We start from the raw sequence: 48,495 nt of genomic DNA, 5'->3' as shown, positions 1-48,495 counted from the left end.
TTTGTAATAAACTTGTTCATCGTATTTTTGCTTGCGTTAAACGAAAAGAATGTTATGTCGAAAACTATATCACAACCAATAGTTTTTGAAAAGTAATTTGTACTTTTTTAATACTTTTTCCTTGTTTTTACCATAGAAATCGTCTCAGTGTCAATCCGTAGAATCCTTATTATCCGTGGTCTAATTTATTATACTTACATGGCAGCTTTATGCCGTCTTAATTTTGAACGATGAAAACAATCTTTTTTTCTGCTATTTTACTTATGACAACATCATCATTATTAGCCCAAAAGTTTGATATTGAAGGACATCGAGGCTGCCGTGGATTGATGCCAGAAAATACGATTCCCGCCTTCAAAAAAGCGCTTGATTTGGGGATAATTACTTTAGAATTAGATGTTTGTATTTCAAAAGATGGTCAAGTGGTAGTCTCGCACGAACCGTACATGAATGCACTTTTCTGCTCAAAACCCGATGGTTCGCCCGTGACGAAGGCCGATGAAAAGGTATTGAATTTATATACAATGCCTTACAGCGAAATCAAGAAATATGATTCAGGAAGTAGAGGAAATATTCTCTTTCCAGAACAACAAAAATTGGCTACATTCAAACCTCTTTTGCGTGATATGTTGAAGGCTTGCGAGAAGTATATCAAACTCAATAATCTGCCAAAAGTTCAGTATAATATTGAGGTAAAATCAGAAGAGAAAGAGTACGGTATTTCACAACCAAAAACGGTAAAAGAATTCTCGGATTTGGTCTATCAAGAAATCATTAGACAAGTATCTCCTGAAAGAGTGATTTTGCAAAGTTTTGATTTTAATGTGCTAAAATACTGGCACTTACAGTTTGAAAATGGTATGTATAAAAAGGTGAGATTGTCGGCATTGGTGGAAGATGAAATGGTTGACCCAAGTTTGGAAAAGTTGGGGTTTAATCCCGATATTTTTAGTCCGTATTACAAACATTTGATAAAAAGAAGGGTGGACATGTGCCATGATAAAGGCATAAAAGTAGTGCCGTGGACGGTAAATGAAGTGGTGAATATGAAGGAAATAATAGCCTTAGGCGTTGATGGATTAATAACTGATTACCCAAATCGTTTCTTTGAGATGAAAGATTAATTTTCATGCAAATTCGCAGAGGTGCAAAGTTTTCATTGTGCTACTCTCTATTTTTAATTAAGAACCTTGGCATTTTGCGCACTTTGCGTAATTAACGATATGGAAGAAGTTTCTGATTATACTATTATTTATAGTCGCCCAACCAACCATTTTTTACCCTTGTTAGGTGGTTTGGGAACGGCTTTATACATGATTTTTTTCTTGATTTGGTCGGAATATTTATTAGGATTTTTGTTTCTTGGCTTGTCTATTTTTTTGGTTTTTAGGTATTTGGAAACTTCCAAAGCACAACCTAAATTAATTATTGGGAATGATGGTATTCAGATTTGTGGACAACCTTTTGTTTCGTGGGCAATGGTACATGGCTTGCAGATTCGTCCAGATATTAAAGAAAATGAATATTCTGAAACCTTCGTTTTTACCAATAACGGACGAATTCAAGAGATTTCGATTGCAAGATTAGTTATTACTTCTTGGCAATTGGAACAGTTCTTGGAAATTTATCAGGAGCGATTTAGGACAAACCAGATTGGAAATAATGAACCGTAAAGAAGTTGGAATGTGGAAGTTATCAAACGTTCTACATTTTTTACGAGTTAATAAACTTAGTTTAAACCACCATCAATCCATTTTTTGATGGTCAGCACTTCGCAATCCGTTAAAGGCATTCCTTTGGGCATTCGTGGTGGATTTCCGCCAAACGGAATGATTTGGTCATAGAGTTCGCCACTATTTGCCCAAAATTGAAGGTCACTCAAATCTTCCAATTTTACACCGCCAGAATGGCTTTTATTGCTATGGCAACTATTGCAGTTTTTATCAATAATTGCTTCAACATCCTCTTGGTAAGTGATTTTTAAAGTTGTTTCAGCCTTGCATTGTGGCGTAACATCCTGTTTTGAATTTGTACAGGCAAAAGAAAAAGTCAATAAAAAGAAACAGGATATTTTTTTCATGTTGATTGTGTTAATTTGAAATAGTAAAACACAGAAAAGCCAAGACCACAAGTCTCAGCTTTTGCTTTATTACACCAATATGAAAATCCGTTTGGACTTTCTCCCTGCCGAAACAAGGAGACAATCATCTAATACGGTTTTATTGTAATCCATTCGTGTTGTTTTTTGTCGTAAGCCAAATGTTCATCGGGCCATTCTATATATTGTTTCATGGAAATTTGTTTGTCTAAATTGCCATTTTTAATGAGTTCTTGGAATAAATATTGCCCTCGCTCTTTCACAATTTCTTCGGCTAAATGAGGTGTGTTTGCTACTTCTTCAAAATCAGTGGGCATTAATGAATTTTCTTTTAATTTAAACTTACCCAAAACTCCTCTTCTCAATGTTGGACTGCCGCCCACGGGACGAATCAAGAAAAAATAATTCCATCCATCTTCGGCTTGATAATAGTTTTGGAGGTTAAACGATGAAAGACTTTTGGTATAGAAACCTCTAAATTGAGGCTCAAATTTTGTTTTGTTGGTTGCTTGTGGTGCAGGAATATATAAGTAGGTAACAATGTTTGTTAATAGGCTATCTTGTTGATTTTTAGAAAAATAACTATCAACTTGTTGTTTTTTTGACTGACAAGAAAAGAGGAAAATGGGAAAGAGTAATCCAAGCACTAAATTTTTCATATTGGTAATTTTAAAGGGTATTGGTTTTAGGTATAAGGTTTTAGTTTGAAAATTCTCGAATACTAAAGCCTTATACCTAATCCCTAAAACCTGATTTATTTCACATAAACAATCGTTTGTGGACTAAATTCTGACCAACCCGTTGTCCAGTCTGTATCTTTGAAAGCTCCTACATAATCTGTTTTGTCAAAGAATGTTGGTAACGTTGAAGGTAAAGCTGCGTTCAACATATCCGTTGCTGCGGCAGTCAAAATGAACGTTGGTCTTCCAGTTGCCCAGATATTGTCATTCAATCCAGACGTTTTACGATTATTCAAAATCTTATTTCCATTCAAACCTTTGAACCAATCCGTTGGCTTTTTCGTACCAATCAAAATGGCCGTAGCAGCAGTATTGGCTTCATTATCACGCACTGGCGTTCCTCTTGGGGTATAAGAAATGGTACCGCCAGTTCCCCAGAAGTTATCACCCCAAGCATCAACACCTGCTAAAACAACATTCTGTAAATCAATATCACCTTTATCAGCGTTTGCATTAGCTGAACCTAACTGACTATCCACATAAATTCCCCAAGGATAACCCGTGATGAAAGTATTATAAATCTTCTGCTTGTTATTTCTTCTTAATTGCGCTCCGTGTTGAAATTGCGTGCTGATGGCAGTTTCTCTGGCACCTTTCGCTCCAATAATTGACATATTTGCGAAAATAGCCGAAGTAAAAGGAGTCAATGCCGACCCTTGAGCGTTATTATCACACTCAAAACCATTTGAACCAGATTGATCCGCTTGCGTTGTTCCACGAATACCGATTCCGTATTGAACGTATCCAGAGAATCCATTGTCCGTATCAAAATCATCATCCAAACCTTTGTAAGCAATTAAATGCTTACAGTTTACATTTCCACCGAACCATTCAAAAGAGTCATCCAAACCAAAAGATGCTTGAAGATAATCAACTACGGTTGCCGAACCCACTGAACCAAATGTAAATGAATTTACTTCTTGGTTTGGATTAATTGGAATACCAGCAAACTCAACACGTACGTATTTGTATGAACCCGAATTATCGGCTACATCTGTTCCTCCGTGGAACGCTCCGTATCCACCTTCTAATTCACGGTCAGTTTCTGCCAAGTTGTTGGGTGCTTGTCCACAAATTACTAAACCGCCCCAGTCTCCTGCTTCACGCTCCCCAATGGCTCTTTCTGAAGTCATCACGATTGGGTTTGTTGCCGTTCCGTTGGCAATAATTTGACTTCCTCTTTGTACAATCAAAGTACCTTTTGAAGCTCTATTACCAATGATTAATGTACCTGCTTCAATCGTCAAGATTGTTTTTTTGGTAATTGTTCCTTTCACCGCTTCTTCACCTACACGCACAAAACCTACTAATTTGTAGATTTTATCGGCTGTCCAAGTAATATTACCTGCCGCAAGACTTCCCGCTGGAATCGTTACGATGGTTTTTGGTGGAACGGCTGAAATCGTTACTGGAATCGTAGTTAAAGTTGAAGTTTGATTACTATTATCAACTACTTGAATCGTAAAATTAACCACCGAACCCGTTGCTAAATTTTCAATTACGTATTCTTTTGAATATGTCAACGTTGTTTGTCCCGTGCCAGTAATGGCATCAAATGGCGCACCATTTTTCAACACATTTACCTGTTTGATACCGCCAGGTGCATTGATTGTAGCAGCGATTTGTACTTTCGTTCCTGCAGTTCCTGCCAATGTTCCAGAAGTTACTACGGTTGGAGCTGGTTGGATTACGTCGTCTTTCTTACAAGCATTGAACATCAATGTCATTGAAAGTAATAATGCGATTGCTTTGGTAGCTTTCATTTTAAATTTAGATTACGGTTTTAATAATTTTTATTTATTTTCTTTGAAATGTGTACACAATACCTAATGAATAAACACTACCAGGTCTGTAGGATTGAATGGTTTGGTCTTTATCCGCATCGTAACTTTTATCTTGATTTCCGTCTTGTAAAATCAATGCTTTTTGATTTAAAATATCCGTGATACCGCCTTTTATGATTACGTTTTTAGTAATTGCTTTCGAGAAAGTTATATCTACTACATTACGTGGCATTTCGTACCAATCTGGATATAATGCGCCAAAATTGTTTCCTACGGCATAAATACGCTTCCCAATTACGTTATACAAAAGGTTGACTTGAAGTTTTGATTTTTGATTATTGTAGTTCAACCCTGTATTAATCACGTAAGGCGATTGTCCTTGTAAAGGGCGATTATCTGACTGAGTGGCTGCAATATCTGGACTGAGCTTTACTCGGCTATAAATTAAAGTAGCATTAAACAATAGGCTCATATTTTTCAATAATGAGTAATTCGATATGGCTTCCAACGATTTACGAACTTCCAATTCAACCCCCGCACTATACGCAGATTGCGCATTGGCAAACGAAACTACAGGATTGGAAGAACTCGTGAAAACTACCTCGATTGGCGTGGTGAAATCCTTGTAAAAAGCCGCAATACTCACAATTTCCGAAGGCGTTGGGTAGAATTCATAACGCAAATCGAAATTACTAACATTGGCATTTTTCAAGCCAGGATTTCCCGTTACCGTTCTGTTCAATACAAAATCATAAAAAGTAAAAGGAGCAATTTCACGGAATTCAGGACGGTTTAAAGTTTTGCCATAAGCCAATCTCAATAAAGATTTTTCCGAGAAATTATACGTCATATTCACCGAAGGAAGAACACTTGTTACATCTAACACGGGATTGACAGGTTGTCCATCACGGTTATCATAACCATTTAATTTCTGTACGTTATTCTCAATTCTGACGCCAGCAATCACATTGAATTTCTTCGAAAATGAATAATTGCCCGAAGCATAAAAGGCCATTAAGTTATTATTAGCCGTATAAGCATCACTTTTATTGGTCTGTTCATCGATTTTTACGCCGTTGGTAGTATTGATATTTTGGGCTGAAAAAATCTGGTCAATCGGTAACGCACCCACGTTGAATTGTGAACTACTTGACTGAACATATCCTAAATTTCGGGCGTTGAAAGTACGATCTTTCTTTTCGTAATAAACGCCCGCTTTCAATTCTAACTCTTGATTTTTATCTTCAGTAGTTCCTTTTTTCAATAGTAATTTTTGAACTATGTTCACACCTCCCGTGATGGCTTTTTCATCCAATATAATGTTTGTTCTACCTAAATTGAAAGTCTGTACGGCTCCTTGTGGTACTAATAAAGTGCCATCCGAATTGTATTTAAAGCGCTTGTAGTCAGGCAATTGATTGTATGATTGATTGTATCCAGCCACCCAATCAACTTTGGTTTTTCCTTCGTTAAAATTATGTCTTCCTAATAATTGACCGGTATAAATACCACGATAATTTTGGTTGAAAGATTCAATTTTCCACGTTGCACCGTTCTCAAAACCATTACGCTCGATGAATTGAAGATTACTTAACTGATTGTATAAATTCTTGAATTCAATGGTGTGATTATCGTTCAATCTCACCGCCCAGTTATGTAAAATTCCGACTCTGATGGCGTTGGTATATTGTTGGTCATTGAAAACCGAAATTTCATCGGCTTTGCCCGTACTTTCGATGGTCGAGTAACCGTAGTCATTCTGAACTTTCGTGAAATTAGTACGAGTATTTGAGTAATTAATGGCCGTTACATTACCGATTCTCACATTACCAATATCCTTTTTGAAAGCACCCGTAATGGCAAGACGTTGGTCAGGAATGGCCGTTGATTGTACAGGAGTCCATGAATTTTTTAAGGATTGACCCACCTGTTGCAAACGTTGAGGATTGGTCAAGGCAATGTTTTTCAATTCGTCAGTCGATGGGAAATATTTTGGTAAATCACTAAAACCGTCATTAAAACCTGTCCAAGCATTTTTGCCTGATTGTGGAGAAAAGAAATCTTTGCCCGTAGTACCATCACGGAAGGAAGTTCCATAATCAACCGTCAAGCTATTTTGTTCTGGAATGGACTTGGTAAAGATTTTCACCACGCCACCCGCAAACTCGCCAGGCAATTCAGCCGCAGGAGATTTATAGATTAAAATGCGGTCAATTTGATTAGAAGGGATAATATCGAATGAAAAAGAACGAATATCTGACTCCATACTTGGGGTAAACGTATTGTTCAACATTACCGTATTATAACGTTCATTCAGTCCTCGAATATTGATAAATCTATCGCCAAAAATGGTTACGCCAGGCACTCTTTTTACTACTTCAGCGGCGGTACGGTCGAGGGTTTTGCTGATTTGAGCGGAAGAAATACCACTCACAATTTGCTGAGAAGCCTTGATCTCAGAAATAACGGAGACTTCGGTATTGGTTAATTTCTGACCAATTACCTTTACCTCGTTGAGTGTAGATCCTTCCTCTTCTAAAAAAGTGTTAATTTCTGTTACTTGATCAGCAACCACTTTTAAACCTTCGATGTACTTAAATTTATACCCGACAAACGTGATTTTGATTTTATAATTTCCTGCTGGAATACGACTCATTGAGAAAAACCCATTAACATCAGCCGAAGTGCCTTTGCCCATTGCCTCGATAAAAATCGTTGCACCAACTAAGTCTTCTTTGGTTTTTGCGTCTTTAATTGTTCCTCTGATGGTTCCCTCTTGGGCAAACGTAAATGAAATGGAAGCGATTAGAATTAAGCTTACATTGAAAAATTTTTGCATTATCATATTGGTTTTTTAATGTTGCAAAATTAGTTCGGTAGTATAACCTGAATGTTACGAGTGGATTATCATTAGGTTATCGTTATGTTACGAAATTGTTAAGAGATTGGAGTTTTGTATAGGTGTGAAGCTTGAAAATCTGAACTATTTCATTTTAAAAAAAAACTCTCAAGCGTTTAAACGCTTGGGAGGGTTAAAGTTGTAGGGACGGATAGATAAAATTATTAGGAGTGCGAAGCGTTAATTTTCTCTTTTACTTTATAACCATTGATGCCAAAATAAAGCACGAAGAAAAAACAAACGAAAGGCACATAATAACCTTTTTGAATATCATCGCCGTAAAAGTCGATAATCCAGCCCATGAGATAGGGGAAAAATGCGCCCCCAACAATGCCCATTACAATTAAAGATGCACCTGATTTGGTGTCGGCTCCCAAATTTTTAATACCTAAAGAGAAAATCGTTGGAAACATGATTGACATAAAAAATCCCAATCCGCCCAAGGCATATACTACAAATTTTCCTTCTAACGTAATGGAGAAAATACTCAAAATAATACAGATTGCCGAGTAGATGGCTAATAGTCTTTGAGGTTTCATAAAACGCATAAAAAAAGTTCCCGCAAATCTGCCAATCATGAATAAAAGTCCATAAATTCCTAAATAATAACCAGCCGTTTTTTCATCAATTCCACCGCCTTTTATCGCTACTCGGATAAAAAAACTCGTTACACATACTTGTGCTCCGACATAAAAGAATTGTGCAACGATTGCCCAACTCAAATGGCGATATTGAAATACCTTCAAAAAACTACCTAAAGATACTTTTTTCTCGTCGGCATCGTCTTTGATTTCTGGAAATTTTACGAAATAAAACGCTACTGTAACCAACAGAAGGCATATTCCTAAAATGAAATAGGGCGATTTTACGGAGGCAGCCTCGTTGGTAAGATAGGTTATTTTATCAATTTCGGGCATGGCTGCCAACTGGTCTTTTGTATATTCTTTGCCCGATAGTATAAAAATACTCCCAACAATTGGGGCAAGAAAAGTGGCAAGTCCGTTGAAAGATTGCGCAAGATTTAAGCGGGCAGAAGAAGTTTCGGGCTTACCCAAAATAGTAGCGTACGGATTGGCGGCAGTTTCCAGAATGGTAAGTCCACAACCAAGCACAAAAAGACCGCCTAAAAATAAACCATATTCTCTCGAATCGGCCGCTGGAATAAACATAAAAACACCCAACGCAAATATCAAAAGTCCTACGATAATACCCGTTTTATAACCCCATTTTTTTAGAATTATTCCCGCAGGAATTCCCATAATGAAGTAGGCAAAAAATACCGCTACATCTACCAAAGATGACTGTCGATTGGTCAATTGCAAAGCTTTACGGAGGTGCGGAATCAAAATTCCATCCAGATTATGAGCAAATCCCCAAAGGAAAAATAAGGTGGTCACTAAGATAAAAGCCACTAAATATTTCTTGTCCGAGTTTGAATGCTCGGTGGAAATAGTGGATGTGGAGGGAGTTGTGGGTAAAGCCATGTTGGGGTTTTATGGATATTTAAAATCGAAATTTTGCCTAAATTACTTGAAAATTTCCGCTTATAAAACGTTAAAATTAAACTAATTAAAGCAAATGCGTTATTAAAAATACTCATTCGTCTTTTAATTATTTCTAAATGGCAATTTTTGCTATTATTACCATTTTTGGAGACGCTAAACCATAAAAATCCGTTAATTTTACGTCAAAAATTCCATCAATTTATAATCCATGAATCAACTCCCAAACACAGTAAAACAGGTATTTATTGAAAATTTTAGCCAAGAACCAATGCTCGTTCGCTCACCCGGAAGAGTTAATCTAATTGGCGAACACACGGATTATAACGGTGGTTTTGTACTTCCTGCTGCCACCGACAAAGCAGCTTACCTCGCCATTTATGCTTCCGATTCTGAAAAAGGCACGTGGATTTCCATTGATATGAACGAAAAGGTGGAAGTGGATTTTAAGGTAATTGCTGAGATGCCCAATCATCGTTGGGCTAATTATATTTTGGGTATTATTGAACAATTTCAAAAACGTGGCATCAAAGTTCAGCCTTTCAATTGTGTGATGGCGGGCGATGTTCCCATTGGTTCTGGCATGTCATCTTCGGCAGCTTTGGAAAGTGCGGTGAGTTTTGCTATCAATGAAATGAATCAAGTTGGACTTGACAAAAGGCAATTGGCAAAATTAGCACAACAAGCTGAAAATGAGTTTATTGGTGTAAATTGTGGCATCATGGATATGTTTGCCAGCATCCACGGGAAAGAAAATAATGTGATGCGTTTGGACTGCGAAACGCTCGAATTTCAATATTTCCCCTTGAATTTAGGCGACCATAAAATTGTGCTTTTTGATACGGGCGTAAAACATAATTTGGTAGAATCTGAATATAATCTTCGTCGCCAACAGTGCGAAGAAGGCTTGGCTTTCTTTAGAAAAAATTTCGACGAATCGGTCAAAAATCTTAGTCAAGTTCCGTTGGCTTGGTTGCAATCGAGCAAAAGCCAATTGAATTCGGTGGTTTATAATCGTTGTCAATATGTGATTGAAGAAAATCAACGAATTTTATCGGCTTGTGAAGATTTGCAAGCGGGTAATTTGGCAGATTTTGGGATAAAAATGACGGCAACGCACGAAGGATTACGGAACTTATACGAAGTAAGTTGTCCAGAATTAGACTTTTTGGTCGATGCCGTTTGGCACGAAACATCCGTTTTAGGGTCGAGAATGATGGGCGGAGGGTTTGGTGGTTGCACCATCAACCTTATTAAATCCGATGTAATTGATGAGTTATACAGCAGATTATCAGTTAGTTATAAACAAAAAACCGGTATTGAGTTAAAAATGTACAGCGTAGTAACGGCAAATGGAACTTCGTTAATTGATAGTTAATAATTGAGAATGGACAATTGATAATTAGTAATAGTTTTGAACTAAATATAATCTCAAAAATTATCCACTGTCCATTCCCCATTATCAATTTTCCATTATCAATTGTTCATTATCAATTGTCCATTACCAATTGTCCATTATCAATTATCCATTATCAATTAAACACATGACTTTCGATTTTAACGAACATTCACATATAAGACAAAATCCATTAACGGGCGACTGGATAATGGTTTCTCCTCATCGTACAAAACGTCCGTGGCAAGGAAAAACCGAGGATATTGTTACCGATTCTCGCCCAGAATACGACCCAACTTGCTATTTATGTGCGGGAAATCCACGCATGAATGGAGAGATAAATCCTAAGTATTCAGCTACTTACGTTTTTCAAAATGACTTTGCGGCTTTGCAAACTGACGTTCCCGCAGGAGAAATCAAAAAAGATAATTTATTGATAGCCGAAAGCGTGAAAGGGGAGTGCCGAGTGATTTGTTTTTCGCCTCGCCACGATTTGACTTTGGCAGAAATGGAAACCGCCGATATCCGCCAAGTGGTAGATACTTGGATTGCCGAATTTGAAGATTTTCGTACGCAAAAAGGCATAAATTATGTGCAAATTTTTGAAAATAAAGGGGAAATAATGGGCTGTTCAAATCCACATCCACACGGACAAATTTGGGCATCGAGCAATATTCCCGTAGAAATTCAGAAAGAAACACAACACCAAAAAGCCTATTTTGAAGTACAACAGAAAACACTTTTGGAAGATTATTGGCAATTAGAAGTTTCTGAAAATCAGCGAGTTGTCGTAGAGAATGATTCCTTTTTGGTAGTCGTTCCTTTCTGGGCAACTTGGCCATTCGAGACGCTTTTGATTCCTAAACGACCAATGGCGTACATCGCTGAAATGAATGAAAAAGAAAAAGATGATTTAGCGGATATTACTCGCAGATTGACTACTCGTTATGACAATCTTTTCAAAACCTCTTTTCCCTATTCTGCGGGAATTCACCAAGCACCCACGCAAGCTACTGACTTGGAAAGTTGGCATTGGCATATTCATTTTTATCCGCCACTATTACGTTCAGCAACGGTCAAAAAATTTATGGTTGGCTATGAATTATTGGCAAATCCACAGCGGGATATTACGCCCGAAAGAGCAGCTGAACAATTGAGAAATTTGAGTGAAGTTCATTATAAAAAAGCGTAAAATTAGACAGTTGGCAGTTGGAAATATTCTGATTTGGAGGAACTTCTCGAAAGTTTAAAACTTTCGAGAAGTTGAACGGCAAATGATAATATTTTATTAATTGGATGCTGCCTTAATGGTTGAGGAATTTTAACTAATCATCTATTCTAATTTTTCATTCTTATTAGTTATATTACCTTGTTACATAACTTTTTGGATTGCTGACTGTAGTTTATTTTTCGGATAAGTCGACTATTATATTCGACAATTCGGTTTGAGGTGATTTTTACTTGATGGTCGAGAAATATTCACTAATTATCTATTCTAATTTTTTCATCCATTTTAATTGTTTTGCTTTGTTGCATAAATTTTTAGCATTTATCATCAAGTATAACAATTTAATAATATGAAAACATTAATCAAATGTAGCGTATCCCCAAATAGTACAAATTTCCTACAAAATCTTGGCGTAAATTTGCTTTATTTTACTTCAAAGCAAACGATCATGCTCAAAAATCTATTTTTAATATTTTTTATTTCGATAAATATTTCGCTCGCTCAAACGCCTTCAAATGTTGGTGGAAAAGTGTCTGGCAAAGTCATGGATGCCTCAAATAATCAGGCCTTATCTTTTGCTTCGGTTACCGTTTTTAAATCCCAAAATTCAAAAGACTCCCTTATTGGAGGCGTAAATATTACAGAATCAGGGGAGTTTAGTATCAGCAATTTACCCACAGGAAATCTTATTTTAAAAGTTTCATTTGTAGGGTATCAGTCTGTTAGTCAAGCAATTGTATTGACTGATAAAGGCCTTGATGTGGGTATTATTAAAGTAAATCCCGATGCGAAAATGTTGCAAGAGGTACAAGTGAAAGGCGAGAAAGATCAAGTTTCTTTCGGAATGGACAAACGAGTTTTCAACGTTGCCAAAAGCCTTACTTCCATCGGTGGAACCGCAGAATCGTTGTTGAGAAGTGTGCCTTCTATCAACATTGATGAAAGTGGAAATGCCAGTTTGCGCAACATGGCCACGACAATTTATATCAACGGGAAACCTACCCAATTGACTTTAGCCCAAATTCCAGCCAATCAAATTGAGTCGGTTGAAGTAATTTCAAACCCATCCGCTCGCTACGATGCCTCAACGTCGGGCGGAATTGTGAATTTGGTTTTAAAGAAAAATAGACAAGCCGGTTTCAATGGTTCGGCGAGTGCTGGTATTGGTAATAATTCAAGATATGACGGTTCTTTAACGCTCGATTATCACGATGGGAAATGGAATTTTACGGGACTTTACAACGTCAATGCTACCCAAAATCCTTTGGATGGTTACGTCAATCGAACCAATTTTTTGAATGGCTCACCCGTTAGTTTTTTTAATCAAAATACCAATACAAATCTTAATAATGTTTTCCAAAATGGGCGATTATTGGTGGATTATTCACCCAATAAATTCAATACATTTTCCGTGGCAGGAACCGTTGTTGGGGGTGCTTTTAATACGATTAGTAATCAACTATACGAGTACAAAAATGCCCAACAAGCCATCACAAGCTACGGTTCACGGAATACAAAACCCGAAAACGCTTTCACCAACGTAGGGCTTGAATTAGATTGGAAACGGACTTTTGCACGCAAAGGACGTGAATTGAGCCTAACAACTTCCTTCACTCGCAACAATGTTTCCAACGCTGCTGATTGGCTCACCACTGCTCAAAATGCCGATGGCACAAATCAACAATTTTATCCAGAAAGAGATATCATTTCGGGTCGTCAGATTGGCTCACAATATTTGGGTCAGTTGGATTATGTTCACCCGATTAACGATTCCACAAAATTTGAAATGGGCTTTCGGAGTTATACTTTTGGTCGAGATATTCAGTATTTTTTCAATCAGCTCAACAACGATACCCAAGCGTATAAATTATTGCCGAGCTATTCGCAAGATGCGGAAATTTTAGAAACGGTAAATGCCCTTTATTTTCTGTATAACCACCGCCTAAAACATAATATAACGATGGAAGCGGGGCTTCGAATAGAACAATCCTTCTTGCACGGAACGTCAAGATTTGATAATTCAACGTTTGGGTACGATTATCCAACGGCAAATGGCGATGGCTGGTTTCAAGCATTTTTCCCTTCTTTCTCGTTAAATAAAAAGTTTAGCGAAGATTCAGAATTAGGATTTAGTATAAGTAGAAAAGTGGGCAGACCAGGGTTTAGACAGCTTTTTGTGGGAATTCAGTCCAACGACCGTCAAAATATTACCGTAGGAAATCCAAAAATTCAACCCGAATTTATCAACACTGCCGAATTGAATTATAGCCAAAATATTGGACGTTTAAGTTGGTTAGCTTCGGCGTATTATATCTACGAAGACCATACCATTAAGCCCTTTACGCAACCTTCTGCCACCGACCCTACCATATTGGTTACGTCATTCATTAATGCTAAGGCGGATATCCAGTATGGGATGGATAATACGTTCAAATATACCGCTGGAGCATTTTCTGCCACGGCTAATGTGAATGTTTTTAACTTTATTATTCAAACCACAACCATTCAAAGTGAAATGTGGGTATATCGAGCAAAATTGAATTTGTCGTATCGTTTTCCGGGTAACATTTCTGCCCAAATCAACGTAAATCGGGATAGTAAAACGCCAAGTTTACAAGGATTTAGATTACCCATTCAAGCGGCGGATTTTGCGGTCAGAAAACCATTTATGAACAACCGAGCCAGCATTGTCTTTAGTGTAAATGATGTTTTTAATTCTCGTAAACAAATCAGTACGTTTGAGGAAGATAATGTTTATCAAGCAAGTATGAATCGTCGTGAAGTACGTTTTTATAAATTGACCTTGCAACTTCCTATTGGAAAAGCCAACGCAACTTTCAAGAAAAAAGACCGTAAAATGGAGAAAAGTGATATTGACTTTGGAAATTAACGACGTTATAAAATCGCTATTTTAATAATTTTTGTAATAGGCAGTAAATAATTTGTAATAAGGCGTAAAAAGGATAATAATTTGATTTTTAACAAGTTATGTATTAAGTTTTACGATTACCTTCCACAAATTATTTACGGCCTATTATTTTTTTACCCTTCGATGAACTAATTATATTATATGATGTTATAACATTAAATGTATATACATTAATTAAATTTTAAACATAATTTATCATGAAAAATTCAACTTGGGCAATTGACCCTTCACACTCAGAAATTCAGTTTAAAGTAAAACATTTAGTAATCACAACCGTGACTGGAAATTTTAAGGAATTTAGTGGTTCTTTAGAAAACAGTAAGGATGATTTTGAAGGAGCAAGCATTGCTTTTGAAGCAAAAACTGCATCCATTACAACGAATAGCGAGCAGCGTGACGAACATCTGAAAAGTGCAGATTTTTTTGAGGCTGAACAATTTCCAACGTTATCGTTTCAATCAACATCATTTACTAAAAATGGTGATGAAGAATACAGTTTGACAGGAAATTTAACCTTGAAAGGTGTTACTTTACCGATTGATTTGGAAGTAGAATACAATGGTACTGCCACCGACCCTTGGGGAAATGTGAAAGCAGGATTTGAATTAAAAGGAAAACTAAACCGTAAAGATTTTGGTTTAACTTGGAACGCACCCACAGAAGCAGGTGGCGTATTAGTAAGTGAAGAAGTAAAGTTAATTGCTAACATTCAGTTAGTAAAACAAGCATAAATAGCTCATCTTAAAGACGATGGAAACTACCATAAATACAGCCGTTAAAAAAACATTACATAAAGCAAATTCTCGTGGACAGGCTGACCACGGTTGGTTGAAAACCCGTTTGACATTCTCATTTGCGGGTTATCACGACCCCAATCGAGTACATTTCGGGGTTTTGAGAGTTTTGAATGATGACCAAATTGCGGGAGGAAAGGGCTTTGGAATGCACCCACACGACAACATGGAAATCATCACAATTCCAATGGAAGGCGTGGTTGAACACCGTGATAATCAAGGGAATCACGGAATAATCACCAAAGGAGAAGTGCAAGTAATGTCGGCTGGAACGGGCGTTTATCATTCCGAATTCAATCATTCAAAAGAAGAATTGTTGAAATTGTTTCAGATTTGGTTATTTCCAAACAAAGGAAATGTAGCACCACGTTACGGTCAAATGACGTTTGATTTAACGGCGCAACACAATAATTTTCAGTTGTTAGTTTCACCCATTGAGGCTAATATTCCCAACACTTTGGGCATTCATCAGGATGCTTTTTTCAGCATGGGAAAATTTGAAGCGGGTCAAGATTTTAATTATCAATTGCACCGTGAAGGCAATGGACTGTACATTTTTGTGGTAAACGGACAAGTGCAAACCAGCGGAGAAAATTTAGAATTCCGTGATGGATTGGGCTTAGAAGATGTTTCATCCGTAAATTTCAAAACCCAATCAGGCGTAGAATTATTGTTGATGGAAGTACCAATGGACTGATTTAGAATTGATTATAAAGTAAAAAATCCTGAGAGAATGTTATGTTCTCTCAGGATTTTTGTTTTGAAAGTACTTTGCTGAGCGTTTTCTTATAGCCGTTTTACCGTGTGGTGAATACTCCAAAAAAATCCTTTTGAGCTTACTCAACGTTTAAGAATTTTGTAAAAATTTTTCATAGAAAGCTTTTCTTTTAGCTCTACTTATGGGTATTGCTAACGTCTCATGGCCTTTTAATAAAATTTTGTTATCATCAACAGAAGTTACCTTACTAATATTAATAATAAATTGCCGGTGTATTTGAATAAATTTATCTTCAGGTAATTTCTTTATAATGTCTTTTAAAGCTATTAAATGTAAGAATGACTCATTTTTGATGTGTATCTTGACATAGTCGGAATACGACTCTATGTAATCAATATCCTTAACTAAAAAGCGTGCGATTGATCCTTTATTTTTCAAAACTAACGTTTCACTCGAACCTACTTCTTCATCCAACTTTATGAGTTTAATTACCTTTTCAACTGCTTGAACAAATCGGCTGTAAATAAAAGGCTTTTTTAAATAATCTACTACATTCAGTTCAAATGCTTTTACGGCATAATTTTCATGGGCCGTTGTCACAATGATGTAAGGCACAATAAATAAATCTGAAATAAAATCTACCCCACTTTTACCCGGAAGCATAACATCAACAAAAATTAAATGAATTTTTGTTGTATTGGTGCTAAGGAACGCTTCAGCATTCTCGACCGAATCAAAAACTCCTAATATATTAATCTCATCTCCAAACATTTTACAATCTCTGATGATTGTTTGTTGAGATAGATTATCATCTTCAATTATGATAGTATTCATTGGCTGTATTAGTTACTTATTTTACACATAAACTTATGATATGCAAATAAGACGACTATAAATTTAAGCGTGGTTTTGTTTTGTTGCCAATAATTCCTGCAATTATCGTGCCTGTTTTAATGGCTACGCTCTACAAAGCTGTTGTAAAGCCAAAATAAATACTTTGGCATCAATATTTTATTTATCCGTGCTATTGCAAGTTGTTGAAGGTACTCCGTAAATTTAAGGAATGAATATGGAATGAGAACAAATGGCAAACTTGTCTTTCGGTGAATGTACATAAATTATCGGTGAATGGTAAATAAAGGTAAGCATAAATTAAGTTAAATTTATCCGATTTAGTTTAGCCTACTTACGTGAAGGGCATTTTCGTGTGCATTCGCAGAAAATATTACTATTCATAGATAATCACCAACCGTTTGTCGAGTAAAATTGTTTTGAATACTTTTAATAATTTATTTTGTTTCAGTTAAAACAAGAAAGAGACAAATTTAAAATATAATTGTGCAGGTTATTCTATAGTTAGTATCAAATTTGTTGGGGTATGGTAGGATGTTTCTTCTCTTATCATACCCATTAGTTAATTATAATCCATACGTGAATGAACTAACCACTATTACAAAATATATATAATTTATTTAGATTTTTATCACTTAACATACTGAAATACGATTGACCTGTGGAGGTAAAATTGCAGTTTTATTTTCACAGGCTTCGTTTTCTTATTGTCTATTCTGATTTATTTTATTTTTGGGAACAATTGGACTGATTATACTTCATTCCATCAACAATATGGCTAATCTCGCAGAACAAAATAAATTCTAATCTTAGAAATACCATGTATAATATTATGATTGTTGATGATTCTGTGATGAATCAATTGTTTTTGTCATCAGTGGCTAAATTGATGGGCTGCAATATTTTCATTGCCCAAAATGGAAGAGAAGCAGTAGATAAATCGATGGTTCTTAAATATGATCTGATATTTATGGATTTAGAAATGCCTATACTTAAAGGAGATTTAGCAACCTTTATGATTAGACAAAAAGGGAATATAAATAGCAAAACACCAATAATTCTTCAATCATCGAGCATCATTGAGGATAAATTATTTAAAGATATTAACGGATTTACCGAAGAAATATCTAAGCCTTACGTACTTGGCGAGATAAAAAATGTGATTTTAAAATATACTTCACAAAATAAAAATACTTTATCCATCAATTAATAAGGTTTGATATGAAACGTATAGAACACTGAGTTATTATTCAGTAGGCGTAAAAATTGACCATTCGGTTATTTTTTTGAGGATGTTAATTTGTCTATTCAGAATCATTTCTATGGTGGATACTTTTGCTTCGGTAAAAATATCCTTCAATTTAATCCCTTCTTTATCTTCTCGGGTAAGATATTCCTCAATTTTATGTTCAATATCGGTCATCCCAATCATTTTGAAGGAAGGTTTGATACTGTGTAGCCTAAAATCAATTTCATATTGCGGTATTTTATTGGCATTCGCAATAATTTCCTTAAAATCGCCTAAATAATTATTGCTGAACGTTTCAAAAACGCTCAGGGCAAAACCGTAGTCATTACCATAAAATTGATGCAAAAAATCAGTATCTAATGAATTATAGAACGGAATCTCTTGAGTTGATGAATTAGTATCCACTAAAAAGTATGACGCTATTTTATCGTATAAATCATCAATTGAAAACGGCTTTTTTATAATATCATTCATGCCGTATTTAATGATCTCTCTTTCGATATTTGAGGTCACTACGGCGGTCATAGCAATAATTGTAAAGAGCTGATCTGGAAATAGAACTCTTAGTTGCAAGGCTGTTTCAAAACCATTTATACCGGGCAATTGTAAATCCAACAGTACTAAGTTGTATTTTTTTTGGGAGAATTTTGCTAAAGCATCTTCTCCAGAGGTGGCAATATCAAAGTTGGTTGACCATTTACTCAGCACCTTGGAAAGATACTGGATGTTTAATTCATTGTCTTCAACAACCAAAATATTTACGTTATTGAATGGGTTAGTGAAATTTCTTTTTTTGTTGGTGGTAATAATTCGAGTTTCAAACGTATTTTTTCTAAAAAATAAATCAAACGAAAACGCCGATCCCTTGCCAACGATAGAATGTACTTCTATTGTACTCCCCTTAAAAGCCAATAATTGTTTTACGATATTTAGCCCTAAACCAGTACCAGGCGATTTGTGTTGATTGATGGATGGTAACTGGATGAACTTTTCAAATATTAAATCCTTCACGTTTTCATCAAACCCAATACCCGTATCTTTCACCTTGAAATGAAGTTTAATTTCGTCAGCGTTTTCTTCTATTTGTTCTACTAATAAAGTGATACTTCCCTTTTGCGTGAATTTTTCGGCGTTAGATAATAAATTACCAATAATTTGCTGTAAAATAACCTTGTCACCTAAAATTTCTAAATTTGGTCTGAAGTCAAATTTAATGTTGAATTGGATGTTGTTTTTAGCTAAACTAAAATCAAAAGAGTGAACTATTTCAAGTAAAAGACTCATTAAATTAAACGGCTCTTTCCTCAGTTCAATTAACCCTGATTCTATTTTAGAAATATCCAAGATATCAGATACTAATTTTTGTAAGAATTTGGTTGATGTATCTAAAATTTCTACGTACTCTCTTTGCTCTCTGTTAAGTGGGGTCAGTTTTAGTAAATCTCCCATCCCCAAAATGGCATTGATGGGTGTTCTTAATTCATGGGTCATACTTGCTACAAACAATCTTTCACTTTCTTCGGCTTTTTTTGAAACACGATTTGCCGACCTAAGGGATTGCTCTAATGCTTTTCTTTCCGTAATATCGTAATAAAAACCTGTATAACTTATGATTTTACCGCTGCAATCGACTGATGGAGAAATACTTACTAAAACCCATACTTTTGATTCATTTTTTGTAATAAGTTGAAACTCATGAGCATTTTTTGGGAAAGTTTTAGGGTGATAATTTTTCATCAAATTAGCAAAATAATCCAGACTGTCATCATCATAAAGCAGCCCGTCTCTGACATTCGTTCCTAATAATTCTGCTTCCTCATAACCACCCATTTTGCAAAAAATAGGAGAGACATAGGTAATATTTCCCGCAGCATCTGCGTCTAAAACTCCCAACTGCGTATTTTCAAGAATCCCCCTGTATCGTGCCTCTTTTTCTGTTAATAAATTGAGTAATCTACGGTTCTCCGTTACGTCATTATATAGCCAAAAACACGCATTTTCACCTAAATTAGAGGTAAATTGAAAAAAACTTCGCTCAATAATTTGTCCATTTTTGAGTTCGAATATTTCATCAATAATTTCTATTTTCTCCTGTATGGTTTTAAGGGTTGATTGCATAAAAGCATCAGGTGTCACAAACAAATCTTTTACGGCTTCCGCAGCAGCGGCACAATGTATGCCAATAAAGTCTTCAGGGTTAGCGTCAATTTTGAAAATTTCTATCAATTTTTTATTCACTGACACAATCTTTCTATCGGTATCTTCCAGAATGATACCCAATTTTACGTTTTCAATAATACTCTTCGACCATAAATTGTTTTCGCCAAACTGCTCCAGCAATGCTCTTTTTTTAGTCACATCTTTTGCAATTACCGTAATGAGCATTTCGTCATTAATCATCACGGGGTGAAAATTTAACCTTACCCAGATATATGTATGATTTGCATCCTTGATTGGAAATTCTACGTAAGAGGTCTCCCCATTTTTATGGTCAAATTTCCCTTTGAACATTTTTTTAACGTACGATCCATACATTTCAAAGAAAATGTATTTGAGTTTATTATTAATCGTGTAGCCTAAAACTTTAATCGAACCTTCTTCAATAAATTTTGTGCGTCCTTGTTTGTCGATAATACAAAATAAATCCTCGACTTCATTTTCTAACTTCTCACAGGATTTGTTAAACTGTTCATGATAACTTCTGAAAAAAAAATTCCGAAAAGTTTGGTAGTACGGATTGAATGAAATTGACATGGTAGTAGTCTGATAGATAGTTGAATGATTAAATATTAGAATTTAGTTTGATATGTACCGTTTGAAAACTTCAACTTGACATGTTTTTGAGTGCAGAGAACGTCGTCAGATTGTCAATCAAAAAATATTGTTTTATAAAATGTCCAACAAATTAACGTTTTAAACAATCGCACATTTTTTTAACCAAAATATCATCGCTAAGGAGTAAAAAAATGAGTATTACTTAAGAACATTAATATACAAAAAAATCATTTTCGTGATCATTTTAGGGTTATTTTTTTCGATGAATGGTATTCTATAATCGTTTAAGTGTATTTGGTACAGACCAACAAACTTTCTTTAATCCCTTTAAGTAAGTCTTTTGCCTTTTGTTTTGGGATAAAATAGAAAATTTCAAATTTAACATGCCAATATTTACCCAATGTGATGCTGATATAGTTTGTTCATATTGGCTTATTTGTCCTTTTAAGTATGACTTAAAATTTGGCGTTAAGCGATTTATTATTTTCAGGAAATTTCAGTAAAATGTCATTGGTCGATGTTAGCGTACTGTTTAACGAGTAAAATTGAAACTCACGCAGAAACAAACGAAATTTACCGTCACTAAACAAAGATAAACAAATGGATAGAATACTATTAGGAATGTTATCAGTGTTAGAAGTAATATTATCATTCGTGTTAGAAGTAAAATTACTAATTAAATCTGTTTCAAATCAGATAAGAGAATAATTCAGTTTTATGCTTATTGTTCTAAGCGTTTGTGTCTCTACGATATTTGACGTTAAAAACAAAGTCAACGTATAGTTTCATTCAAATACGTAGCGTTTCACAAAGATTATAGTAAATAGACCTTTAGAGTTGTGGGCTTACAATTTATTTGTGATTCTCAGTCATACTTAAAAGTTAAAGAAAATAATATCAAAAGTATGAACACTCAAACTTTAGAGACCCAAAAAGTTAAAGAAATAGTTGAAAAAGTAATTTCACAAGTGTATAAAACATCACCGTCTGTGCATGAAATGGCAAAGATGGCGGATATGAGTGTCAGTAAATTTAAAATATTATTCAATATCGAATTTGGGGAAAGTCCTTATCAACACATTTTAGGGGAAAAGCTTATTCTGGCTCGGGAGTTGCTCAAAACGGGGCGTTATTCAGTATCGCAAGTATCTTATAAAGTTGGTTTTAATCATCCTTCTGGTTTCACCAGATTGTTTAAACATAAATTCCAATGTTCTCCAAGTGAATTAATTTTTAATACTTAGTTGTAGGTGGTGAGATATTGCTTATAATGATTAGGTTGAGATTAGTTAATTGGGTGCATTTATTTCATACTGTAAAAGTTCCGCCAGGGGTTTCCCATTTTTTCAAATTCATTTTGGAAAGATAAACTTTTATTGGAATTCAAATAGGAATGTTCGGTTGGATTAAGACCGAACTCCTACTTGAAGATAAGATTCAATAAAATTTAGGCATTCCTAAAATATAAACTATGAAAAAAATCGCTTTAACACACGATAAATACGCTTTTATAGACGAAGAGGACTATGATTTAGTAAAAAATTACGCTTGGACTGCCAGTTTATCCCGCAAAATAAGACATTACGCAAGAACGTTTGTAAAAACTGAAGAAGGAGGAAAAAAGACGACTTCGTTGTTTTTACAGCACCTCATTGTTGGAATAGCACCCACTGGAAAACGATTATTTTTTAAAGATGGGGATTCATTAAATTGCCAGAAAAGTAATTTAGAATTTGTCACTTTTGGTCAGGCTTCGCATAGTCATTACCACAAAAATAAGCATTGCAGAAATGCGAAAGAGAACTTTAGAGGGGTAACGGTTAGTTATATAGCCCGTATTGGCTACAACAACAAAAGCATCATTTTGGGAACATTTGATAGTGAGTTAGATGCTGCATTGGCTTACAATCGGAAAGCATTAGAATTATTTGGAGAGAAAGCAGTTTTAAATAACATTTAAATAGTGTAAAATACATCTAAAATTTTATAAATTATTATTTTACCGTTGTTTACGGGTTATTTACATATTTATTCGATACCATAACTTCCAGACAGTCAGGCATAATAACGGCTTTAACTTGCTTTACTTTTCCTAAATATTCCCCATCAATTTGGAAATGAACTCTTCGGAATGACTTGATAAAAAGTTCGTTGGTTTGAAATACTTCGGTTTTTTCAGAATCATATTCTTTATGGGAGTAAACCATTTTGAACATTTCAGGAATAGAAATTTTTTTCATCACAATTACTTCAAAAAGATTGTCATCCATTTTACCGATAGGATTAATAATTGCTCCACTGCCATATTTTGTAGCATTGGCAATGACAATCATCATCGCTTTTACGTTAATCGTTTTTCCGTCAATATTCATCTTCACGAACATCAAAGGATTCTGCCATAAAACTTTTAAAGAAGCCATCAAATAGCCCCACATACCCCGTACAGGCTGATTTTCAAATTCTTTCACGACATAGGCATTCAAGCCAACATCACTTAAATGAATACACAATTGTCCGTTTACGCTAATGGCATGAATTTTTTTGGAAACACCTTCTAAAAGTACATCTAAAGCTTCGGTTGGGTCATGGCTAATGTCAAATTCTTTGGCTAAACCATTGGCAGAACCCGCTGGCAGGATTCCTAACTGCATTTTTGTATTCAAAATACACTCAGCTACCAACTTGACGGTTCCATCTCCCCCAACCGCCACCACTTTTTGGGGAGAAAATGATTTTATTTTCGCTTTTATCGTTTCAATATTACAATCTTTCGTGAGGTGATAGAAAGCAATGGTATGAACCGAGTTAGCAAAATAATTTTCAATTTCAGTCGTCCAATTAATTTTGCTGTTTCCCGAATTGGGATTGATAACAAATAGTAATTTTATTGTTTTGTTTTCAGCCATAATTTCGTTTATTGCACCAGTAAATTTATTTTCTAAATCCTGTTTAATATCATCAAATGTTTAAAAAATCATGCCAGTCCACCCATGCTCATGTGAAGGTATATCACGGATATGGGCATAAGAATAACCTTGTTGTGTATGGTCACGTTTTGGCGGGAAAGCCAGCGAGTCAAAGCAAGTTTACGGATAATATTTTTACGAACATTATTCATCTAATCGAATTATTTTTTGTAAAGCCAATTCCTAATGTTCGGGTACAATTAGTATGGGGAAATCAACCAATTTTTGCCACCACCGAAAAGGATGGATTCTTTAAATTTGAATGGCAATCAATAGAATCCGTTGCTACTGGATGGCATCGGATAGTTGTATATATCGTTGATAATGAAGGTGTTGTGTTAAATGTTGGGGAAGGGAAATTATTCGTACCACATCAAACGCAGTACGGTTTTATCTCGGATATTGATGATACCGTTTTGGTTTCTCATTCTTCCACAACGGGTAAGAAATTACGGGTTTTATTTACCAAAAATCCTCGGAGCAGAAAAACTTTTTCGGATGTCGTAAAATTCTACAATTTGTTGGCTTTGTCGCATACCAATTCGGAGACTTTGAACCCATTTTTCTATGTTTCGAGTAGTGAATGGAATTTGTATGATAACCTCAACGAATTCTTTAAATTTAATGATTTACCCAAAGGTGTATTTCTGTTGAACCAGATAAAAGTGTGGTACCAATTATTCAAAACAGGCACGACAAAACATCAAGGGAAATTGATAAGAGTAAAACGAATATTTGATGCTTTTCCGAAACAAAAATTTGTGCTTTTGGGCGATAATTCACAAAAAGACCCAGAAATTTATGCGGCGCTCGCCAATAAATATCCCGATAAAGTAGTGGCAATTTATATCAGGAATATTACGGCTCAAAAAGAAGCATTTACTAAAAATAGCTTTGCTTCGCTTGAAGATAGAACCATCAAAACGTGTCTTTTTAAACATACTGACGAAGCAATTTTGCACGCTAAACACATTGGATTAATTGTGTGATAAGTCCCTATGATTTTCCTTTAGAATAAATTGTCATTTCCAAATCAAGCTAAAAAATCGGCACAAAAAAAACGTTCTCTTATTTAGAGAACGTTTCTGCAATATCTAACCACTATTAATTTCTATTAATTTCCATAAGAAGAGGCTAAACAAATAAGCTCCACTTTGAACTCAATTCGTTTCGAATAATTTTAACTTTTCGTTTACGATTATTAAAATTGTAATGCAAAGGTCAGGAATGAATCTCTAAATAAACTACATAATTCACACATTTTGGAATGACAAATAAGATTTTCAAAGCGTACATTTCAATTTTTCAAAAAATGCTCTTTTACAAAGGTATGTTGTTGATTTTCGGTGAGATGGTTAGTATCTTTCACCTCAATCTTTATATTTGCGAATTTACTGTCCGACTCTAAGATATCGACTAATTTATTTTTTTCTTCGGTAGGTCCAAAAATCACAACTTCGTCATAATACTGGATTGTATCGCTCAAATCTTTGTAAAATTTTGCTTGCTTTTTTTTCTCTTTGGTTTGTCTCTTTCGTTCATTAGCTTCTGCCTCTTCCGTATTTTCTTGATGCGAAAATGTGGATTCAATGGTATTAATTTCAATAATATCGGTTTTAAATTCCATTAAATGAGCATCCGAATGATTCATCCAAATGCCTAACCTTTTCTTCCTTTGCATTTTTTTGTGATTATAAGGTTTGGGCAGTATGACTTGGAGCGTATTTTAGTAGAATTTGCTTCAAAGAATCATAATAATCCTGCAAATTTTTAATATTGATGGTTGGATTTTTTCCGTCAGGAATAGTATCTGGCATTTCTGAGATGTACTTTGTCAATTCAGGATATCTATCTCTCATAGTCATCGTGATTTTTAATATATCGGCATTTAATTGCTCTTCATTTTTCATGATATTTATTTTTAAACTTCAGCTTTTTATAAATGTCTATCATTAATAAACTCAATTAAATCTCTATTTAATTTATCTTTTTCAGTGATAAATAATCCATGAGGGGCATCTTCGTAAATGAGGTATTTTGCGTTTGGTAATATCTGGGCAGTTTTATCACCAGATGCTTCAATTGGCACCGTTTTATCGTCATCGCCATGAATAATTAAGGTTGGAACATTTATCATTTTTAAGTCGTTTCTAAAATCCGTCTGTGAAAATGACCTGACGCAATCAACCGTGGCTTTGTGCGAACTCATCAAACAAAGTGATTGATTCCACTGTAATAATGGCTCGCTTACGGCATCATTAAATAGGTTTACACCATAAAATTGTTTACCAAAATCTGCTAAAAATGCGGGACGGTCTTTGTTGATATTTTCAATCATTTCGTCGAAAACAGATCTATCCACTCCCGATGGATTATCGTTTGTCAGTAATAGAAATGGCGTGACAGCGCTAATCAGTACAACCTTACTGATTTTGTCGGTTCCGTATTTTCCGATGTATCGAGCAATTTCTCCTCCACCCATCGAAAAACCGACCAGAGTAACGTCCATCAAGTGCAAATGGTCGATGAGTGATTTTAAATCATCAGCGAGCGTGTCATAGTCATAGTTTTCCCATGGATAATCTGATTTACCAAACCCTCGGCGGTCGTAGGCGATGCAACGGAAATTTTGATACGGAAGTTCCGCTAATTGGTATTCCCACATGGCATGGTTGAGGGGCCAACCGTGAATAAATATTACGGGCTTTCCTGAGCCTAAATCTTCATAAAATAGTTTGACGGAATTGCCTAAAGCATCGGGCGTTGTTTCAATGAATTTCATGTGTGTGTAAATTTAGAATTACTTATTTTGTGTATTACAAAATTCAGAAAACCTCCTTTAAATCTATTACATAAAATACAAAAAAAATTACATTATTCACACATTGTTTGGGTGAAAGCCATTCCCAAGTTTTCGATAACATCAGTAATCAACATACTTTCCATGCTTTGGGTTTTTAGGGTAATATCAGCGGCTAATCCGTGAATAAATACGCCCATTTTTGCGGCCACAAAAGGGTGATACCCTTGCGCTAAAAAAGCGGTAATCATGCCAGAAAGGGCATCGCCCGAACCCCCTTTGGCAAGTCCTGCATTGCCTGTAGTATTCAAAAAAGACTCCCCAGCGTGTGTAATGAGGGTTTTATTGCCTTTTAAAATAATGATTAAATTATGTTCTTTGGCTTTTTTGATGGCAGTATCCATTCTTTTTTCAATGGAATGATGCAACCCAAAAAGTCGATCAAATTCTTTTGGATGAGGCGTTATTACTGCTAAGGGTGGTATTTTGCGGAGGAGTAATTTGTTTTCAGCAATGAGTTTTAGGGCATCGGCATCCAATAACATAGATTTTTTGAAATGCGTAAGTACATGAGTGAGTAAATCCAAAGAGTCTTGTTCAGCGCCTAAGCCACAGCCGATTCCCAAAGCTGAAAAAGTTTCTAAATTATCCGCTAACTTATCCCTAAAAACTAACATCGCTTCGGGAATGGCCGTTTGTAAAATGACTCTTTCTGAGGTCGGTACATTCACGGTGAGCAAGCCCGCTCCCGCCCGTAAGCACGACCTTGAAGCAATCACAGCGGCACCCATTCGACCAATATTACCCGCAATCAGCAAAGCGTGACCGTGAGTACCTTTGTGCGAAGATGCCTCACGAGGGTTAAGAAGCGATTTTACAATATCATGGGTAAGCGTTTTCATTATGACGATAATTCTCTTAATAATCCATTCAAATCCAACGTTTTTGTGACCATTTCTATCGAACCATCTGGATGATAATTCCATAGTTCTCGGGGACGATCCCAGTATAATTCTACGCCATTATTATCAGGGTCATTCAAATAAATAGCTTCCGAAACTCCGTGGTCGGCGGCTCCTGTTAAATGATAATTTGCTTCCCATAAGCGTTTGTAAATAAAGGCTAAATCCTTGCGAGTGGGATAAACAATGGCCGTATGAAAAAGCCCAACGCCCTCGGTGGGTGCAGGAGAGGCATTTTTGCTATGCCACGTATTTAAACCAATATGATGATGATAACCCCCTGCCGAAATAAAGGCAGCTTCAGATCCGTACATGGTAGTGAGTTCAAAACCCAATAAATCACAATAAAACGCCAGCGACCTTTGAATGTCAGCTACTTTCAGATGTACGTGTCCGATGTGCGTTTGGGCGGGAATAATATATTTTTCAGTCATTTGAGTAGGGGTAAGAATTTTAATCGCCAAAAACTTCTTTTGAAAGTTTACTATCTAAATTATACAAATCATTTCTAAAATTTAACTGTCCATTTCCATCCACCCACGCCGTAAAATAGGCAATATATACAGGTATAGTCGGTTTGACATTAATACCCGTTTGTTTATCCGTAGTTAAAATATTATCCACCTTTTGTTCATTCCAAATAGGCTGATTTTTTAGTAAATATAAAGCCAATTTTTTTGGATTTTCAACTCTAATACAGCCATGACTAAAAGCCCGTTTTGTATCCCCAAAAAGCCCTTTGGCGGGAGTATCGTGAAGATAAATGTGATAATTATTGGGAAACATAAACTTCATTTTACCCAACGAGTTATTCTTTCCAGGTTTTTGTCGGAAGTCAAAAGGAACATTTGCATCTGCTCTGTATTTATTCCAATTAATACTATTGGGGTTCACTTCATTTTTACCCGAAAAAACCTCTATATTATTGTGCGCCAGATAGTTGCTGTTTTTTTTGAGTTTCGGTAAAATTTCTTTCCTCACAATACTCGTTGGCAAACCCCAGTAGGGATTTAGGATAATTTGTGATAAATTCCCTTTAAAAATACTGGTTTTTGTAACGGTTTTACCGACTACTACATTGGTTATCCAAACTTCTTCATCATTTTCAATTACGTGTAACCTGTATTCTGGAATATTAATGAATAAATAACTTTTTTCCATTTTTTCGGGTACCCATCTTAGCCGTTCCATGTTTACCATCATTTGCTTAATCCAAAAATCGACCTTTTGATTGAGTTCTTTTAAGGTCAATTTATCAATTTTCCCAGATTCCAACAAACCCATTCTTCTTTGGAAAAGTTGAACCGCTTTCATCAGCGAATCGGTAAACACGATGGTATTATCGTTTATTTTTAAATCGCCCGTTAATAATAATTGTTGTTTTACTTGAATCAAGCAAGAATCGCTTTGCCCAACTGATAGTACTTTTTTAGTCGTAATAATAACGGGGAATCCGCCCTTTTTCTGAATAATGCGGTACTGTCTTAATTTATCTTTTAAACGGATATATTGCTGATTTAGAGGCTCTTGTAGTTTTTCGCAAAGTGCTGAAGATACCAGCGAATCCAAGACCATTTGATAATTTTTCTTCTTGCGGGGGATAAACCATTCGAGGTCAAAAGCGTTTTTTGTGGTGCCTCCATAAACCTTATCAGCGTATTTGAAAAAAGTAATCGTCAAGATTAAATCTAATTTTTCTACCTGATTTATTTTCGACATAAATCCTTTTTCGTCCGCCTCATAAACCTTCATGAGTGAATCTAAATCATTATTTTGCAGGCTATTATCGGCAAAATCTTGACCATAATAGTGCAATTGATTCTGAAAATTGGGCGCTGCACAAGTCATGCCACTTTGGTTAAACCAACCTAATTGATTATTGCGTTTTGTATAAAATTCAACAACTTCCTTACTAATGGTATTGGAAATAGGATTTACTTTAAGTAAGGAGATAACCGTCTGACTATCAAGGGTTAAGTTGGTATAGTTTTGTGAAGAATACACACTTGAATCGGGCGAAAAACCTTTCTTTTGAGTTTTCTTTTTACATCCCGAAACCATCGAAAGGATGATTACACAACCTAAGAAGATTATGCTTTTTGTGTTTAAAAATAAAGTGGATTTCATTGTGTGTGGGTCAGGAGTGATTGAACTTATGTAAGGATGGCGTTGCTCAAAAAAATGCCATCTTTTGAAATAGAAATCTAACTATGAATAAAAAGTAAACTGCCATTGGCAAGCACAGGAACTACTTGCGGAATTAAATTATTGGGTAATGCAGGACAGCCGAAACTTCTGCCAAGTCTGCCAAAATGTTTTACAAATTCTGAACTTACATAATCCGCCCCATGAATGATAATTTCTCGTCGGCGAGCGTTGTCGTTAATGCCTTTTTGTAAGCCAAAAAGTAACAGGGCCAACCCATGTTTGGGACTATGGATTTTTTCGCCAACTAAATAAAACCCCAAGCTACTTTGGTGAGATTCCATCTTGTTTGAAAACGAATGCGCCATATTATCGCCCGATTTTTTACCGTGAGCTACTAAGGAAGAAAATAATAGTTTTTTATTGAAAATATCAATGACAAAGAATCTTTCCACGTTGGAAGGTAAGGCAAAATCTACAATGGTAATAATGGGTTTTGCGGGATGAAATTCTTGATAACCCGCCACAGACTGTTTGAAGGCATCATAATCAACAATTCCTTGCAGCTGACAATCAGTGTAAAGTTGTTGTGTTTTATCCATTTTTGTGGCAATTACTCTGTTTACGGCTGGCTTTGCAAAAGAAATATTAAGCAAAAATGCAATTACTTGAAGGGTAATAATCATAAAGCTAAAGATTTTTATGGGTGTTTTGTTTTGCGGACAACAACATAACGTCTATACGTCTATAATCATTACAATTTAGCTCCAAGAATTTTAATATCAAAGAAGCCAGTCTTCGCTTTCAGCAAAGGCTTCTTTAGCAATTTTCAACTTTTTAAAAGTTTTATCAACGCTTGGGCTGCTTCTTCAGACGATGCAGGGTTTTGACCCGTAATTAATAGTCCATCTTTCACTACGTAAGATTCCCAATCTGCTTTTTTAGAATAAATTCCACCTTTGTTTTTTAATTCATCTTCCAATAAAAATGGAACAATATCGGTTAATTGAACGCCCTCTTCTTCGGTATTGGTAAATCCTGTCACTTTTTTGCCTTTTACCAAAGGTTCACCACGTTCGTCCAGCACGTTCAATAATGCGGAAGGTGCATGACAAACTGCGGCAACTGGTTTTTTACTTTTCCAGAAATCTTCAATCAACTTTATGGAGTCTTTATCTGTCGTTAAATCCCACAAAGGTCCATGCCCACCTGGATAAAAAATGGCATCAAAATCGTCGACTGAGACTTCGGTTAATTTTTTGGTATGAGATAGCAGCGTTTGTAAATCACCATCGGCTTTGAAACGAATCGTTGCTGGCGTTTGGCTTGATGGCTCATCACTTTTTGGGTCGATAGGAGGATTACTACCTTTTGGAGATGCCAGTACGACTGAAATACCAGCCTCCAGAAAGGCATAATAGGGGGCGGCAAATTCTTCAATCCAAAAACCTGTTTTTTTACCTGTATTGCCCAATTCGCTGTGGGAAGTAAGTACGATTAATACTTTCATAGTTGAAATTTTTAAGGTCAAAAATATATCTACAAATTTCGGTTTTACTAAAAAATATGCGTTACACAATTTTGAAAAAGAATTACATCATTCACACTAATAATTATTTAGAAAAAACAAAAGAGTCAACGATATTTTCATTGGCTCTTTTGATGATTTATAAAATATTAAAAATTAGTATTTTATGCTCTTTACTTTTTATCAGGATTTAATAAATCATAAAACTGATCTAATTTTGGCATCAAGATAATACGAGTACGACGGTTGGTTGTGCGACCTTCGGGCGTACTATTACTCGTCAAAGCATTGAATTCACCTCTACCCGCTGCAATCAATTTGTTAGGGTCAATGTTAAAGGTTTCTTGCATTACACGCACTACTGAAGTGGCTCTTTTTACACTCAAATCCCAGTTGTCCGTAATACAATCCGAATTAATGGCTACATTGTCCGTGTATCCTTCCACCATTACTTCCAATTCAGGTCTTGACTTTACAATTTGAGCAATTTTTTCTAACACTGCATTCGCTTTCGTTGATATTTTAGCACTTCCACTGCTGAAAAGCATTTTATCAGAAAGATTCACCATAACGACGGTTTTATCAACTTTCACTTCGATGTCTTGGTCTTCGATACCATTCGATAAAACCCGAGTGAGGTTCAAGGCTAAGGCTAAATTCAAAGAATCTGTTTTTGTTCGGGCATCCCTCAAAAGGTTGATATATTTGTCTTTCTTCTCTAATTGTGATAAAGTTTTATCAATATTAGCGTTCGCTTCTTTCGATAATACGGTCAAATTACCAACAGCTTCCAATTGTTTATCACGGGTTTTTCTCAAATCAACAATTTGTTCATTTAAACTATTGATTTGCGTATCACGTTGATTTTTTAAAGATTCATTTTCTTGATTTGTTCTTGACATCGCAGTTAAGCGGTCTTTATAATCTTGTACACTGTCTCCACATTTGACTAAATCAGTTTGAGTTTTGTCGTATCTCGCCTGTAAATCGATGAATTTCTTTTTGGCTACACACGATGATAAAAAAGTGATTGCGATTAAAAAAGATAAAATTTTGAAATGAGTTGTCATAATTAGTATAATTTTATTAGAATTTTGTAAGTACAAATATGAGAACGATAAAAAGACATAGTGTTATATAATTATTAAAAAGAATTACATCTTTCACACTAATCATTTTTGTAATACTTTGATAATCAGTAACTTGAAAATAGTGCTATTTTGGACTACCTTTAGATTTTATCGCTACTCATAGAGAGTAAGTCGAAAATTAGCTAATTTTAAAAGATTTATTGCCCTGTATTGTGCTTAAAACTTACCAAATGGCATTATTAACCCTGGTCCGTCATGGACAATCAACCTATAATTTAGAAAACCGTTTTACGGGAAATGTAGATGTGGAACTCACGGATTTAGGCCGACATGAAGCCTTGTTGGCAGGGGAAAAGTTGGCAGATTTTACTTACGATTTTGCCTATACGTCAATGCTAAAAAGAGCGTGGGAAACTTTGAGCATTATTTTGACCAAGATTAGTCAACTTAACCTTTTACCAATTAAAAACGAAGCGTTGAATGAACGAAAATACGGAAGTTTGCAAGGATTAAATAAGACTGAAACAACGGAAAAATACGGGCTTGTGCAAGTGGAATTATGGCGAAGAAGTTATAACGTGCGTCCGCCCGATGGTGAAAGTTTGGAAGATACTTTCAATCGCACAGTACCCTATTATAAAGCAGAAATTGAGCCTAAATTACGAGAGGGTAAAAATGTTTTGGTGGTGGCTCACGGCAATAGTTTGAGGGCTTTATTGATGTATTTAGAAATTATAAGCCCTCAAGATATCACCAAAATAAATATTCCAACGGGTTCACCACGTAATTATGTTTTTGATGAAAATATGAAGCTGATTAGTGTCAATTATTTGTAATTTATTCTCAACAAGAAATTATTTATTTCTCTTCGGTCGAATCGTTGGGCATTGCTTTTTTATTCATCTTTTCATAATCTTTAGGCAAATCAATCAAAGGTGGCGTTTCATCATTTGGAACGTCATGGGGTAAATCTGACTCGTTAAATTTGCTATTCATTTGGGTCTGATTTGACTTTTCATCGTTCCGCTTGTCTCTATTCACGTCATTCATATTGCCAATTTCTAAATTATCCGATCCATCGTCACTCATCATTTCGCTTTCTGGAACTGCTTTGGTTCCATCTATATTATTGGTTAATTCTTGGTCAGAATTATCAGCCGTTAAATCTGGTTTGAGGGGTTCTTTTTCTTGATTTTCCATTGTTTTTGGGATGTTTATTAACATATTTTGTGTAAATAGTATCGAGCAAGAAATTTTGTACCACTGCCAAGCGTTCTAAACCCTTGGCACTGGTTACCTTCCTTATCTTTAAAAATAAGCACGCAATTCGGCTATTTTTCCTTCAAATATCTTCTCAAAGTCCAAGCAATTGTTTCGTGTTCTTGCATAATACCCGTGAGAAAATCGGTGGTACCAGCATCGCCACTTTCGTCGCATTGGTCGATATCTTCCCTTAATTCTTTGATAATTGTTTCATGGTCTTCCACCAATTCTTCAATCATTTTCATGCGAGTAGGATATTCGTCGGGCCATTCTTTCAATCGGGTAAGTTTAGCATATTGATTCATCGTACCGATGGTTACGCTGCCCAATTTCCCAATTCTTTCGGCTACTTCATCAATGACTTCTTCTATTTCTTTATACTGATGTTCAAATAACTTATGCAATTCCATAAAACTTTCGCCTGAAACGTTCCAATGAAATTTTCGGGATTTGATGTACAAGGTAACTTCATCCGCCAAAACAGTTGAAAGAATATCAGTACTGGTTTTTAATTGTTCTGTGGATAATCCAATGGATGTTTTCATAGTTTGTTTTTGTTATTGAAGTTTTAATTTTCGTTTAATTAAAGAGAAAATAGATTTGGACGCATTACGTTCGTCGGTTTTAGGTACTAATGGTGTTCCAGTTGGAGGAACGCCCAATAAAAATCCCCAAGGTTTCACTTGTTCGATATGGTCAAAAATCACTTTGATGATGGCCGTTAAAGGAATGGATAAAAACGTTCCAGGCAAACCCCATAAGGCTCCGCCGGCCAAAACAACAATAACCGAAATCAATGCATTGATTTTTACTTTTGATGCTACCACTTTGGGAACAATATAATGAACATCAAAAAACTGGATGACTAAATATGAAATCACTACCCATAAAGCATCAGAAGGTGATTTTGAGATAATGGCAATAATTACGGGGAAAAGAATAGAGATAATTCCTCCGACGTAGGGAATTACATTGACAATCGCACCTAATACTCCCAACAAAATGGCATAATCAATCCCAATAATTAGTAAAGTAGCCGAGTTTAGAAATGCCATAATTAAGGCTTCTAATAAAAGGCCCACCAAATAGCTTTGGATAATCACTTTTGTAGAACTCAAAACGGCATCAACTTCTCCGTATTCTTTTCGACTAAATAGCTTATGGATAAATTTTATTAAATGATTTTGATACAATAAAATCATAAAAACATACACAGGAATTAACAACATAACCACCAATTTACTGCCAGTACTCAAAATCGTTTCTCCAATCAATGAACCGCCATTATTAATAAACTCTGATCTTTTCTTCAAAACCATTGAATGAATTTTAAGTTTGCTAATATCGAGTCGGTCGGATGCCCATAGTTCAATGGAATCGGCAAATTGATTAAATTTTTCTACCAATTTTGGAAAAGAATCAGAGAACTGCATTATCTGAATCGACAGAAATGAGATGATAAAAATGGTTAAAGCAATTGAAATTATCAGCGTTAGCGTGATAGCAGTTACTTCACTAACCTTTCTTTTTGCGAAAAAGCTAACCATCGGACTCAACACAATCGCAATAATTGTGGAATAAATAATGGGTACAATTATACTTTGCGTGAGGTATAGAATGGCAACAAAGGCAAATAAGCCAATAATGATAATTGATGTTTTTACGTAAAAAGGTAATATTAAGTCTTCTTTCATTTAGTTTGTAGGTTTTTTGGGGTTTGTTGTCAACTACACCGTTCTAATACGACCCAGATAATTACAAATACGATAACTGTTCCGAAACAGCCACCACCTAATTTACTTGCGCCGTAGCCTGCGATTAATCCTTTAAAAATGTTGTTCATTGGTTATTTGGTTTTAGAATGTGAAAAGATAAATATTAATGTTGTAAGGGGCGTTTTTTTATCATCCCTCTTTTTATATCTTTTATGCTGCTAATTACGATAAAAGCATTTGGATCAATTTTTTCAATTTCTTCATTTAGTCGGTTTAATTCCAGCCGAGTAATGACGGTATAAACGATGTCATTGAGGATGGTTTCACCTTTATTCCCAAAACCTCCTTTGCCTTGATAAATGGTTACGCCCCAACCAATAGAATTTTTAATCATTTTTGCAATTTGCTCATTTTGGGGTGAAATAATAGTAACGCCCGTATATTCTTCAATGCCTTCAACGATAAAATCGAGTGTTTTGGAAGCAGCTAAGTAGGTTATCATTGAATACATGGCAATTTCAACGGATAAAAAATAGGCGGCAATTGAGAAAATTACTACATTAATCACAATAATAATGTCGCCCATGCTTGTCCTAAATTTCTGACTGATAAATATTGCCAACACCTCTGTTCCATCAATTACTGCCCCGCCTCTTACGGCAAGACCAATGCCTGAGCCCAAGAAAAATCCACCAAACAGAGCCACTAATAAATTATCATTGGTAATATTAGGGAAATTTACCGTTGCCACTACTAATGCCAGTCCAGAGATAGCCAAAGCCGTTTTTACCGCAAATATTTTCCCCATTATTTTATATCCAAGAAAAATAAACGGGATATTTACCAAAACCAAAAGTATATAAAGCGGAATGGAAGTTAAAGCTGAAATCAATAAAGCAATACCTGTTGCACCGCCATCAATGAAATGATTGGTCAATAGAAAACCTTTAAAACCAAATGCGGCCGAAAAAACACCGAGTATTATCAATACAAAATCTTTGAGGTAAGGACTGATTATAGTCTTTTTTTCGGACATAATTTTAAGGGTTAGTTATTGTTTTATGGGTTGGTTATCAGTAATCTTGTGTTCCATTATCGCAATTTCTGTCTTCTCTTTCTTTACATCTTGCCGAATTAAAGCGAATAAACTCATATAAATATTAGCAATCCAAACGGCTGAAAATAAGGCAATTATATATCCTCGCCAATCATCCATCAAGAGTTTGTAATTAGTAAAAATAATAAAAAATGCGGTTACATAATGACTAAAACAATATTCACAGGTGAAAAGGTAGAAAAGTTTACGTTCCAAAATTGATCTACCACATTCGGAACGACCAATGCAATATTCTCTGGGTTCTTTGAAAATCTCTTCGTGAGTAACTGTCCAAGCAACGCACGCAATGGGAATTGCTATTAAAAAAAGGGCGAGAACTTGGTCGAAATCTATTTTCATACAGTCATAATTTTTAGCTTTTCAAGCAATTGATAAAAAATACAGCTAATCTCCCTGATTTTCCTCTAATTCGTTATGATTGTCACCGCCAATGCTATAATAACTATTTTCTTCATCTTCCATGGCGTTGTTTTCTTGTTCCATTTTATCCGTTTCCGAACCTGGCACATCCAAATCATCACCGACTAAATCTTCGTCAAAAGTTTTCTCATTCCAAGCACCCAATGTTTCGCCTGAGTCTTTCAAATGTGAAGGATTTTCGGGATCAATCTCAGACTCTTCTGTGAATTGACTATAAATATCTTCACTCGCAGGATATTTTGGGTATCCTGGAAAATTCTCTTTCGATTCGCTATCCACATCTTGGATAGGTCTTTTCGTGTTTTTATAGCCTTGTTTCATCATTATTTTTATTAATCAATTGGATTTCGTTTAGTCATCTTGATACTTGATGGTTTTGATTCTTCGGAATAGTTTGGACTTGCCATTGCAGCCAAAATAAAATACATAACTAAGTTCATAAACAGCAAAGGATACGGTGGGAATTGATAACTTTCAATGGCCACAATGTTGAATACTATCCATAAAATCAAAGCCGTTGCTCTCAAAAAGTAGGGTAGCCACTTCCCGCCAATTTGTGAATTAATTTCATTAGCATAGAAAGAATTCAAATAAAAATTTTCGATGAATAATTGTAAATCTTTGAAGTATCGTTGCTGCATGATTTTCAGATTATGTATAGAACAAAATTGCGTTTTTTCAACCTAAAATGTATTATATAATTAACGTAAATAGTTATAAGATTCACACATTGTAACATAAAAAAGCACTTTTATGGATTATAAAAGTGCTTTTTTAGCTCGAATTGTTAAAAGGTTGTTGTCAATAATCAATGAATTACCAACAACTTAGTTTGAATGTTTTTATGTCATATTATTTTAGGTTTTTATTGTTGAAAATTTATGAAAGTATAATTTAAAAACTCAGAAATATGAACGTTTTTTTTTCTAAAACAGTCACTTTATATTTCAACACTTTTGGGACCCACCGACTTTGCGTGTTCCATAGGAGCCACTTTTCCCGTGTATCGTCGGGCATAAGCCGCCGTAAATTCTGCCCCAAAAAATACAATCATGGACGAATAAGAAACCCATAAAAGCATTAAAATAACCGAACCTGCCGCCCCATAAACCGAAGCGGGATTGGCGGTGCCAAAATAGAAAGCCAAAGCCGTTTTGCCGATGGTGAACAATAAACCTGTGAGTAACGATCCAAACCATACGTGTTTCCATTGTATTTTGGCGTCAGGCAAAATTTTGAACATAAAAGCAAAAAGTAATGAAATTACGGCCAACGAAAATACGAAGTTGATGATGTTGAAAACAAAGACCGTAAATTCGGAAGTATAGGCTTTGATGATGTCGCTCAGGGCAGTTAATCCCGTTGAAATTACCAAAGAAATTAATAATAAAAAGGCAATGGCTACGATTAAACCGAACGAGAAAAGGCGAGCTTTTACAATCAGCCAAATGCCACTTTGTTTGACCATTTTTACGTGCCAAATATCATTCAAGGATTTTTGTAATTCCACAAAGACGCCCGTAGCACCCATCAATAATACACCAATGCTTACAATTGAGCCAAGAACTGATGATTTTGATTGACCTGCTTTTGTCAACATTTCTTTGATTGAGGCGGCCGTATCGGAACCCATCGTACTCGAAATTTGGTTAATTATATTCTCGTTTACGGCATCTTTTCCAAAGAAATATCCAGTAATGGCAATGATTAAAACTAACAATCCAGGAATACTGAAAATGGCATAGTAAGCAATCACCGCACTCTGGCGAAAAGGGTCTTTATCGTTCCAAGCTTTGAAAGTTGATTTGAATAATTTACCTAAATCTTGAAGTTTTAATTCCATTTGATGAATAATGTCCATTTCATATAGTTTATACCAAAATCGGGTGCGTGAGAAGTTTAGAGTCTAAAATAAAATGTTTAAAGTAGAAAGTTTAAAGTATTTTGCGCCGATTACTTGTAAACTTTTACCCATCAACCTTGTCCTTATAAGCTTTTTACTCATCAACTCTTTTACACAACCGATTTTTATTTCTAAGTTTATTTACAGCAAAAGAATCAACAACAGAACGATAATAATAATCGCTCCTACCGAAAGATAAACGCCTCCATTCAAATCGGCAAGATTGCTCTTGATTGAACGGACTTCTTTGCGTAACGCTTTTTTCTCTGATGAACTCATGTTGGATTTATCCATCGCTTTAATTTCTTCTAAACGAGACACCAACACTTTGGCTTCAGCTGATTCTACTTTTTCAACCTTTTCAGTGGGTATTGTACTGTTTTCAGTTTCAGCTTTTGATATAGTGGGCATGAATGACAATAATGCAATCGTTGCCATAAGGTAAAGAGTAAGTCTTTTCATCTTAATTTTATTTAACTCAGTGAATTGGTTTTCACTTCGATACAAAGATGAGAATCCTAATGAGATAAAATATTACAGAATTTTGTAAAAGACTTACATCTTTCACATATTGGAGCGGCAAGAATTGCAGGAAAAAGAGGGGACTGAATACGGTGAATCAAAGTTATTCATGCGTAAACTATCAACATGGCGTGGGAAATCAATAAATCATGATCAGTCGTTATGAATTTCGTTGAGATAACTATTTGATAGTTTAATTGCTGTTTTACTAAACCCTAATCACGCTCGCAAAAGTTGCTTTGCCATATACCAAAACACCCGTGAGGCATGAGTTGGTTTGGCAATCAGCTCGGAAAGGGTCAAAAAATTATTGACAAAAATTAATCTATCTACATTGATTACGTCATTAGTTTCAATTTTATGATAAGCCATGCTCCATTTATCAAAAACTCGATCTTTAATCTCATTTTCAGCAAGAACCATCACATTGCTATGTCTATCATCCTTTTTGATTTTATGAATAAGTTCTTCGATTATTTTTTTATCACCTTCCAAAATCTGGATAAATTCATTGTTATGCAATAATAGACAGCCTGTAATGTCATTTTTCGTATTGAAATCACGGGCTTTTTCCAAAATACCTAAAATGTCCTCTTCTTTTAAGTTTTGATTGGCTATTGAGCAATAGATTAATTCATACATTTTTGTTGCTATTTAAAAATATTCTTGGGGTAAAGTTAATTTTCTAAAAGGTTCTTTTGCGATAGTACAAAATAATTTCATCGCTTTGGTCAATCGGTAATCTAACCCACTAAAGGTAATGAAATTATTAATCATAAGCACATTATCAATATTTTCCATGTCGCTCAGTGAGAGTTCTTTAAAAGCCATACTCCAATGATTGAAAAATCGGTCTTCTTTTTCATTTTCTGCTAAAACCGTGGCATTTTTATGTCGAACGTCTTTCTCAATCTTAGCAAAAAGACTTTTAATCGTTTGTTTCTCCCCTTCAATTATTTGAATAAATTGTTTGTCAAAATATAAAAGACACCCTGTTATATCATTTTGAAGATTCCACTTTTGCGATACTCGTAAAATATCAGAAATATCACCGGCTGTCAAATCAGGTTTTGCCAATGAACAATATAATAATTCATACATAAATTCATGCTTTTTTAACACTTTAGGACTAATTAAGTTTGAGTAATCGGTGAAATATTTGAAGCCTGGTGTAAATTATGCTTGTTTAATAATATCTACATTCTATCCATGTACCAACCGAGTTCTTTTTGCATTCGTTGGTATTTGAAAATATTCTCAATACTTGCTTGCAAACGCACGAAGGCGGTTTCGCTTTTTACGATATAATCAGAGGCTTTTAGGTGCATACAATTAATCGCAATCTCGATTTTATCTTGCGAAGAAAGCATTATTACGGGTATTTTGGGGTTTTTTGCTTTGATTTTTTCCAATGTTTCCAAGCCATTCATGGCATTTTTATCAATGCCATTTAGGTGATAATCCAGAATAATGATGTCTGGTTTTTTAGGTAAATTTGCTAAACAAAGTTCGCCAGTTGCATAAGTTTCAATGTCAAAAGCTGGTTTACTAAGAAATTCAATTTCTAAAGATTTTAGAAAGAGCGCATCGTCATCTACCAAAAATAGGATTATTTTATTATCTGTATTCATGAGTTTTTTATTATGCATTTATGATAAAAAATGCCGTTCGTAAAAGTAGTATAACTTTTAGCAACTAATTGATTTGTGGAAAATTAAGCCTACAATATAAATATGACGTGTAAAGAAATCATCGCTGGACTCATTTTAGTGATGATGACCGTTCATTATTTATCAGGTCAACTTTTTCAACTCGTCTTTCAATTCTATGCAGGCTTGTCCGCAAATGGCTTCGAGTTGGGTAATCATCGATGAAATACCTTTTGTTGGGGAATGATTATTAGCAAAATCTTGAATTTTGCGAGCCATTTCTTCAAAATTACGATTCATTCCTATGATTGAAAAAGAAGGTATCATTTTGTGCGCTGTTGCCGATAATGTTTCCCAATTCTGCGTATCAAAACTCGTTTTCATCAATTTTATTAAAGGAGGCGTTTGTTCTAAATAAATCGAAATAATCTCCTTTAAGTATTTTGGATTAGATTTTGTGCGATCTTGCAGGGATTCTAAGTTGATACATCTCACTTTTTCGATGGCAATTTCTTGTATTATTTTCTCCGTTGAAGTTTTGACCGCATTTTTAATTAACGTAATTATTTTGCTGTATAATAAAGTTTCATCAATGGGTTTGGCAATGTAATCGTTCATCCCCGCTTCTTTGCACTTTTCCACATCCACGGTCGTTACATCGGCGGTTAGTGCCATAATTGGAATGGATGATTTCATCGTATTTCTAATATAATCAGTGGCTTCAAAACCATTCATTTCGGGCATTTGCAAATCCATCAAAATAATATCGTAATGATTATTTTTTAGTTTTTCAATGGCTATTTTTCCATTATTGGCAATTTCAGCGTCAAATCCAAAATCATCCAAAATCGTTTTTATTAATAATTGGTTAAGTGCCATGTCTTCTACCACCAGTACTTTAATTCCCTTAACTGCGAGGTCTAATTGTATTGTTTCCGGTATTAAGGGCAGCGTAGTTTCTGTTTTCAGAAAAGTTAATGTAAAACTGAATTTGGAACCCACATTAATTTCACTTTCTACCAAAATCTTCCCACCTTGTGGTTCTAAGAGCTGTTTTACGATAGCCAGCCCTAATCCAGTGCCGCCAAATAAGCGAGAAGTTTCATTGGTGGCTTGTTGAAAATTCTCAAAAATAGTGTCTAAATTCTCTTTTTTAATACCAATGCCCGTATCCTTGATGGCAAATTCAACCGTCACTTTTTCATCATCTTCCTCCATCAAACGCACACTAATTGTGATGTTTCCTTGGCGGGTAAATTTTACGGCATTACTCAATAAATTTAGTAAAATTTGATTCAATCGAGCGGGATCGCCCAACAAATTTTCGGGAATTCTTTTATCGTATTCTTCAATTAATTGGATATTTTTTTCATTAATTTTTGGCTCAAATAAACGAATGGTCGTAGTGATTGATGAGGCTAATTTAAAGGGGATTTTTTCAAATGTCATTTGTCCAGATTCTACTTTTGCCAAATCCAGAATGTCGTTAATGAGCACAATTAAAGCATCACCACTCAATTCGATGGCATTCAAATATTCCTTTTGTTTGAGGGATAATTCCGTTTTTTTCATCACTTTCGTAAACCCAATGATGGCATTCATGGGCGTTCTGATCTCGTGACTCATATTCGACAAGAATTGCTGTTTTGATTTTACGGCACTTTCAGCAATTTTTTGAGCATTCACCGCATTTTCCTTTTCTTGTTCAGCAATAATTTTCGACTCCAATAGTTGTTTCTCAACCTTTTTTAGTTCGGTTATATCCCTTGCTACCACCACTGCCCCAAGCACATTTCCTTTTCCATCTTTATAAACGGAGCCATTAAAAAGCACATCGGTTAAAATTTTGTCTTTTATCGTTAAGGGATAATCTGCCACAAATCCTTTTAAAAATACCTCTTGATAGACTTCTCGGGCCTTTTGAGGGTCAGTGAAATAATCGTAAAAATTAGTGCCTATGAGTTTTTGTCGAATGATGCCAACTACTTTAATGGCAGCCTGATTGATATCTGTAATTTTTCCTTTCGGGCTAATTACAAACAAAGGGTCATGGCTGGCTTCAATCAAACTGCGAGAATATTCGGATAATAATTTTTCTTTAGTCTCAGTAATTTCCCTATTTTTCTGTTGCAATTCAGCGGTTCTTTTTGCCACTGCTTTCTCTAATTCATGGGTTTGTTGTTTCTGATTATGAATGTCTCCATTTGTGCCAATCCAAAGTTTTATATTTCCAGTTTCATCTTTAATGGCTCTTGCTCGGCTGATGTGCCATCTGTATTCGCCAAGATGATTGAGTATTCGCAATTCCATGTCAAAATCGCTACCCGTTTTTACGGAATAATTCCAGTTTGTATGCGTTTTTTGGACATCGTCGGGATGAATCCATTTACTCCAACCATCATTTTTCAATTCATCAAAACTTGCTCCTGTGTATTCAGTCCAGCTTTTATTGTAAAAGATAACGGTTCCATCGGGTGTGGCATTCGTTACTTTTTCGGGTATTAATTCGGCAATCATTCTGAAATATGATTCGCTTTCTTTAATGCGTTTATTGATGATCGCTTGCGAAGTAACCTCATGGGCAATAATACCAATACTATCAATTTCACCAACACGATTTCGTTGCGCTTGCAAAATGAAGTTATAATATTTACGCTCCATTTTTCCATTTTGAATAATATCTACGGCTGTTTCAGTGGCAATAAATGTTTTTCCTGTGTCATACACGTTTTGATAAACTTCCTGATACCCTTGTTCAATAAGTTCGGGCATTACCGCAAAATAGGGTTTACCGATAATGTTTTTGCCTTTACCAAGAATTTCCAAAATAGCATCATTGGCCGTATAAATAACAAAGTCTTTTCCCTTTACAATGCCAATGGCAGTAGTAGAAGAGTAAATCATTTGTTCATAACTATACTCATTTTCTTGAATTTTCTGATGCAAAAGTGCTTGGGCATTAACTTCATTCGCAATCACGGCTATGCCTTCTATTTCACCTTTTGCATTGCGTTGGGCGTGATAAACGAAGGTATAGTATATCGTTTCCATTTTGCCATAACGCATGATATTTATGGGTTGTTCGTAGGAAAAATAAGGAGCGCCCGTTTTGAATACTTTTAGTAATATTTTATCAAAACCTTGCTCAACTATTTCGGGCATCACCTCAAAAAGCGATTTGCCAATAACATCCTTTCCCTTTCCCCACGTTTCTATCATGGAGGCATTGGCAATACTAATAATCATAGATTTTCCCTTCAAAACTGCCATCATTGAAGGAGAAGAATAAATTAATTCATGGTAAAGTCGTTCTGCTTCTTCACCTCTTAACTGATTTTTAATTTGTTCTGTAATATCAATAGGTATAAAAATTATTTTTGAAATACTGCCATTTGAATCTTCAATGGGCATAAATATAAATTTGGAATAACTTTTTACTAAGAAATTATCGTTCTTGATGCTAAAGGAATGTTTTTTGCCGATGTAAGGAATACCCGTCTTAATTACTTGATCAATAATGCTTTTAATCCCTTGCTTAACAAGTTCGGGAGATACTTCAAAAAGAGATTTACCTACGATATCTTCTTTTTTATCAAAAAGTGATAAATAATACTCATTGGCGAATTCGATAATATAGTCATTGGCTTTAACAATACTGATATTTACGGGTGCTTGTGCAAACACATCATTTAATGCTTTTGAATATATGATTGATTTTTTCAAAATCTTTGTATTGTTTTAAAGCTAAAATTCTAAGAAAGATATTTTTCTGAATAATCTCTTTTGCATAAAAATTTTACCAACTAATATTTTCTGTTGAATCATAAATAGAAAGTGTGCTATTAGGAATCTTTATCCCAAAAACAATGACTAAATATATTCAACAGCTTTCCTTCTTTTGTTTTTCAATTGTTTGAAATGGGAAGGAGTCAAACCCGTAACTTTTTTAAATTGAGTGCATAAATGCGCACTACTGCTATAATCCATCTTATAGGCTATTTCCGAAATGTTCAATTCTCCATAAATCAACAGTTCTTTTACCCTTTCCACTTTGTGTAAAATAATAAATTGTTCAATAGAGATTCCTTGTATCTGCGAAAATAAATTTGCCATATACGTATAATCGTAATTCAGTTTTTCGCTCAAAAAGACAGAAACATTTACCCGTACTATTTCCTCAGAATTATGAATCATTTCAATAATGGTATGTTTCACTTTTTCAATTAAAATAGAACGTTTGTCGTCGATCAATTCAAGGCCAGCATTTTCGAGTTCCATTTTTAGAAAATCACGTTGTTCTATCGTGAGTCTTTCCATAATTTCAACTTCTCCCAATTCCAGCATTACAAAATGTACCCCAAGTGCTTTCAAAGCCGATTTAACCACCGTTTTACAGCGATTACTGACCATGTATTTTATATGTAATTTCATGGTATCTTTCTATTATTAGGTAATAGTGGAAATTAAAATTAGGGATATGTTAGGATAATTAATATGATTTTAATCACAGAAATACAAAGTATTCGTTAGAACATAGTTTATGTTTTAAGGTATTATAATTACTTGATTAACAGAAAGTTACATTACTAATACCTGACATCTAACAACTAAATTCTAACCCCGTATTTAGAAATAATGTTTTAATCTTTCTTTAATACTTACCGCCTTTAATTTTTAATTAAATCCTAACCCTTACTTAGCGTGTTATTGTTTTTCAAGGAACTAAGTATAATACAATCATTGCAAAGCGTAAAGGTCAGAATATTACCGGTAAAAGACATAGCCGTTTTAGAGGTAATAATTACATAATTCACACTTTCCAAAAAGATAGATTACTAAAAACTATTTTTAATTGATACAAATCCAAACATTTCAATTTATCGTTAGTTATTATAATTGTATTTCATCAACAAATTTTTAACAAGACGATGCGGCGTTCCGCAGTAAGCAAATTATGAAAAAGTTAATTTTAGTATTCGCATTAGCATTGGTATCCTTAGGTTCATTTGCACAAATGAAAAAATCAGTAATGGTAGGTGGTGCAGCGATGTATCCTTCAAAAAACATTATTGAAAATGCCGTAAATTCAAAAGACCATACTACTTTAGTAGCGGCAGTAAAAGCTGCAGGTTTAGTAGAAACACTTTCAAGCGCAGGCCCATTTACGGTTTTTGCTCCAACAAATGAGGCATTCAATAAATTACCAGCTGGAACGGTTGAAACTTTGGTAAAACCAGAAAATAAAGGAACACTTACTACGATTCTTACGTATCATGTTGTAGCAGGAAAAATGAGTGCGACTGACATCGTTGCTGCCATTAAAGCGGGCAACGGGAAGGCAACAATGAAGACTGTTCAAGGTGGAACATTAACAGCATCTTTGAAAGGTAAAAGTGTAATTCTTACGGACGAAAAAGGTGGAATGTCGAAGGTGACAATTGCTGACGTAAATCAAAGCAATGGTGTTATTCACGTTGTGGATACAGTTTTAATGCCAAAATAATTGATAATGATTAATTGATAATTGTTGAAATGCTGATTTGGAACTAATAATTCCGAATCAGCATTTTTTATCGATTATCGATTATCGATTATCGATTATCGATTATCAATTATCAATTATCGATTATCAATTGCCAAAAGTCCTTCGACTAATAAATCAATATCCGTTTGGTCGTTATATAAATGTGGAGAAACTCTGATGGATTCGCCACGGAAAGAAACGATTACATTTCTCCGTTTTAATTCCCCTTGAATTTTATTTATATCCGCACCCGTAGGTACTCGTAAACCCACCAAATGATGCGTTCTAAATGCTACATCTTCCACCCAATAACCTTTAGATTGTAAGGTTTTCAGCGGTTCTTCCAACAGATTTTTACAGTAGTTTTGAATATTCTCCACGCCCCAATCCAAGAGTTGATTGAGCGATGTTTCCAGCATTGGATTTAGGATGAAATTACTTCTTTCCCCTACATTATAACGGTCAGCTTTTGGGCGATAATTATCTTGATAAATGATTAAACTCCTGAAATCTTCCGATCCAACCCGATTAATCCAATTGCGTTCGATGGATGAACCCGTATCGAAATATTCGCCAAAATAAGCTACTCCCGCTGAGTACGGCCCAAGTAACCATTTGTAGCCCACATTGATCAAAGCGTCGGGTTTAATTGTCTGAATATCAATGGGTAATGCGCCAATAGATTGAGCGCCATCAATGATAAATAATGCTCCGTAAAGTCTGCATTGCCGACCAATTGCTTCTAAATCAAACCGAGTGCCATCCGCCCAATGCGTGGGAGAAATCACGACCAAACAGGTATTGGCATTGATAGAATTTATCAACGTTTCATTCCAAATTTTACCCCGATTTTCGAGCGTAGTAGGTGGGAGGACAGTCTTGATTTTCAGCCCTTTTTCCATACAAATTCCTTCCCAAGCATAGACATCCGAAGGGAATTCTTCATGAACCATTACAATTTCTTGCCCTGATTTTAGGTTTGGTTTAAACCCTAAATTTCTCGCCACAATTGCCATGCCGTAGGACGTGGAGGGAATCATGGCGATACGTTCAAAATCGGGACAATTTATCAGTTTAGCGAATGCTTTTTGAACGGGAATGGTTGTTTCAAAAAAGGTTTCTTGCGTGATATTTTGGGGATTAGATTTACGCATAATTCCCTCTAAACCAGCTTTTTCTACTGATTTTAGATTGGGTGACATCGTGGCACAATTGATATAATGAATGCCTTCTTCGAGGCTAAATAGTGATTTTTGAGATGGGAGCATGGTTTGTTGATAAAGATGATTTTATAAAAATACGAATAGTTCTTTCCATTTCTTAAAACCTCTCTGTTAAAATATTTTAACGACCTTAAAAACCCTAAAAACAATACATATATCCGATTGATAATTGCTTTTATTCTATGGAAATCTGTCGTATATTTTAACAATTTACCTCCATGAAAACAACCTAAACACAAGCCCAAATGATTTTTGTTACGGTTAATCAAAAACAAAAAATATTATCCTGTTACTATGGCATCGTAATTTTACGCTTTTTTGTCTCCAAAACAGCAAGCAAAGAATGTACGCCGGAAGTATTGGTTATTTTAAATAACCCTTTGATCGTGAAAAGTCTATCCGTATTTATCGGGCTTTTCTTATCCATTTTTTCTGCATCATTGGATATGACAAAACGGAAAATAAATTACAGATACTAAACCTCAAAGCCAGTATTTCGAGAAGAGGAAAGAAAAATTTACCGAATGTTTTCTGAAGGAAAATTTATTTTCCTCCGTATATTTTACTTTTTAAATCCAAAAACATGGAACGAATGCACCTTTAATTATCTGTTTAATGTTGTACTCACGAAAATCGAAAGATTTTCCGACATTACAATCATTACGGGAACATTAAATGTGAAAGTTTTTGGAGGGGATAATAA

45 protein-coding genes are annotated in these 48,495 nt (G+C 35.1%); 13 read left to right on the top strand and 32 right to left on the bottom strand.

Features of this window, described 5'->3' with window-relative positions; genetic code table 11:
- Positions 1-230 precede the first annotated feature (230 nt).
- Together AC1W31_RS02735 and AC1W31_RS02730 are read left to right on the top strand one after the other, a co-directional pair.
- Entirely contained in the window at positions 231-1,124 is an 894-nt protein-coding gene (locus AC1W31_RS02735; RefSeq protein ID WP_481732864.1) for a glycerophosphodiester phosphodiesterase family protein, read from the top strand.
- A gap of 66 nt (positions 1,125-1,190) precedes the next feature.
- Positions 1,191-1,673 (top strand): hypothetical protein, encoded by a 483-nt coding sequence (locus tag AC1W31_RS02730; protein ID WP_481732863.1) that lies wholly within the window; start codon positions 1,191-1,193, stop codon positions 1,671-1,673.
- A 56-nt stretch (positions 1,674-1,729) separates the two neighbouring features.
- On the opposite strand, the gene AC1W31_RS02725 is transcribed toward AC1W31_RS02730, so the two are convergent.
- The 5 genes from AC1W31_RS02725 to fucP all read right to left on the bottom strand — a co-directional run bounded on the left by AC1W31_RS02725 (position 1,730) and on the right by fucP (position 9,005).
- Positions 1,730-2,080 carry a hypothetical protein gene (locus AC1W31_RS02725; RefSeq protein WP_481732862.1) on the bottom strand — a complete coding sequence of 117 codons (351 nt, stop codon included), beginning with the start codon at positions 2,078-2,080 and terminating at the stop codon, positions 1,730-1,732.
- A 128-nt stretch (positions 2,081-2,208) separates the two neighbouring features.
- Entirely contained in the window at positions 2,209-2,757 is a 549-nt protein-coding gene (locus tag AC1W31_RS02720; protein WP_481732861.1) for a hypothetical protein, read from the bottom strand.
- A 95-nt stretch (positions 2,758-2,852) separates the two neighbouring features.
- Positions 2,853-4,601: an Ig-like domain repeat protein gene (locus tag AC1W31_RS02715; protein ID WP_481732860.1), complete on the bottom strand. Its 1,749-nt coding sequence runs from the start codon at positions 4,599-4,601 to the stop codon at positions 2,853-2,855.
- 34 nt (positions 4,602-4,635) lie between these two features.
- Complete coding sequence (locus tag AC1W31_RS02710; RefSeq protein ID WP_481732859.1) at positions 4,636-7,461, bottom strand: TonB-dependent receptor; 2,826 nt, start codon at positions 7,459-7,461, stop codon at positions 4,636-4,638.
- A 224-nt stretch (positions 7,462-7,685) separates the two neighbouring features.
- Entirely contained in the window at positions 7,686-9,005 is a 1,320-nt protein-coding gene (gene fucP, locus AC1W31_RS02705) for an L-fucose:H+ symporter permease (protein ID WP_481732858.1), read from the bottom strand.
- A 229-nt stretch (positions 9,006-9,234) separates the two neighbouring features.
- Here fucP and galK point away from each other — a divergent pair, with 229 nt between their 5' ends.
- The 5 genes from galK to AC1W31_RS02680 all read left to right on the top strand — a co-directional run bounded on the left by galK (position 9,235) and on the right by AC1W31_RS02680 (position 16,067).
- Positions 9,235-10,401 (top strand): galactokinase, encoded by a 1,167-nt coding sequence (gene galK / locus AC1W31_RS02700; RefSeq protein ID WP_481732857.1) that lies wholly within the window; start codon positions 9,235-9,237, stop codon positions 10,399-10,401.
- 166 nt (positions 10,402-10,567) lie between these two features.
- Positions 10,568-11,611 carry a UDP-glucose--hexose-1-phosphate uridylyltransferase gene (locus tag AC1W31_RS02695; protein ID WP_481732856.1) on the top strand — a complete coding sequence of 348 codons (1,044 nt, stop codon included), beginning with the start codon at positions 10,568-10,570 and terminating at the stop codon, positions 11,609-11,611.
- A 385-nt stretch (positions 11,612-11,996) separates the two neighbouring features.
- A complete protein-coding gene (locus AC1W31_RS02690) occupies positions 11,997-14,537 on the top strand; it encodes a TonB-dependent receptor (RefSeq protein WP_481732855.1) in 2,541 nt (846 codons plus the stop codon).
- Positions 14,538-14,773: 236 nt separating this feature from the next.
- Positions 14,774-15,307 carry a YceI family protein gene (locus AC1W31_RS02685; RefSeq protein WP_481732854.1) on the top strand — a complete coding sequence of 178 codons (534 nt, stop codon included), beginning with the start codon at positions 14,774-14,776 and terminating at the stop codon, positions 15,305-15,307.
- A gap of 19 nt (positions 15,308-15,326) precedes the next feature.
- On the top strand, positions 15,327-16,067 hold the full coding sequence (locus AC1W31_RS02680) for a pirin family protein (RefSeq protein ID WP_481732853.1): 741 nt from the start codon (positions 15,327-15,329) through the stop codon (positions 16,065-16,067).
- Between the two features lie 150 nt (positions 16,068-16,217).
- Here the strand turns inward: AC1W31_RS02680 and AC1W31_RS02675 are convergent, their stop codons facing one another.
- Positions 16,218-16,922: a LytR/AlgR family response regulator transcription factor gene (locus AC1W31_RS02675; protein ID WP_481732852.1), complete on the bottom strand. Its 705-nt coding sequence runs from the start codon at positions 16,920-16,922 to the stop codon at positions 16,218-16,220.
- Between the two features lie 838 nt (positions 16,923-17,760).
- On the opposite strand from AC1W31_RS02675, the gene AC1W31_RS02670 reads away from it, so the two are divergent.
- Entirely contained in the window at positions 17,761-18,150 is a 390-nt protein-coding gene (locus tag AC1W31_RS02670; RefSeq protein ID WP_481732851.1) for a response regulator, read from the top strand.
- A 36-nt stretch (positions 18,151-18,186) separates the two neighbouring features.
- On the opposite strand, the gene AC1W31_RS02665 is transcribed toward AC1W31_RS02670, so the two are convergent.
- A complete protein-coding gene (locus AC1W31_RS02665) occupies positions 18,187-20,943 on the bottom strand; it encodes a PAS domain S-box protein (RefSeq protein ID WP_481732850.1) in 2,757 nt (918 codons plus the stop codon).
- A gap of 926 nt (positions 20,944-21,869) precedes the next feature.
- On the opposite strand from AC1W31_RS02665, the gene AC1W31_RS02660 reads away from it, so the two are divergent.
- A complete protein-coding gene (locus AC1W31_RS02660; protein ID WP_481732849.1) occupies positions 21,870-22,208 on the top strand; it encodes a helix-turn-helix domain-containing protein in 339 nt (112 codons plus the stop codon).
- Positions 22,209-22,435: 227 nt separating this feature from the next.
- The gene (locus tag AC1W31_RS02655) at positions 22,436-22,924 is read left to right on the top strand and encodes an AP2/ERF family transcription factor (protein ID WP_481732848.1); all 489 of its coding nucleotides are present in this window, start codon (positions 22,436-22,438) and stop codon (positions 22,922-22,924) included.
- 49 nt (positions 22,925-22,973) lie between these two features.
- Here the strand turns inward: AC1W31_RS02655 and AC1W31_RS02650 are convergent, their stop codons facing one another.
- Positions 22,974-23,870: a diacylglycerol/lipid kinase family protein gene (locus AC1W31_RS02650; RefSeq protein ID WP_481732847.1), complete on the bottom strand. Its 897-nt coding sequence runs from the start codon at positions 23,868-23,870 to the stop codon at positions 22,974-22,976.
- Positions 23,871-23,926: 56 nt separating this feature from the next.
- Between AC1W31_RS02650 and AC1W31_RS02645 the strand changes: the two genes are divergently transcribed.
- Positions 23,927-24,919, top strand: coding sequence for an App1 family protein (locus AC1W31_RS02645; RefSeq protein WP_481732846.1), 993 nt, complete (start codon positions 23,927-23,929; stop codon positions 24,917-24,919).
- A 308-nt stretch (positions 24,920-25,227) separates the two neighbouring features.
- On the opposite strand, the gene AC1W31_RS02640 is transcribed toward AC1W31_RS02645, so the two are convergent.
- The 9 genes from AC1W31_RS02640 to AC1W31_RS02600 all read right to left on the bottom strand — a co-directional run bounded on the left by AC1W31_RS02640 (position 25,228) and on the right by AC1W31_RS02600 (position 32,435).
- The gene (locus AC1W31_RS02640) at positions 25,228-25,611 is read right to left on the bottom strand and encodes a hypothetical protein (RefSeq protein WP_481732845.1); all 384 of its coding nucleotides are present in this window, start codon (positions 25,609-25,611) and stop codon (positions 25,228-25,230) included.
- Between the two features lie 10 nt (positions 25,612-25,621).
- A complete protein-coding gene (locus AC1W31_RS02635; RefSeq protein WP_481732844.1) occupies positions 25,622-25,840 on the bottom strand; it encodes a hypothetical protein in 219 nt (72 codons plus the stop codon).
- A 26-nt stretch (positions 25,841-25,866) separates the two neighbouring features.
- Complete coding sequence (locus tag AC1W31_RS02630; RefSeq protein WP_481732843.1) at positions 25,867-26,712, bottom strand: alpha/beta fold hydrolase; 846 nt, start codon at positions 26,710-26,712, stop codon at positions 25,867-25,869.
- 92 nt (positions 26,713-26,804) lie between these two features.
- A complete protein-coding gene (locus AC1W31_RS02625) occupies positions 26,805-27,632 on the bottom strand; it encodes an NAD(P)H-hydrate dehydratase (protein WP_481732842.1) in 828 nt (275 codons plus the stop codon).
- The gene (locus AC1W31_RS02620; RefSeq protein ID WP_481732867.1) at positions 27,632-28,126 is read right to left on the bottom strand and encodes a VOC family protein; all 495 of its coding nucleotides are present in this window, start codon (positions 28,124-28,126) and stop codon (positions 27,632-27,634) included. The genes AC1W31_RS02625 and AC1W31_RS02620 overlap by 1 nt, the downstream gene beginning before the upstream one ends.
- 19 nt (positions 28,127-28,145) lie before the next feature.
- Positions 28,146-29,819, bottom strand: a complete 1,674-nt coding sequence (locus tag AC1W31_RS02615) for a L,D-transpeptidase family protein (RefSeq protein ID WP_481732841.1) — start codon at positions 29,817-29,819, stop codon at positions 28,146-28,148.
- Positions 29,820-29,896: 77 nt separating this feature from the next.
- Positions 29,897-30,523: a murein L,D-transpeptidase catalytic domain family protein gene (locus AC1W31_RS02610; RefSeq protein WP_481732840.1), complete on the bottom strand. Its 627-nt coding sequence runs from the start codon at positions 30,521-30,523 to the stop codon at positions 29,897-29,899.
- Positions 30,524-30,666: 143 nt separating this feature from the next.
- The gene (locus AC1W31_RS02605; RefSeq protein ID WP_481732839.1) at positions 30,667-31,347 is read right to left on the bottom strand and encodes a type 1 glutamine amidotransferase domain-containing protein; all 681 of its coding nucleotides are present in this window, start codon (positions 31,345-31,347) and stop codon (positions 30,667-30,669) included.
- Between the two features lie 191 nt (positions 31,348-31,538).
- The gene (locus AC1W31_RS02600) at positions 31,539-32,435 is read right to left on the bottom strand and encodes an OmpA/MotB family protein (protein WP_481732838.1); all 897 of its coding nucleotides are present in this window, start codon (positions 32,433-32,435) and stop codon (positions 31,539-31,541) included.
- 251 nt (positions 32,436-32,686) lie between these two features.
- Between AC1W31_RS02600 and AC1W31_RS02595 the strand changes: the two genes are divergently transcribed.
- Positions 32,687-33,292: a 2,3-bisphosphoglycerate-dependent phosphoglycerate mutase gene (locus AC1W31_RS02595; protein ID WP_481732837.1), complete on the top strand. Its 606-nt coding sequence runs from the start codon at positions 32,687-32,689 to the stop codon at positions 33,290-33,292.
- A gap of 22 nt (positions 33,293-33,314) precedes the next feature.
- On the opposite strand, the gene AC1W31_RS02590 is transcribed toward AC1W31_RS02595, so the two are convergent.
- The 14 genes from AC1W31_RS02590 to AC1W31_RS02525 all read right to left on the bottom strand — a co-directional run bounded on the left by AC1W31_RS02590 (position 33,315) and on the right by AC1W31_RS02525 (position 45,476).
- Positions 33,315-33,656 (bottom strand): hypothetical protein, encoded by a 342-nt coding sequence (locus AC1W31_RS02590; RefSeq protein ID WP_481732836.1) that lies wholly within the window; start codon positions 33,654-33,656, stop codon positions 33,315-33,317.
- Positions 33,657-33,787: 131 nt separating this feature from the next.
- Positions 33,788-34,264 carry a Dps family protein gene (locus tag AC1W31_RS02585; protein WP_481732835.1) on the bottom strand — a complete coding sequence of 159 codons (477 nt, stop codon included), beginning with the start codon at positions 34,262-34,264 and terminating at the stop codon, positions 33,788-33,790.
- Positions 34,265-34,276: 12 nt separating this feature from the next.
- Positions 34,277-35,413, bottom strand: coding sequence for an AI-2E family transporter (locus tag AC1W31_RS02580; RefSeq protein WP_481732834.1), 1,137 nt, complete (start codon positions 35,411-35,413; stop codon positions 34,277-34,279).
- 184 nt (positions 35,414-35,597) lie between these two features.
- A complete protein-coding gene (locus tag AC1W31_RS02575) occupies positions 35,598-36,470 on the bottom strand; it encodes a YitT family protein (RefSeq protein WP_481732833.1) in 873 nt (290 codons plus the stop codon).
- A gap of 15 nt (positions 36,471-36,485) precedes the next feature.
- Positions 36,486-36,890 (bottom strand): hypothetical protein, encoded by a 405-nt coding sequence (locus tag AC1W31_RS02570; protein WP_481732832.1) that lies wholly within the window; start codon positions 36,888-36,890, stop codon positions 36,486-36,488.
- 45 nt (positions 36,891-36,935) lie between these two features.
- Positions 36,936-37,295 (bottom strand): hypothetical protein, encoded by a 360-nt coding sequence (locus tag AC1W31_RS02565; RefSeq protein ID WP_481732831.1) that lies wholly within the window; start codon positions 37,293-37,295, stop codon positions 36,936-36,938.
- A gap of 8 nt (positions 37,296-37,303) precedes the next feature.
- Entirely contained in the window at positions 37,304-37,612 is a 309-nt protein-coding gene (locus AC1W31_RS02560; RefSeq protein WP_481732830.1) for a hypothetical protein, read from the bottom strand.
- 299 nt (positions 37,613-37,911) lie between these two features.
- Positions 37,912-38,832, bottom strand: coding sequence for a YihY/virulence factor BrkB family protein (locus AC1W31_RS02555; RefSeq protein ID WP_481732829.1), 921 nt, complete (start codon positions 38,830-38,832; stop codon positions 37,912-37,914).
- Positions 38,833-39,015: 183 nt separating this feature from the next.
- Positions 39,016-39,336 (bottom strand): hypothetical protein, encoded by a 321-nt coding sequence (locus tag AC1W31_RS02550; RefSeq protein WP_481732828.1) that lies wholly within the window; start codon positions 39,334-39,336, stop codon positions 39,016-39,018.
- A 279-nt stretch (positions 39,337-39,615) separates the two neighbouring features.
- Complete coding sequence (locus tag AC1W31_RS02545; protein WP_481732827.1) at positions 39,616-40,038, bottom strand: BLUF domain-containing protein; 423 nt, start codon at positions 40,036-40,038, stop codon at positions 39,616-39,618.
- Between the two features lie 12 nt (positions 40,039-40,050).
- Positions 40,051-40,497, bottom strand: a complete 447-nt coding sequence (locus AC1W31_RS02540; protein ID WP_481732826.1) for a BLUF domain-containing protein — start codon at positions 40,495-40,497, stop codon at positions 40,051-40,053.
- 95 nt (positions 40,498-40,592) lie between these two features.
- Entirely contained in the window at positions 40,593-41,027 is a 435-nt protein-coding gene (locus AC1W31_RS02535; RefSeq protein WP_481732825.1) for a response regulator, read from the bottom strand.
- Between the two features lie 162 nt (positions 41,028-41,189).
- Positions 41,190-44,768, bottom strand: coding sequence for a PAS domain S-box protein (locus AC1W31_RS02530; protein ID WP_481732824.1), 3,579 nt, complete (start codon positions 44,766-44,768; stop codon positions 41,190-41,192).
- A gap of 147 nt (positions 44,769-44,915) precedes the next feature.
- On the bottom strand, positions 44,916-45,476 hold the full coding sequence (locus AC1W31_RS02525) for a helix-turn-helix domain-containing protein (RefSeq protein WP_481732823.1): 561 nt from the start codon (positions 45,474-45,476) through the stop codon (positions 44,916-44,918).
- A 523-nt stretch (positions 45,477-45,999) separates the two neighbouring features.
- Here AC1W31_RS02525 and AC1W31_RS02520 point away from each other — a divergent pair.
- Positions 46,000-46,548, top strand: coding sequence for a fasciclin domain-containing protein (locus AC1W31_RS02520; RefSeq protein WP_481732822.1), 549 nt, complete (start codon positions 46,000-46,002; stop codon positions 46,546-46,548).
- Positions 46,549-46,664: 116 nt separating this feature from the next.
- On the opposite strand, the gene AC1W31_RS02515 is transcribed toward AC1W31_RS02520, so the two are convergent.
- Positions 46,665-47,837 (bottom strand): aminotransferase class V-fold PLP-dependent enzyme, encoded by a 1,173-nt coding sequence (locus AC1W31_RS02515; protein WP_481732821.1) that lies wholly within the window; start codon positions 47,835-47,837, stop codon positions 46,665-46,667.
- Positions 47,838-48,495 lie beyond the last annotated feature (658 nt).

The sequence above is a fragment of the Arcicella sp. genome (assembly GCF_964672035.1).
This window is presented reverse-complemented; position numbering and strand designations above follow the sequence as displayed.

Bases quoted from the DNA above. Each gene is read 5' to 3' on its own strand.
- AC1W31_RS02735 (WP_481732864.1), top strand. From the start codon at position 231: ATGAAAACAATCTTTTTTTCTGCTATTTTACTTATGACAACATCATCA.
- AC1W31_RS02725 (WP_481732862.1), bottom strand. From the start codon at position 2,080: ATGAAAAAAATATCCTGTTTCTTTTTATTGACTTTTTCTTTTGCCTGT.
- AC1W31_RS02720 (WP_481732861.1), bottom strand. From the start codon at position 2,757: ATGAAAAATTTAGTGCTTGGATTACTCTTTCCCATTTTCCTCTTTTCT.
- AC1W31_RS02715 (WP_481732860.1), bottom strand. From the start codon at position 4,601: ATGAAAGCTACCAAAGCAATCGCATTATTACTTTCAATGACATTGATG.
- AC1W31_RS02710 (WP_481732859.1), bottom strand. From the start codon at position 7,461: ATGCAAAAATTTTTCAATGTAAGCTTAATTCTAATCGCTTCCATTTCA.
- fucP (WP_481732858.1), bottom strand. From the start codon at position 9,005: ATGGCTTTACCCACAACTCCCTCCACATCCACTATTTCCACCGAGCAT.
- galK (WP_481732857.1), top strand. From the start codon at position 9,235: ATGAATCAACTCCCAAACACAGTAAAACAGGTATTTATTGAAAATTTT.
- AC1W31_RS02695 (WP_481732856.1), top strand. From the start codon at position 10,568: ATGACTTTCGATTTTAACGAACATTCACATATAAGACAAAATCCATTA.
- AC1W31_RS02690 (WP_481732855.1), top strand. From the start codon at position 11,997: ATGAAAACATTAATCAAATGTAGCGTATCCCCAAATAGTACAAATTTC.
- AC1W31_RS02685 (WP_481732854.1), top strand. From the start codon at position 14,774: ATGAAAAATTCAACTTGGGCAATTGACCCTTCACACTCAGAAATTCAG.
- AC1W31_RS02680 (WP_481732853.1), top strand. From the start codon at position 15,327: ATGGAAACTACCATAAATACAGCCGTTAAAAAAACATTACATAAAGCA.
- AC1W31_RS02675 (WP_481732852.1), bottom strand. From the start codon at position 16,922: ATGAATACTATCATAATTGAAGATGATAATCTATCTCAACAAACAATC.
- AC1W31_RS02670 (WP_481732851.1), top strand. From the start codon at position 17,761: ATGTATAATATTATGATTGTTGATGATTCTGTGATGAATCAATTGTTT.
- AC1W31_RS02665 (WP_481732850.1), bottom strand. From the start codon at position 20,943: ATGTCAATTTCATTCAATCCGTACTACCAAACTTTTCGGAATTTTTTT.
- AC1W31_RS02660 (WP_481732849.1), top strand. From the start codon at position 21,870: ATGAACACTCAAACTTTAGAGACCCAAAAAGTTAAAGAAATAGTTGAA.
- AC1W31_RS02655 (WP_481732848.1), top strand. From the start codon at position 22,436: ATGAAAAAAATCGCTTTAACACACGATAAATACGCTTTTATAGACGAA.
- AC1W31_RS02650 (WP_481732847.1), bottom strand. From the start codon at position 23,870: ATGGCTGAAAACAAAACAATAAAATTACTATTTGTTATCAATCCCAAT.
- AC1W31_RS02645 (WP_481732846.1), top strand. From the start codon at position 23,927: ATGTTTAAAAAATCATGCCAGTCCACCCATGCTCATGTGAAGGTATAT.
- AC1W31_RS02640 (WP_481732845.1), bottom strand. From the start codon at position 25,611: ATGCAAAGGAAGAAAAGGTTAGGCATTTGGATGAATCATTCGGATGCT.
- AC1W31_RS02635 (WP_481732844.1), bottom strand. From the start codon at position 25,840: ATGAAAAATGAAGAGCAATTAAATGCCGATATATTAAAAATCACGATG.
- AC1W31_RS02630 (WP_481732843.1), bottom strand. From the start codon at position 26,712: ATGAAATTCATTGAAACAACGCCCGATGCTTTAGGCAATTCCGTCAAA.
- AC1W31_RS02625 (WP_481732842.1), bottom strand. From the start codon at position 27,632: ATGAAAACGCTTACCCATGATATTGTAAAATCGCTTCTTAACCCTCGT.
- AC1W31_RS02620 (WP_481732867.1), bottom strand. From the start codon at position 28,126: ATGACTGAAAAATATATTATTCCCGCCCAAACGCACATCGGACACGTA.
- AC1W31_RS02615 (WP_481732841.1), bottom strand. From the start codon at position 29,819: ATGAAATCCACTTTATTTTTAAACACAAAAAGCATAATCTTCTTAGGT.
- AC1W31_RS02610 (WP_481732840.1), bottom strand. From the start codon at position 30,523: ATGATTATTACCCTTCAAGTAATTGCATTTTTGCTTAATATTTCTTTT.
- AC1W31_RS02605 (WP_481732839.1), bottom strand. From the start codon at position 31,347: ATGAAAGTATTAATCGTACTTACTTCCCACAGCGAATTGGGCAATACA.
- AC1W31_RS02600 (WP_481732838.1), bottom strand. From the start codon at position 32,435: ATGACAACTCATTTCAAAATTTTATCTTTTTTAATCGCAATCACTTTT.
- AC1W31_RS02595 (WP_481732837.1), top strand. From the start codon at position 32,687: ATGGCATTATTAACCCTGGTCCGTCATGGACAATCAACCTATAATTTA.
- AC1W31_RS02590 (WP_481732836.1), bottom strand. From the start codon at position 33,656: ATGGAAAATCAAGAAAAAGAACCCCTCAAACCAGATTTAACGGCTGAT.
- AC1W31_RS02585 (WP_481732835.1), bottom strand. From the start codon at position 34,264: ATGAAAACATCCATTGGATTATCCACAGAACAATTAAAAACCAGTACT.
- AC1W31_RS02580 (WP_481732834.1), bottom strand. From the start codon at position 35,413: ATGAAAGAAGACTTAATATTACCTTTTTACGTAAAAACATCAATTATC.
- AC1W31_RS02575 (WP_481732833.1), bottom strand. From the start codon at position 36,470: ATGTCCGAAAAAAAGACTATAATCAGTCCTTACCTCAAAGATTTTGTA.
- AC1W31_RS02570 (WP_481732832.1), bottom strand. From the start codon at position 36,890: ATGAAAATAGATTTCGACCAAGTTCTCGCCCTTTTTTTAATAGCAATT.
- AC1W31_RS02565 (WP_481732831.1), bottom strand. From the start codon at position 37,295: ATGATGAAACAAGGCTATAAAAACACGAAAAGACCTATCCAAGATGTG.
- AC1W31_RS02560 (WP_481732830.1), bottom strand. From the start codon at position 37,612: ATGCAGCAACGATACTTCAAAGATTTACAATTATTCATCGAAAATTTT.
- AC1W31_RS02555 (WP_481732829.1), bottom strand. From the start codon at position 38,832: ATGGACATTATTCATCAAATGGAATTAAAACTTCAAGATTTAGGTAAA.
- AC1W31_RS02550 (WP_481732828.1), bottom strand. From the start codon at position 39,336: ATGAAAAGACTTACTCTTTACCTTATGGCAACGATTGCATTATTGTCA.
- AC1W31_RS02545 (WP_481732827.1), bottom strand. From the start codon at position 40,038: ATGTATGAATTAATCTATTGCTCAATAGCCAATCAAAACTTAAAAGAA.
- AC1W31_RS02540 (WP_481732826.1), bottom strand. From the start codon at position 40,497: ATGTATGAATTATTATATTGTTCATTGGCAAAACCTGATTTGACAGCC.
- AC1W31_RS02535 (WP_481732825.1), bottom strand. From the start codon at position 41,027: ATGAATACAGATAATAAAATAATCCTATTTTTGGTAGATGACGATGCG.
- AC1W31_RS02525 (WP_481732823.1), bottom strand. From the start codon at position 45,476: ATGAAATTACATATAAAATACATGGTCAGTAATCGCTGTAAAACGGTG.
- AC1W31_RS02520 (WP_481732822.1), top strand. From the start codon at position 46,000: ATGAAAAAGTTAATTTTAGTATTCGCATTAGCATTGGTATCCTTAGGT.
- AC1W31_RS02515 (WP_481732821.1), bottom strand. From the start codon at position 47,837: ATGCTCCCATCTCAAAAATCACTATTTAGCCTCGAAGAAGGCATTCAT.